Origin of the sequence: Streptomyces sp. NPDC050997 (assembly GCF_040660135.1) — a bacterium.
Taxonomy (GTDB): domain Bacteria; phylum Actinomycetota; class Actinomycetes; order Streptomycetales; family Streptomycetaceae; genus Streptomyces.
Map to the genome: position 1 here is coordinate 477,184 of NZ_JBFAGK010000005.1, position 57,671 is coordinate 534,854.

A 57,671-nucleotide genomic window follows, 5' to 3' on the forward strand; every position below is an offset into this window, starting at 1 on the left:
TAGTCCAGCTGATCCGTGCACTTCGTGTCGGACGGCGACTTCTGCACCGGCGGACACGTACCCGTGTCCTCACCGATGGAGTTGATCACGGCGTTGGAACGCGAGTCGCCCGCATAGTCGAGCTGGTCCGTGCACTTCGTGTCGGACTTGGCGGGCGTGCCCGACGACTTGCCCTCCGCGGTGTCGGACTGCGGGGTGCTCGCGGCCGCCGCCGATGAGCTGCTCGCGGAAGAGGACGCGTTGCCGGCGCCGTCGTTGTTGCATGCCGTCAGCGCCAGGCCGAGGGCCACTGCGGTCATGGTCAGTACCGAGATCTTCCGAGTGCGCATGCTGGTGTCTGTCCTCTGCGTGTGGGGCTGTCGCTCGTGGGGAGCGGGCGGGTGAGCTGGGCGACTGTGCGCCTGTGTGGCTTTCTGTCCTGTCAGAGTGTCGGTGTGGTTGCCCCAGTTGCCTCTTGATCTTGCTCAGGACACGTTCGTGACATGACAGTGGCCGCGTCGTGAAGTCCGCATCGGGCGCGCTGCCTGCTGGGAGGCCATCTCATTGGGTGAGTCCGCGGTAGCAGATGAGAGTGCGGGCGGTGCTGGTGAAGGCCGGGAAGTGGATCGCCTGCCGCTCGTAGCGACGGCGGGGACAGCGAGGCCGGCGAGCCAGGCCACGGTGGATTTTCGTTCCCGAGGGACCTGCGTTTGCGCAGGTGAGCACATCGCCAAGGCCCGGCCCTGGCACCTCCTGAGCGCTTCGCCGCAGGTACGAGTCCTGTCGGAGGCGCCGGCACGGTTCGGGCGGCTACGGCGGACCAACCGGCGCCCACAGCCCAGAAGCCCCCGGCGGTACACGACCGCCAGGGGCTTCACCTGTACACGTAACGCTCCAGGTACCGGCCCACCCGGTACCTGGTCTCAGGGCTAGGCGTACCGGTAGATGGAGCTGTGGTCCTCCAGCTCCGCCGGTGTCACGCCCCACGGCGGCATCTTCTCGTGCCGCGCGATGATCCGGCCGCGCTGGGGGTCTCCCTGGCCGGGAGGCTTCGCGGGGAGATAGCGGGCGTCTCGATGCCGCCGCTGCCAGCGGGACCACACGAGGTCGACGAAGGCATGGTGCATCCAGAAGACAGGGTCGTTGACGGAGGCGCCGCCCGCCATGTGGCCACCGACCCATCGGTGGACCCGGTTGTGGTTGCGCCACGACACGGCGCCGCGCCCGTGCCCCCACCCCTCCAGCTTGTTGCGGAACCCTTTGGTGGACACGGAGTTCCAGGGGGCCGTGTCGTAGACCGGCTCCGCGAGGGCTGTCTCCAGATCACCGGGCGTGGGCAGGACGATGGGGTCTCGGGAGCGGCCCAGGTCGCGCATGAGGTACTCAGCGTCGGTGAAGCTCTCTTTGATGGTCCACTGGCCGTGTTGGTAGGCGAAGGGGCCGGTCATGACCTGGCGGTCGGAACTCCGCCCGGTGCCGCCGAGCAGGTCATCGGTCCACGGTACGGCCGTCGAGGTGCGGTCGCGCGTCCAGTCCCAGTACGGCAGGGTCACCGACTCGTCCACGCGGCGCAGCGCCCGCTCCATGCCCAGCAGCAACCTGCGGTGCCAGGGCAGGAAAGAGGGTGTCATGTGGGCCGCGCGCACGCCGCCCTCACCGTCGGGCACGTAGTACTTGATGTGCATGCGCACGAACTCGTCGTACTCACCGCGTCGTTTGACCTCGATGAGCGCGGCGACGAACCGGCGCCGCTCGGAGGGGGTCAGCTTGCTGACGTCCTTACGTGTGTACACCATGGCGATGGCCCCCCTGTGCTCCCTGGCCGCCGCTCGGCGTACCGCCGTGGTCCATACGGCCGCCGCTTCCGTCCCACACGCCCAACCGTGCGGTGGGGCCGAGTTCGTCCACAGCCGCGCGCGCCGCGGCGAGCGGTGTCGGATATGACTCGTAGTGGTCGATCATGGTCATCCAACTGCCGTCCACACGACGCATCAGGTGCAGTGGCCGGTTGTCCACGGTGACGTGCCACACGCCTGAGACGTCGTCCCCAGGCCGCGGCGCTTCGTCTCTGACGCCGACGATGCGCCGTCCGCGATACGTCTCATCGAACCCCGCCTCTTCCTGCGAGCCCAGGGCGGCCAGGATCGGCGCGAGCGCCACACCGGCCGCCGACGCGAACAGCCCCCGCAGGAGCAGCCTCCGCCTCGGGGAGCCGGAGTCGGCCCTCATGGAGTCGGCCTTCGTTGAGTCGGCCCTTGTTGAGTCGGCCGGGGAACCCGCGGAGTGAGTCGCGGAACTCGCGGAGTCTGCCGCACTGTGCACCGGTCCGGTCACGGCTTCCCCGGGACCGGACCGACAAAGGCGTCACCGACCGTCAGGACGTTGTAGCTCAACAGCTTCTCGCCGAGAGCTTCGCCGCTCGATGCCGGGACGACGAGCGTGCCCGGGTCGTCGGCTCGCAAAGAGCACGTTTCGCTGGTGGTTGAGGTCACCGCGGCAACCTACAGACGTTCCGCTACACATTCGGAATTTCTCTCACCCGAACGGACCACTCGCGTCGAAATAACCACACGAACGAGGGGTTCCGGCGGCGGTGGAACAGCTGACCACCCGTGATCGTCCCGGCTCCCGGCGCCGGGTGGGACCGGTGCGGGCGAGCATGGGTAATCCGGGCGGAGATCTCCGACACCGCAGAGGGCCGACTCCGCACCGGGCGGGGTCGGCCCTCTGCCAAGTACCACCGGGAAATGCCAGAAGCGCCGGGAATCAGGAAGCCGCGGGCATCGCGTCCGGGGTAGTTGTCAGCTCTGCAGCGGCAGGCCACCCACCAGCGGGGTGCCGTTGCTCAGGGCGGTGGCCGAGCGATTGACCGCCTTCCGCAGCGACTCCTTCTTCTCCTTGACGTCGAGCACATCCGACGACTGGAGCGGCGTCACGTTGACAGGCCCGTTGTTCAGGGTGGTCACCGCGTCGTTGAGGCTCTCGTGCGCCACGTCGGTCGCACTGAGGGCGAACGCTGGCGCGGCACCGGCAAGAACCAGGGACCCGGTAAGGACAGCGGCAGCCTTCAGAGACTTCATGGTGTTCCTTTCTTCGGCAAGGTGAGTCACCGGAGAGAATTTCTGACGCTGTGCACAACGAGCGCCGACCGGTCCGGAAACCCTGCGTGCGGAAGATGCCGAGTCCTCATATGAGATCCCTGAAACCTCCCTGAAAGTCGCTGACGCGGGACGAGAAAGGACAGAAAGGGAACGGTCATTACGCCTGCACCGCAGGCCGGGACATCACCGGAAGTGACCTCTGCCTATAAAACGATTTCGGAAAAGTCCGACCTCACCAATCCGACACACTTGACAGGCTTAACATGATTGCCACCGGGTGTAGCTAGAGTGGCGCGCGCACCTCTCGACGCGCCCATTCCGCGCGTAACTCGCCTTCGTGCAGCCCCCTCAGACACCGCAACCTTTCCCGAAAGGGCAACGCCGTCATGCGTAATTCCCTGACCCTCCTGGTACGCCGTGCGACAGTGGGCGCCCTCGCCCTCGCCGGTATCTGGGCTCCCACCGGTGCCCTGGCGGCCGCGCCCGCCGCACCGCCGTCGCCAGAGGCGGGCCGTGTCCCATTCGCCCAGCGGTACCACGCGCTCCAGCACGGCGGCATCGTCCGCGCGGCCAACGTCTCCATCACCTGCCGTATGCCACAGGCGGTCCGCGGATCCTGGCCGTCGACGGCGCGCTCCTGCCCGGCCGCGCGCGAGGGCAAGGCCGGAGTGAATGGCGCCTTCGACATGACCTACGTCGATGTCGACAAGGACCCGAACACCTACAACTCTTCCCGCGCGGAGGTCCGTCTGCCCAAGGGCTCAACGGTCAGCTACGCACGGCTGTACTGGGGCGGCAACCTGCGGGTCGGCGAGCAGAAGCCGCCCAAGGACAACGGGCGGGTGCTGGTCGCCGAACCGGGCGGGGAGTACCGGGAGGTCCTCGCGGACACGGTCGTCGGCCACCGCGTGGCGCGTGGCGCGGACGCCTTCCAGGCCTCGGCGAACGTCACGAAGCTGGTTCGGGAGAGCGGACCGGGTCTGTACACCGTGGCGCAGGTCAACGTGGCCAAGGGCCAGTCGAGGGCCGGCGCGTGGGGTGGCTGGACGCTGGTGGTGGCGTACGAGAACTCTGCGCAGCGGCTGCGGCACCTCGCCGTCTGGGACGGTTTCGACGCGCTGAAGTCCGGCGCGGGGCAGGAGATCCGGCTGCGCGGGCTGCCTTTCCCGAAGGGTGCGGGCGGCCGTGCGGGCCTGGTGACGTACGACGGTGACCGCGGCGCGACGGGCGACAGCCTCACCCTCACCACCACCCGCGCACGCTCCGCCGCTCCGGCCCGCCGCACCACGGTCACCGCCCTCACCAACCCGGGCAATCCCCGCGACGACGTCCTGAACTCCACGATCAGCCAGCCCGGTGCGGTCCAGCCGCAGCGGGTGCCGGCGTACTCCGGCACCCTCGGCTACGACTCCGATGTCTTCGACCTCAAGCCGGGCTTGCGGCAGGGCGGTGACCATCTGGCCTTCAAGGTCGTTGCGCAGCGGGACGCGGCTTGGACCGGCGTGCTCTTCGTCGCCGTCGACGCCCAGCAGTGAGGCGTGTTCCCCCCGTTCCAAGTGCCAACGTGAGCCGAGGACATCGCACATGCATCCGTCACCGTCCGACTCTCGATCGCGCGTCCTGCACCTCACCCAGCCCGTGAACGGCGGGGTCGCCCGCGTCGTGACGGACCTGGTGCGGGTGCAACTCGCGGCCGGTCTGGCCGTCACGGTGGTCTGCCCCGACGGAGCGCTCACCACCAAACTCCGGCCGCTGGGCGCGGACGTACGGCACTGGCACGCGACGCGGTCACCGGGTCCTTCGCTCGTGCGGGAGGTACGACACCTCGTACGGGTGATCGATGACGTGCGCCCCCATCTGGTGCACGCGCACAGCGCGAAGGCCGGGCTCGCCGGGCGGCTCGCCGTGCGGGGGCGCATCCCCACCGTGTTCCAGCCTCACGCCTGGTCCTTCGAGGCCGTCGGCGGGGCCACCTCGGCGCTCGCGCTGGCGTGGGAGCGGTGGGGGGGACGTTGGGCCTCCCGCACGGTGTGCGTGAGCGAGGCGGAGCGCACGACCGGCGTACGCGCCGGGATCAGTGGACGGTGGAGTGTCATCCCCAACGGCGTCGACCTGCGGCGCTTTCACCCCGCCCCGGCCGGCACCGTACGGGCCGGACTGAGCCCGTTACGCGAGGTCGATCCCGGCGCGCCGCTCGTCGTCTGCGTGGGACGGCTGTGCCGGCAGAAGGGGCAGGACGTCCTGCTGACGGCGTGGAGTACGGTCGCCCGCCACGTGCCCGGCGCGCGTCTCGTCCTGGTCGGCGACGGGCCGGACCACGACCGGCTGCGGGCGCGCGCGCCGCGGTCCGTGCTGTTCGTCGGAGGCGTCGCCGACACCGTCCCCTGGTACCAGGCGGCCGATCTCGTCGTGCTGCCGTCCCGTTGGGAGGGCATGGCGCTGGCCCCGCTGGAAGCGATGGCCTGCGGGCAGCCCGTGGTGGTCACCGACGTCGACGGTGCCCGCGAGAGCCTGCCGCCCATGCTCGCCGCCCGCTGCCTGGTCCCGCCCGAGAACCCGGCGGCGCTGGCCAGGGCCGTCACCGAACTACTGCTCGACGCACGGCTGCGTGAGTCGCTCGGCCACCAGGGGCGCCGGTACGTCATGTCCTCGCACGACGTGCGGCACACCGCCGAGGCGGTCGCGGACGTCTACCGCGACCTGATCAGCCTGCGGCCCGCACCAGGTGTCGTGCCCCCAGATAGGGAGTCCATCCACTCGTGACCGCGGAAAGCGCCCTCTCCTCCCCCGGCACAGAGACCCGGCACGAGACCCGGGAGACCCGGCATGAGACCCGGCATCACGGATTCTCGCCCGTCGCGGTCATGCCGCCTCGCGGCGCCGCCCCGGGTTTACGGTGCAACGTCCGCAGGCCGCCCGCCCGGCCGGCCTCGCCGATGCCCTTGCTCGTCGCGGACGGCACGGCAGCCGTGCTCGGCGCCGTGACACTGACCGGGACTCAGTTCCTTCCGCTCCCGGCGGCCTTCCTGGTGGCCGCGTCGCTTTTGCTGCGTCCGCACCGCACGCGCCCGTCGCCGCCGGGGGTCCTGGACGAACTGCCCGCCGTCTGCGGCCGGACCGCGGTGGTCTGGCTGGCGCTCGCGACGCTCGTTGCGGCGTACCGGCCGGACCACGCGCTGTCCGTCCGTGCCCTGCTGGTGGGCTTCGCGGTGCAGGCGGCGGCGAGCTGCGTGCTGCGCGGCACCGTGCACGCGAGGTGGCACGCGGAGCTGCTGCGGCATCCGCACGCGGCGCTCGTCATCGGTCCCGCGGCGACCGCGCAACGCGTGGCCGCCGCCGTGCTGCGCCATCCGCGATGCGGAGTGCGGCCGGTGGGGATCGTGGCCGAACGGCAGGACGGCGCCGAGGGCCTGCCGGTGCTGACGACCGGTGCGGAGGTCCAGCGGGCGGTCGTGCAGAACGGGGTGCGGGCGGTGCTGGCCGTCCACCCCTCGGTGCGAACCCAACAGGGACCGTTGCTGCGCGCGCTGGCCGAGCGGGGCTGTGTGGTGTGGGAGCTCGACGCGGAATCTCCGTCGTACGCGACGCGGGAGCGGCTGGCCGGATTCCCCTGCCGACGCCTGGAGATGTCCCCGACGCGCCGCGGCGACGTGGGCAAGCGGACGCTCGATGTCCTTGTGTCGGGGACGCTGCTGCTGCTGGTCAGTCCCCTGTTGCTGGTCTGCGCGGTGGTGCTGCGGATCAGCGACGGGCCGGGGGTGGTGTTCCGGCAGGAGCGCATCGGCCAGGGCGGAAAACCCTTCACCCTGCTGAAGTTCCGCACGCACCGCCCGGTCGACGAGCACGAGGCGGCGACCCGGTGGAGCGTGGCGAACGAACACGAGATGCGCGGGTTCTGCCGCCTGCTGCGGCGCACGTCGCTCGACGAACTGCTCCAGCTGTGGAACGTGCTCCGGGGCGACATGAGCCTGGTCGGACCGCGGCCCGAACGCCCGTATTTTGTCGGGCAGTTCAGCCGGACCCACCCCGGCTACGCGGCCCGTCACCGCCTGCGGGCCGGCATCACCGGCCTGGCCCAGATCCATGGGCTGCGCGGCGACACGTCCATCGAGGATCGCTGCCGCTTCGACAACGCCTACATCGACAACTGGTCGTTGTGGCAGGACGTGTGCATCCTGTTGCGCACCGCGGCCACGTTCGTGCGCCCGACGGGGAGCTGAGAGCGGTGAGCCTCGCACTGACGTCGCTCGCGCGCCGGGGCGCCCTCCGGACGCCGGTCCTGCCCGTGGTGGCCGTGCTCACCCTGCTGGCGCTGCCGCTGTCCCCGAGCGGCGACGCCGGCCCGGGCCCCGCCGACGCGGCCTCCGGGCTCGTGGTGCTGTACTGCGCGATCCGCCTCGTACGGGACCGGCGGCGGGCCTTGTCGCGTACGGCCGCCGTGGTGCTGGGCCTGCCGGTCGTCGGGCTGGCCCTCGCCGCCACGGGGGCGTACTCGCCCGGAGCGGGGATCGCCGGAATGGGCCGGTATCTGCAGATCTTCGTGCTCGTCCCGGCGGCGGTCATGCTGCTGATCCGCGACCGGGGCGACTTCCGGCTGCTGACCTGGACGTTCGTGGGGATCGCGTTCTTGCAGGGGGCCGTCGGGGTGCACCAGTACGTCACCCGGACCGGCGCCTCCTATCAGGGCGAGCCGATCCGGGCGGTCGGCACGTTCGGGGCGCAGGACGTGATGGGCATGGCGACGGTGGTCGGCATCGGCCTGGTGTGCGCGCTGGGCCTCGCACTGGGGCGGACCTCCGTACGGCAGCGGGTTGTCGCCGCGGTGTGCGCGCTGGCGCTGCTGCTGCCGCTGGCGCTGTCCTTCAGCCGGGGCGCGTGGATCGCGACGGCCGTGACGTGCGCGGCGCAGCTGGTGCTGGCCGGGCTGCGACGCGCGCTCAAGGTGGCCGCGGTCGCGGTTGCCGCGGGCATGGTGCTGGTGGGCGGCCTCGGGGTCGGCACGGCAATGCTCCAGGAGCGGATCGGCAGCATCGGGCAGGTCGCCGACGCCCCCGACCAGTCCGTCGTCGACCGTTACACGATGTGGGCGGCCGCGACCGACATGTGGCGCGAACACCCGCTCACCGGCGTCGGGCTGAAGGGCTTCCCCGAATACCGGGACGGGTACGCCTCGCCGGCGCTGTCGTCGTTCAGCGACACGGAGGGCGCGGGGGCCGGGTACCGAAGGCAGCCCCTGCTGTCGCCGCACAACATGTACTTGCTGGTGCTGAGCGAGCAGGGCCTGATCGGGTCGCTGGCCCTCGTCGGGAGCTGGCTGGCCCTGCTGGTGTGCGGGCTGCGGGCGTTGGTGCGGGCACGCGGGCCGGGGGCGCGCGGCCTCGACTGCGCGCTCGTCGCCTGCGGGTTGCTGGTCTGGAAGCTCACCGACTTCGTGTACGCCGACATCGGCGGCCCCTCCACCGTGCTGACCGCCGTGTGCTTCGGGCTGGTGGCGTGGTGGGCGCTGGCCGGGAGCGGCGAGCCGGAGGCCGTGACGCCGGTTCCGGTGGGCGACAGCGCGGAGAAGGCCGTGGCGCGATGACCGTGACGCCGCGAGCTCCGGGGCGTGGGACCGACACGGCGGCCGTACCCCCGGCGCGGGCCGCAGCGCAGGCGTTGGACGGCACCGACCTCACCGCGCACACCCGGAAGTTCCTCGCCAAGGCCACCCTGATCACGGCGTCGCTGTCGGTCGCCGGGTCGCTGCTCGGGCTGGTGCGGGACCAGACGCTGGCCCAGCTCTTCGGGGCGGGCAGCGAGACGGACGCCTTTCTGGTGGCGTGGACCGTGCCGGAGTTCGCCGCCACGCTGCTCATCGAGGACGGGCTGGCCATCGCGCTGATCCCGGCGTTCAGCTTCGCCCTGGGCCGGCGCGCTCAGGGTGCCTCCGGCGACCCGGTGCGCTCGCTGGTCGCCGGCACCCTGCCCCGCCTGTCCCTCTGCTTCGTCGCCGTGTCCGCTCTCGTCGTCGGCGTGGCACCCTGGTTGGTCGAGGCGCTGGCACCCGGCCTGCCCGATCCCCGCCTCGCCGCCGACTGCACCCGGCTGACGGCGACCTGCGTCCTGAGTTTCGGGCTCGCCGGGTACTGCAGTGCGGCCCTGCGGGCACACCGCCGCTTCCTGCCGCCCGCCGCGATCTACGTGGCATACAACGCCGGCATCATCGCCACGATGTTCCTGCTCGGCGGGGACTGGGGCGTGCGATCGGCGGCGATCGGCGTAGCGGTGGGCGGCTGCCTGATGGTGGCGGTTCAACTACCGGCCCTGTGGCGGCAGTTGAGAAGTCACCCGTGCGCCTCCAGCGGGGTCGCGGTCGAGGCGCCCCCGAAGAACCTCGCCCTGATCAGTGCCGTTCTGCTCTTCGCCATGTGCCGCCAGTCCCAGGTCCTGATCGAACGCTTCCTCGCCTCCACGCTTCCCGCCGGGGCCATCTCGTACCTCAACTACGCGCAGAAGGTGGCCCAGATCCCGATGACGCTCTCGCTGATGCTGTGCACGGTCACCTTCCCGGTGGTGACGCGGGCGCTCGCCGACGGCGACACCGAACGGGCCCGCGCCCGCGTCGAGCGGGACCTGGCGTTGGCGTCCTGCATGGTGCTCGTCGGCGCGGCCATGGTGGTCGCCTGCGCCCCGCAGATCATCGCGATCCTCTTCCAACGGGGCGCGTTCACCGCACAGGACACGGCGGTGACCTCGGACGTCATGCGTGTGTACGCCCTCGGGCTGCTCGGCCAGACCCTGGTGGGGGTCCTGATCCGCTCGTACTTCTCGGCGGGGCGGCCTGCCTGGTATCCGACCGCCGCGATGGCCGCGGGCGTCGGCGCGACCTTCTGGATCGGGGCGGGGACGGTGAACTCCTGGGGCGTGTCGGGGATCGCCGCCGCCAATGCCGTCGGCATCACCGTCACCGCCGCACTGCTGCTCGTCGGCACTCCGGGCAAGCTGAAGGGGCAGGCCGGCGTCAGGAACGTCCACCGGGCGCGAAGGCCCGAAGGGCCGGGCACGGGCGCCTCTCCGAGACAGCCGAGGTGCCGCGGGCGCCGCCGCCGGGGCCGCCATCGAGCGGCTCACCGTCGGCCGAAGACGCGTGGCAGAGCCGCACTGTTCGGCAGCTCGCGCGGGGTCCCGATCCGTACCCGGCAGGCGCTGTCCGAACTGAGCAGGCTGGTGCTGACGGCGGGGATCGCGACGGCGGCGGGGACGTTCGCCGCGAGCGGACCCAATTCCCGGATGGTGGGCCTCGCGGCCGGCTGCGTGACCGTTGCCGCCGTCTTTCTCGTGCTCGGACGGGCCCTGGATGTCCAGGGCTGCACGTCCGCGCTTCATTCCGTACGCACCGTCACACGAAGGCTGAGGCATGGTCGCTCCAGTTGAATCCGTCGGTACCGACAGTCGCCCCGCGGTGCGGCCAGGACCGGTCCCATGGGTGGCGATGTACCACTCCGTGGGCGACTGCTCCGACGACCCGTACCGCATCACGGTCACACCCGAGCGGCTGGACCGGCAGCTGGCCTGGCTGCGCCGGCGCGGGCTGCGCGGCGTCTGTCTGCGCGAGCTGTTCGCCGCCCGCGCCCGGGGCGAGGGGCGGCACCTGGTCGGTCTCACCTTCGACGACGGATACGCCGACTTCCTCGAACACGCGCTTGTGGCGCTGCGGCGATGGAACTGCGGTGCCACCCTCTTCGTCCTGCCCGGACGGCTCGGCGGCGTCAACTCCTGGGACCCGCTCGGCCCGCGCAAGCCGCTGCTGACCGCGGACGGCATCCGCAGCGCGGCCTCCGAAGGCGTGGAGATCGGCTCGCACGGGCTGACTCACGTCGATCTCACCCGGGCCGACGACGTCACCCTGAAGGCCGAGGTCACCGACAGCAGGGCACAGCTGGCGGAGCTCATCGGCGCGCCCGTCGACGGCTTCTGCTACCCGTACGGCACGGTCGACGAGCGCACCGTCGCCGCCGTACGCGAAGCCGGATACACCTACGCCTGCGCCATCGACCCCGGCCCCCTGACCGGCCCGCACGCCCTCCCCCGACTGCACATCGGCCAGAACGACACAGCCTGGCGGCTGCACCTCAAGCACAAGCTGCACCGACTGCGCCGGCGCCCCGTAGAGGGCCTGTGACCATGAGGGTTCTGCACATCATCACCGGTCTCGGCGTCGGCGGCGCCGAACAGCAGCTCCGCCTGCTGCTGCGGCACCTCACCGTCGACAGCGAGGTGGTCACCCTCACCAACCCGGGCACCGTCGCCGACGGGCTGATCGCCGACGGCGTCCGCGTGTACGACCTGGGCATGGACGGCAACCGCGACCTGTCGGCGCTGCCCCGCCTGGTCCGCCTGATCCGCGCGGGCGGTTACGACCTGGTGCACACCCACCTCTATCGCGCCTGCGTCTACGGCCGGCTCGCCGCCCGCCTGGCCGGCGTCCGGACCGTGATCGCCACCGAACACTCCCTCGGCGACTCCCAGATGGAAGGCCGGAAGCTGACAGCGGGCGTCCGCGCGCTCTACCTCGCCAGCGAGCGACTCGGCTCCGCCACGGTCGCCGTCTCCCCCGCGGTCGCCGACCGCCTCCACCGCTGGGGCGTGCCCTCCCCGCGCATCGAGGTCGTCCCCAACGGCATCGACGTGACCCGTTTCCGCTTCGACCTGTCGCGGCGCCACCACACCCGCCGACGCCTCGGCCTGCCGGAGGACGCCTACGTCGTCGGCGGGATCGGTCGGCTCTGCGCGGGCAAGCGCTTCGACGTCCTCATCCAGGCGATGACCAAACTGCCCGACGACCACTGGCTGTTGCTGGTCGGTGGCGGCCCGGAGGAGAGCATCCTGCGCCGCACGGCTCACGAGGCCGGCGTCGCCGACCGCGTCCTGTTCACCGGCGAACGCCCCTACGTCCCCGACGGCTCCCCCGGCCCCGACCTGCCCTCCCTCACCTTCGCCATGGACCTGCTCGCCTCCCCGTCGAAGGACGAGTCCTTCGGGCTGGCGGTCGTGGAGGCCCTGGCGTCCGGGCTGCCCGTGCTCTACGCCTCCTGCCCGGCGATCGAGGAGCTTCCCCCGCGGGCCACCGCCGGTGCCCGGCGGGTGCGCGGCGGCCCGGAGGCGTACGCCCGTGCGGTGGCCGGGGTGCGCGCGGCCGGCCCGCGGCCGCGTACGGCCCCGGACGCCGCCCACCGCTACAACATCACCCGCAGCGCCGCCCGGCTCATGAACGTGTACGCGACGGCACTGTCCAGATCATTGCCCCCCTCACCCCAGGGAGCCAGTTCGTCATGACCGACAACCACGCCCGACACCACCGGCAGCCCGGCCGCCTGGCCCGCACCGGACTCCTGCGGCCCTGGTCGCTGCTCGCGGCCGGAGCGCTCGCCGGCGGCCTGGTCGGCGGCACCTACGGGACACTCAAGGCCCCGACGTACACGGCGACCAGCTATGTCGTCGCTGTACCGACCGCACAGTCCGACCCGGCCTCCGCACTCGGTTTCGCACAGGCGTACGGCCGTGCCGCCACGCAACTCGCGGTGCTCGGAGACGCGCAGACGTGGGCGAGAGTGCCGGTCCCGACGCTGCGGCGGAGCGTGCGGACGGTCACCTCGCCGGACGCGCCGATGGTCGCCGTCTCGGCCACCTCCCCGCGCCCCGGCCTCGCCGCCGACATGGCCAACGCGGTCACCCGCGCACTGACCCGGCACGCGAACAAGACCAAGAGCAGCACCCACGTCGAACTTGTGCTGTTCTCACGGGCGGTGCGGCCGACCGACCCGACGTCCGCGTCACCGGCGGTGACCGGTCTGGTCGGCACCAGCGCGGGCGGCCTGCTCGGCGGCCTGGCGCTGCTCGTACGGCCGAGGCAGACCGGAGACGACCGCTCCGTCCGCCCCGCCTCGGTGCCCGGCCCGGCCGCCGCCGCCGACGTGCACCCACAGCGGTGACGGTGACGTACACGACGGAAGTCGTCACCGACCCACGCGTCTTCGCCGAGGTCGCCCCGGACTGGGGGCGACTGTACGAGCGGTGCGGCGCGGCGACCCCGTTCCAGAACCACGCGTGGCTGCACTCGTGGTGGCTGTCGTACGGCAGGCCCGGCCGGCTGCGGCTGGTGCTCGTGCGCGAGGGCGCCGAACTCGTCGCCGCCGCGCCCCTGATGCTCCGGCGCACCCCGGTGCCCACACTCGTACCGCTCGGCGGGCCCATCACCGACTACGGGGACGTCCTCATCGACGACGACCGGGCGGAACGGGCGGCCGCCGCGCTCGCCGAGGCACTGTCAGCCGCGGCCCGCACCGCGCTGATCGACTTCCGCGAGGTGCGGCCGGGCAGCGCGGTCGAACACGTCTACGACCGCTGGAGCGGGCCGCGCCGCCGGATGCAGGACTCGCTGTGTCTGGAGCTGCCCGCCGTGCCCATGGACGAGTTGTTGTCGCGGCTGCCGTCCGGCAAGGCCCAGCGGGCCCGCGCCAAGCTGCGCAGGCTGAGGTCGCTCGGCGTGGAGCGGCACGTCGTGGCGCCGGACCAGGTGGGCGCGGCGCTGCAGCGGCTGCTCGAACTGCACCGGCTGCAGTGGCAGGGCCGGAGGGTGACGTCGGAGCACCTGCAGACACGCTTCTGCGAGCATTTGGTGCGCTCGGTGGGACCGATGGTGCGCTCCGGCGACGCGGTGGTCACCGAGTTCCGGCTCGACGACGACGTGGTGGCCGTGGACCTCACGCTGCTGTCGCCGCGGCTCACGGGCGGATACCTGTACGGCGCCCATCCGCGCCTGCGGGAACGCAAGGCGGACGTCGCGGTGATGCTCCTCGACGCGTGCACCCAGCACACGGGCGTCGGCGGACCGGGCACTCTCAGCCTGCTGCGCGGCAACGAGCCCTACAAGCACCACTGGCGCCCCGAACCCGTCGCCAACCAGCGGCTGCTGCTGGCCCGGCGACGCACGGCCCCGCTGATGTCTGCGGTGATCGGCGACGTGGCCGCGCGTCGGCGGGGCAAGGAGCTACTGAGTCGCTTGCGGGAGTGGTCCGGTGACGGCGGACCCGCCTCGGGACCCGCCGTCACCAGCGACCGCTATCGGGTCCGCGACCACTTGTGGAGAGGCAAGCAGGCCTTGCGGCGGAGCCAGAACTCGGCCCAGTCGCCCAGACGCAGCGGCGAACAGCCCAGCGGACGCAACGAGGTGGGGGGTGCGGTGGGCGCGGGCGGCGTCGACGGCTCGCCGGTTCGACCGAAGAGGACGGACTGGTAGACCCGGGACGAACCGGGGTTGGCCGGGCACTGCCAGACACCGTGCGGACAGTAGTCGGTCAGCGTGTTGTACAGCGGCTTGTGCTCATCGAACCAGGCGAGCATCCGCCGCATGTATTCGGTGTTGTCACCGTTGCGGAAGAGCCCCCATTCTGGATAGGAAATAGGCTTGTTGTGGGATTTCGCGAAGTCCACGTGCGCTTGAAGTCCGTAGGGCTCCGTCACCTGTTCGTCGAACGGAATTCCTCGCGGCTGGTCGTACGCGTCCATGCCGATGATGTCGACGGTGTCGTCCCCCGGATAGCACTCCGTCCAGGGAATGGCGTCCTGGCCGCGGCTCGGCGTGAAATCGAACCGGAATTCCTGGCCCGGCACCGAACGCATGGCGGTGACGATGTTGTTCCAGTACTTCTTCCAGGCCTCCGGGTCGGGCCCGCAGCGATGGGTGTATGTCGTGCCGTTCATCTCCCAGCCGAGCACCAGGACCGTGTCCGGCACGTCCAACGCCACCAGTCGCTCGGCGAGGGCGCGGAAGTGGTGATCGAAGTGTCCGGCGGCGCCCTCCCGCAGCAGCGATCCGACCTCGCCGTCGGAGACACCCTCCTCGTTGCGCTCGAGCATGGGCACGTTGAGGACGAACATCCGGTCGTCCTTCGCTGTGCGCCAGCGTGCCCACCCGTCGAGGAAGTCGGGAGCGCCCTCGATGTTGCTCCAGCGGTCGCCGGGCAGATAACTGTGGCCGACACGCAGGTCGGCGCCGCCCAGCCAGCGGCTGAGTCTCGTCATGCCCGCGACTCCCGGGGATCCGGAGTCGAGGAAGGCGCCGAACGCGGGCCTCTCTTCGTCGGGTGCCGGGTCCGTCGGCCCGGTGGCGGAAGAGGTCGGCGGGGCCGGCTGCGGCGGCTCGACGAGGGGCTGACTCGTGGGGGCCGGGGTCAGCGCGGGCTCCTGCGGCGCCGGTGGCGCGGCCGATTCGGTCACCGCGGGCGCCGTCTGCTCCGGGGAGGCCGGAGCCGGCGCGGGAGGATCGGCGAAGGGCAGCGTCTCCGCCGCGAAGCCGGCGCCGGACGCCAGTGTGGCCGAGAGCGCGACTGCTGCGGCGACGACCGTCAACCGCCTGGTCCGGGCCCGGCAATGCTGTGGAACCATGCCTGCTTCTCTCCCCGCTCTGTTGCTGTCCTCTGCTGTTGTTCCGCTTCCGCGCTGATTCTGCCGCTGATGCTCTTATGCCTTGCTCGTCGGGTTACTGACACCCAGTCACATGAAGCTAGTCACACAAAATGGAATACCGCCACCGGTCTTACGGCTTTCGAGTGCCTCGCTCCCCTGTAAGGGTGAGCCGATCCGAAGGAATGAAGCCTGTGCCACCGCTCGACACCCGCGTTCCCGCCGTTCTGCTGCGGATCGACCGGAATCCCTTTCACCACGGAACGCTCGGGGCCGTGCGCTCGCTCGGCAGGGCGGGGGTGGAGGTGCATGTGGTCGCCGATTCCACGGGAAGTCCCGTGACCAGATCGCGCTTCGTACGCGAAATGCATCCCCCGCCGCCGCCCGAGGCATCCCCCGGCGAGATCACCGACGTGCTGCGCCGGGTGGCCGAGCGGGTCGCGCGTCCCGCCGTCCTGGTCCCGATGGACGACGCGAGCGCGGTCGCCGTGTGCCGCATGCGCGAGCAACTGGCCCCCTCCTATCTGCTGCCCGCCACCCCCGGCGCACTGCCCGAACGGGTCGCCGACAAGGCCGAACTGGCGCTCGTGTGCGCGTCGGTGGGTATCCCGCATCCGGTGACGCTGGTCCCGGACAGCCCGGCGCAGGCCACCGACGCCGCCCGGCGGCTGGGGCTGCCGATGGTGGCGAAGTGGAGTCGGCCCTGGCGGCTGCCAGCGGGCAGCGGACTGCACAGCACGGTGCTGGTGAAATCCGCGCAGCAGGCGCGGGAGTTGTATCTGCGCACCAAGGAGGCCGGCAGCCTCCTGCTGCTGCAGGCATATCTGCCGCCGGGCCGGGACCGCGACTGGTTCTTCCACGGATACGCCGACCGCTCCTGCGCTGTGCGTGCGGGCGGGACGGGCCGCAAGCAGCGGGCGTGGCCGCGCGGGGCGGGCCTGACCGTGGTCGGCCGCTGGACGGACAACCCGCAGGTGCGGGCGCTCGCCGAGCGACTCACCGGCGAGCTGGGCTACCGCGGAATCTTCGACCTCGACTTCCGCCGCTGCGGCACGACGGGCAGCTACCACCTGCTCGACTTCAACCCCCGCCCCGGTGCCCAGTTCCGGCTCTTCTCCGACACCACCGGACTGGACGTCGTACGCGCCCTGCACCTCGACCTGACACACCGGCAACTCCCGAAGCCGGCGCCCATGGTGGGGCGGTCGTACGTGGTGGAGAACTACGCACCCCTCGCCGCGCTGCGGCCGGCGCCCCACGGACGCGAACTGGCCTGGCACGCCCCGGACGACCCGGCGCCCGGCCGTGCGATGTGGGCCCTGTGGGGCCGTCATGTGGCCCGTCGACTGCGAGAGCGGATGCGCAAGGTCCCGGCGGTACCCATGGCGACCCGCGTGGGCCGCCAGGCGTCCGCACCGTCCCTGTCCGACGAGAAGAAGGCGGGAAGTCACTGATGTACGACTTGCTGGTGGTGGGCGCCGGCCCGTACGGCCTGTCCATCGCCTCACACGCCGCGGCCGCCGGGCTGAACCTGCGCGTCCTCGGACGGCCCATGGCGTCCTGGCGGACCCACATGCCCCGCGGCATGTTCCTGAAGTCGGAGCCATGGGCCTCCAACCTCGCCGATCCGGACGGTCGTTGGCGCCTGGACGCGTACTGCGCCACCCGGAGGCTCACGGCGCGTCACGCGGAGCCGATCCCCGTGGAGACGTTCGCGGCGTACGGCTTGTGGTTCGCGCGCAACGCCGTACCGGAGGTGGACGAGCGCATGGTGAGCCGGGTGGCGGCCCGCCCGGTCGGCTTCGCGGCGTTCACCGAGGACGGGGAGGTGCTGCGTGCCCGGACGGTGGCGCTGGCGGTCGGCGTCATGCCCTTCGCGGAGGTGCCGTCGCCCCTGCGCGGCCTGCACCCCGCACTCGTCACGCACAGCAGTTCCCACAGTGACCTCGGACGCTTCCGCGGCAAGGACGTCACAGTGATCGGCGGCGGTCAGGCGGCGCTGGAGACGGCGGCGCTCCTCGCCGAACAAGGCACGCGGGTACGGGTGCTGGCGCGGGCGGAACAGCTGCGGTGGAACGACGTGCCACCGCCCGGGCAGCGTCCCTGGTGGCGGTCGGCCCGCACCCCGCACAGCGCCCTCGGCTGCGGCTGGCGCAACTGGTTCTACGCGGAGTGCCCAGACCTCTTCCGTCGCCTCCCCGAGTCGACCCGAGTCAGCATCGCGGCCACCGCCCTCGGGCCGGCGGGCGCCTGGTGGGTGCGGGGCCGGGTCGAGCCGGTGGTGGAGATGCTGCTCGGCCGCGAGGTCGCCGCGGCCCGTGCGGTGCCGGGCGGGGTACGGCTGGAGACGGTGAGCCGGACGGGAGGGCCACGCTCCCTGGAGACCGAGCACGTGGTCGCGGCCACGGGGTTCCGGGGAACCCTGGACCGGCTCGGCCTGCTCTCCGCCGAGCTGCGCGGGAGCCTGGCGACGACCGCCGACGGTTCCCCCGCGGTGGGCCGTGACTTCGAGTCCTCGCACCCCGGGCTGTTCCTGGCGGGTCTGCTGACCGCCGCCGCCTTCGGCCCGTCCATGCGGTTCGTCCACGGCGCGACCTTCACGGCGGCGACGCTCGTACGAGGGGTACGCCACCGACTGCACACCACCCCGCCCGCCGGGAAGATTCCAGTACCGGCGGGCCGGGGACGGGAAGCACCGTGGAAAACGCCCCTGTGACCAAGGGGGTGGTGCCGGGTGCCGGGCTCGCTTCGTCCGGCACCCGAGCGGAGCACTATCGAGGGGAGCCGGCTCGGCCTCGTCGATACAGGATGGTGCCGCTGGTCAGCAGCAGCGCGGCAAGCCCCGAGGCCACCAGCGCATTCTCCCTGGGGCCGGTCTCGGCGAGGGTGAGCGGCCGCATCACGGGTGAGGCAGGTGGCGTCGTCACCAGGATGGGGGGCGGGGTGGCCGGTGGCGGCGTTGTCACGGGTGGCGTGGTGGGGGGCGGTGACACCCGTGGCGTGGTGGGGGGTTGCTCGGGCGGTGGGTCGCCGTAGCCTCCTGGCTCGTCGTCCGCGCCGTAGCCTCCTGACTCGTCCGAGTCATGGCCATAGCCGCTGTCCTCTTCATATGCGGCGTCGTCCCCGGATCCGTCGTCATCGCCGTAGCCGCTGCCGCCGCTCTCGTCGTAGAAGGCAGCAGGCGTGCCCGACAGGGCGCCGAGTGATCCCCCTGGGGTCCCCTCGGAGGGCGAGTCCGCGAACACCGGGGTGACGTACAGGGACAGGATGCTCGTCGCGGCGGCGGTCACGACCATTCCCCTACTCAGGTTCTGTCGCAATCTCGTCGTCTTTCTCATCAAAGAAGTGGGAAAAGTCGGCCCGGAACATTGAGGAACAGGTCGTAGAGCATCGTGGCCAGGCATGACGTGCCGAGGCGGCAGTCAGTGCCTGTTCCGCCTCCCGTTGCGCCGGGAAGCTGCTTCACGCCTGCCGTAGTTTCGCTGCGACTTAATCTTCTGACTGGTCAGGTGATGGGAGCCGGTGAAGTGCCAGTACCGACAGTCCGAGCATCGGTAGATGCGGTCCGGAATCCTGGCCAGCAGCGGCTGCTTGATCAGCCAGGTCCTCGCCTCGGATTCAGTGCGAAACGATGCTTTCCCTGTCTCCGGGCAACGCGGAAAAATGATCACACCACTCACATTCCCTCCGAGGCACGATTTCGGCTCACATTCCTCTCCAACAGAAGGGATGGAACCGATGCTGCATCAGCAGTAACCCGTCCGATCGAGCGGATGACACTCCTACGGGCGAGTAGCCATGGAAATTAAGCCGAATGGTCCTGTATGGCGGCTGATACGAATGGAGTTGATCGGATCATATCGAGGCGATACATTTCCGGCCCCAGGAAAAGAATCAGCGGCCATCCAGAGGATGGCCGCTGGCTGTATTCAGGGGCCCAAGCCCGCGTCGCAGCGCAGGATTCGCCCCTGAATCAACGGTCTGGCAATCAGCCGATCACTGGCTTGGACCGACCTGCGTGCAGAAGTTTCCGATGTTCGTGACACTGTCACCCAGGACGGTGACCGGAATGTTGACCGTGACCACGGAGTTGGTGAACTCCTGTTCGCACTTCAGCAACTGCGCGTTGTCGACAGTGGGATCAGGCGAGTCACCGCCGGCGTCGTGAGCCTGGGCGGCCCCGGCACCCGTCAGACCGATGCTGCCGATGGCGGCGGTCACCAGCATGACCTTCTTGAACCTGCGCACGCGTATCTCCATAGATTGACTCGCGGCCACCACAAAACGTCGTGGCCTCGATCAGGCACAGCAAAAGGGGACGCCTAGATCCTGTTCCTCGACATCCCCTGCTCCGCGAATTACTGGCCCTCTCCCCTGCGGCCCCGAGCCGACAGACGATCAGGGAGTCAGACGCGGCAAGGACTAAGGAGCGGGGTCTCACACTGGAGATGCGAGACCCAACTGCCTATGGCGTCCCAGAATCAGCCGATCGACCCGATCACCGTGCAGAAGTTGCCGATGTTCTGGTCCGTGTCACCGGTGACCGAACCAAGGGGGGCGAATGCACCCGGGGTGTCGAACTCCTGCTGGCAGTCGACAACCTGCAGGTTGTTGACCCCGCCGTCGAACGGGTCGTCGTAGTCGTGTCCACCGTTGGCGCTGGCAACCCCGCCGCCAACAAGGCCGAGGCCGCCGACCATGACCGCCACGGCCGCAGCCTTCTTGAACTTGTGCATCAACGTCTCCGATTCCTTCACGTACACGACCCCCTTTACGGACCGTGTCCGACTCGTCACAGAGACTAACATGCGCCTCTCTTATTCCACCATTCCCGACACGCCCGTTTGAGTACTACTAGTTAATCTATGTACCTTTTCAGGAAAGCTTCAAAGTTCGGCTGAGCATCGTTTGGAAGTGCATGCCGGGGCGTCGTGCGGGCCGATTCAGCGGACTGCTGCCAGGAACGCGGTCGCCCTTTAAGCCAACTTGCCTCTCATGAAGGGCAGTTGACTCGTAGAAGGCGCGGCACAGCGGGCGAGCACGCACCCCTCGGCACGCCTCTGCGGTCACCGCATCGGATCACCCGGACGGACGGCCGCCTCCAGGGCGACGAGAAGGTCTGCGCTGGGGGGGTGGGCCGGAGGCTTGGCCCAATGCCTCGTCGCCAATGGGTGCTGGGTGGTGTCAGGGGGCGGCGTGCAGGAGGCCGTGACGGGGCAGGAGGAGGTGGGCGATGACGGCCCGGCCGATCGTGCCGCGCACCCGTTCAGGAGGGTGTACCGCAGGGCGAGGAAGGCGCTCTCGACTTCCCAGCGTTCGTGACAGAGCCGGACGAGGTCTTCGTGGGGTACTGGTGGGGGCCGGCGAGTTAACCCAAAACAAAATGCCTCCGACAGGCACTGGAACAAGGATCTCAGATGTCCTCGTCCGCGCTGATCGGAGGCACTTCCTGTTCGCGCCCTGGACACTCAACCCTCCCAGGACACAGTCACTCAGCTTGCGATAGAGCCCGCCGGCGGCCTGTCGGCTCCCCATGACGGAGCGTCCGACACCGCAAGGACCGAAGTCCAGGCCTCGCACTGGAAGTGTGAGACCTGGACTTCGCGGGTCCTGAAATCAGTCGATCGACCCGATCACCGTGCAGAAGTTGCCGAAGTTCTGGTTCACGTCACCAGTGATCGCAGGGGGCACGACTTCGGCGAGGCCGCCGTAGTAGTCCTGCGTGCAGTTCACGGCCTGCGCGTTGCCGCCGACGTCGGCCAGGTCGTCGTAGTCGTGCCCGACGTTGGCGCTGGCAACCCCGCCGCCGACGAGGCCGAGGCCGCCGGCCATGGCCGCTACGGCCGCAGCCTTCTTGAACTTGTGCATCACGTCTCCGAATCCTTCACACACACGACCCTCCTCACGGGCCGTGTCCAACTCGCCGCAGACGCTAACACATACCCCTCCTTAACCCGCTATTTCTGATACACCCGATTGAGTGCCACCCATTGAGTTATGTCCCTTTTGTATTCTTGGCACGCAGACGGGCGTCGCGGCCGGAAAGCTCCAGCACGATTGCCCCTTGGCCAGAAGCCCGTGCGGCACCGTCAGTTGGTAGCGGGTCTGCGGTTCCGCCCCACCGGGCGTGCGGCGATGTATCGCCGGACCGAGGGGCGAGGGGCGCTGTTCTCGACCGCCATCCGTGGACACGCAGAACGCACCGTTTCGCGCTGCCGCATCAGGACAGAGTCGGTGGCGGACATGTGCGATGAGGACCAACGCCCCTTGGTGAGGCCGGGCTTGGCCGCCGACTCTTCAGACAAGCCTCGTCACGGCGGACGCCGGGGTGGCCGGATGAGTGGTCGCGATCGTCACCAGCCCCATGCGGCCGAGCGACCCAAAACAAAATGCCTCCGACAGACACTGGAACAAGGATCTCAGATGTCCTCGTCCGCGCTGATCGGAGGCACTTCCTGTTCGCGCCCTGGACGCTCAACCCTCCCAGGACACGGTCACTCAGGCTGCGGTAAAGCCCGCGGGCCTCGACTCCCCGTGACGGGGCGTCCGACACCGCAAGGACCGAAGTCCAGGCCTCGCACTGGAAGTGTGAGACCCGGTCTTCGCGGGTCCTGAAATCAGTCGATCGACCCGATCACCGTGCAGAAGTTGCCGATGTTCTGGCTCGTGTCACCGGTGCCCGAGCCGACGGGGGTGAAGGCGAGGCCGCCGTCGAAGTCCTGGTCGCAGTTCACGACCTGCAGGTTGTTGACGGCGAAGTCGAACGGGTCGTCGTAGTCGTTGCCGCCGTTGGCGCTGGCGACCCCGCTGCCGACGAGGCCGAGGCCGCCGACCATGGCCGCTACGGCCGCAGCCTTCTTGAACTTGTGCATCACGTCTCCGATCCCTTCACACACACGACCCTCCTTACGGACCGTGTCCAACTCGTCACAGACGCTAACATAGGCCTCTCTTAACCCGCTATTTCCGACACACCCGATTGAGTGTCACCCGTTGACTTATGTACCTTTTCTTACAACCGGAGTGACCGCCCGTACTCCAGCAGTCAGCGGCTGCTCGAGGCAGAGAAGCGCCGGTCTCCGTGACCGGGACGCGTCCCTCCTTCTGCCGTAGCAGCCGTCGTAGCCCGCCTGTGAGCTGGACGAACGACCTCTGCGCGGATCGGCTGCTCCGGTTGGGCGAAGGGGGCTCCGGTGAGCGGCGCTGCCGTCGGCACCCAAATGAGTTCGCCGGTGGTCGGGATGGTCGCGGTCACCGTCCGGTGCCGAGCTCCTGACGCAGGTCCAGATAGAAGCGCAGCCATACGCCGGGCTGGCTCGGCACCCGGACCGCCTGGTCGCCGGCCGTGGTCGTCCACGGGTCGGCGACCGCCCGCTCAAAGGCAATCGCGGTCTTCTCATCGGTGGCCGCGGTCACCCACCGGTGGGCGACCGCCCGGTGGAAGGCGAGCGCTGTCTCCTCATCGGCGGCCGCGGCATCCACGACCAGCAGACCCGGCTCCGCCATGTGCACGTCCTGAATCGGTTTCATATCGGCCATGACGTCTTCGCCAACGTGATCGCTTCTCCCCGCCCGGCACCTTCACCCGATCGAGATCATCAACGGCCTTGGAACCGCCCGCTGTGGCCGCCCGCTCAAGTCGGCCTTGACGCCGTGGCCGGACTGCCACCCGCCCGCCCGCACCTACCAAGTACAGGCGGGTGCGGTTTCGCGACGCAGGTCGATGGTGCTGGGTCAGCCCACTGCCACCATCGTCAGCGCGGCCAATACGGTGATCACTGCCATGGGAACCATGACAATCCGGGCCCGCTCCATCCTCTCCCGCACGCTCTCGCACCTGGCTGCTGAGCGCTCGCGGCGGCTCTCGGGTTGTTTCCGAGCGGAAAGCATTTCGCCGGTGGAGACGGGAGTGAGGAGGATGCGGCGACAACCGCAATCACACTCGCCGCTGTCCAGCCTGTCCTCGTCCCACATCGTCATGACGAGTTCAACGACTCGCCCAACGGTCGGCTACGAGAAGGATGGGGTTACACAAGCTGGTTCAGGACCTGGCAGGCATGCCCGACCCCGTCCTCAGCCGTCAGCGCACGGCCCAGTCGACGGGCCGCCTCAGCATGACCGCTGTCCTCGGTGACGGCTCGCAGGCGGCCGGCGAGAGCGGAGGCGGTGAGCTGCCGGGACGGCAAGGGCTTCGGCCCCACTCCGAGGCTGTGGACCCGGTCGGCCCAGTAGGGCTGGTCGCCGAAGAACGGGCAGACCAGGGAGGGCACTCCGGAACGCAGTGCCGAGGCGGTGGTGCCCGCACCACCGTGGTGGACCACCGCAGCCATACGGGGGAACAGCCAACTGTGGGGCGTCTCCTCGACCACGAGCATGTCGTCGTCACTCGTGCGAGGGTCTCCGGCGAGAACACCGCGCAGTCCCGCGCGCCGCAGCGCGGTGCGTACGACGCGGTCGGTGGCCTCGGGGTCGCTGGTTTTCATGCTGCCGAAGCCCACGTACACGGGCGGCGGTCCGTCGTCCAGGAAGCCGAGCAGGCGTTGTGGCGGTTTCCACGAGGGTTGTTCGTGGTGCCAGAAGCCGGTCATGTGGACGTTGGGTCCCCAGTCGGGCGGCCGGGGTACGAGGGTGGGGCTGAACGCACACAGCACGGGGGCCTGGCTGACTCGGCGGCGTGGGCCGAGCGGGGAGAGAGCGGGAAGGCCGAGGCCCTCCCTGCGCCAGGTGTTGATGAACTGACGGCACACCAGCCACGATCCCAGGTTGACCGCCTCAAAACTGAGGCGGTTTCCGAAGGGGCCGAGGAACCGTGCGGCCGGTGTGAACGGGTGGGGGAACACTCCCGTGGGCTGGCTGGGCTGGAAGTGGATGATCGCGTGCGGGATGCGCAGGTACTGGCTCAGGTGGACGCCGAGCAGACCGAAGGTGGGCGCCAGGACGAGATCTGCTCCCTCGGCACCCGCCTGGGTCTCAGCGAGCAGGCGGGAGAACAGTGGACGCATGATCCGGTCGAGGCCGCGGATGAAGGCCACCGGGTTGCGTCGGCCGGCCAGCAGTTCCTGTCCTTCGGGCGATTCGATGATCTCGCTCGGGTCCGCCGGGAGAGGGTGGAACCGCAGTCCCGTCTCGGTGATCAGCTGCTGATAGCGGGTGCTGGCGAGCAGGCGGACGGAATCGCCCTCGCAGGTCAGCGCCCTGCCCAGCGCCAGACACGGCTGGACGTCCCCGCGCGACCCCGCGGCAAAGATCACTACAGTTCGGCCCATACCTCCCTCGATCCTGGTCGTACGCGTAGCCGTCGCCGACGCCGGGTTCGCTAGGAGAGTTCCTCCGTCACCGCGGGCCAGATGCTGTGCAGTTCGCGCTGCCAGTAGGGCCAGGAATGTGTCCCGGGTTCGTAGAGGTTCGTCGAGACATCGACGCCCGCCGAGCGGAGCGATTCAGCGAATTTCGTCAACGGCGCCGGAAGTGCTGCTTCGGCGTACGAGCCCACCAGGAGCGCGGAGGGCGGATAGCCCTCGTCCAGTGGTCCGGGCGTTCCGTCTCCCGCGGACAGATGGACCTTCGTTCCGAGGAAGGCGTCCGGCCTGGCGGCCGGGTTGTGAGCCTGCCAGATGTCGTCGTGACTCTTCGGGTCTCCCCAGACGCGCTTGATGTCGGTGCCGTCCATGGCGGAGCCAAGAAGCAGAAGGAAACGCACCGTGGGGTCGTTGAGGTCGACGTACGAGCTCATGGAGGCCACGTACCGGAACATTCCCGGGTGACGCGCCGCGTAGTTGAGCGCGCCGAAGCCTCCCATGGACAGGCCGATGGCGGCGCGGGAGGAGTTCGCGCGGAATCTCTCCTCCATGAGCCGGACGAGTTCGACGGTGTGGAAGGTCTCCCAGCGGGGCCTGCCGGCGTACCAGTCGGAGTAGTAGCCGTTTCCGCCGTCGGGCATCACGACAAGTACTTCCGAGTTCTCCGCCAGCGCCTCGACGTCCGTCTCGCGCGTCCAGGAGGTGTAGTCGTCCTCCCCTCCGTGCAGCATGTAGAGCGTGGGGAACGTGCGTTCCCTGTCGCTCTTCCAGCTTTTGGGGAGGATGACGCGGACCGGCACTGAGGCTCTCATGGCCCGTGACCGGACGGTCATGTCCAGCGTGCGGGCGTCGAGTTCCTTGACGGCTGTGATCCGGGCGCCGGTGTCGGCCGACCGGGACGTCTGCTGCGTGCCGCTGTACGGCACCGCGGCTGCCGCGGTGCCGTACAGCGGTGTGAGGAGCAGGAGACAGGCCAGGAGTGAGCGGCCGGTGAGGCGTGCCCGGCCGGTGAACACTGTGCGGTCAGATGGCATGGGCTGTGGGACTCCTCGGGGCGGGTAGAGCCCGGTACGACGCGACACGGCGAAGCGAGTGGCTGGGCGGGTGCCGGAGAGGAAGGCCCCGGGGCCGGCCGCCGACACGCTCCACGGACCGGCCCGTGCGCGATGAGGGGCAATATCGACATATACGTGCAGACCATGCCGACATCGGCGGTCTCACGCCCAGCCGACACGCCGTTTTTGTGTAGATATGATCAATTGATTCCACTTGGCGCGGTTCATGGCCTGTCGTCGGTCCGCCCGTCGTGCGGCCAGACGGAGGACGGTGCGGTTGCGCCGCGAGGAGGCAGGCAGCTTGCTTTGTAGAGGTGGCGGGGAAGACCGGCCAGTGAACTGAGGGGCAGCTGCGCGCGGCCCAGGATCGTTGGGAGACTCGATGAGCACGAGCATGTCCGAAGCCGTCATCGCGGGTGCCGACCGGGCCACGCTTGAGAAGCTGCCCCTGCCCGAACAGTTCGCCGCGGCGACGGTCCGCCTGGCCGACATCAAGATGTTCCAGGACACCGACGACAAGGACGTACAGAAGTCCCTCTCCGTGGACCAGGTCCCGATGCCCGACCTGGCTCCTGATGAAGCGCTGATCGCTGTGATGGCCAGCTCCATCAACTACAACACCGTGTGGACCGCGATGTTCGAGCCGCTGCCGACGTTCCAGTTCCTGAAACAGATGGGGAAGGCCGGGGGATGGGAGCGGCGGCATGACCTTCCCTACCACGTGGTCGGGTCGGACGCCTCAGGTGTCATCGTGCGAACGGGGTCGTCCGTGCGCAAGTGGAAGGTCGGAGACCACGTGGTGGTGGCGACGGCGTACGTCGACGACCAGGACCATGAGACACACCGGGACGGCATGCTCGGCCAGGGACAGAAGGCGTGGGGCTTCGAAACGAACTTCGGCGGGCTGGCGCACTACGCGATCGCGCGGGCCAGCCAGCTGATGCCCAAGCCGGCACTGCTCACCTGGGAAGAGGCGGCCGTGAATCCCCTGTGCGCGGGCACGGCGTATCGCATGCTGGTCAGCGATCGCGGGGCCCAGATGAAGCAGGGGGATGTGGTGCTGATCTGGGGTGCGACCGGCGGGCTCGGATCCTACGCGGTTCAGCTCGTCCGCAACGGTGGCGGTATTCCGGTGGGAGTCGTGAACTCCCGTGAGAAGGCTGATCTGTTGCGGTCCCTCGGATGCGAGGCCGTCATCAACCGCTCGGAGATCGACGAGGGGGACACCACCGCGCTGCAGCGGCCGGAGGGTTGGAAGAAGCTCGGCGCCGCCGTGCGTGACGCGGTGGGTGAGGACCCGCACATTGTCTTCGAGCACGTCGGCGCGAAGACATTCGGAGCCTCGGTCTTCCTCGCCAGACGCGGAGGGACGGTGGTCACCTGCGGTTCCAGTACCGGGTACCAGCACACCTACGACAACCGCTACTTGTGGATGCGGCTCAAGAGGATCATCGGAAGCCACGGGGCCAACCTGCATGAGCAGTGGGAGGTCAACCGGTTGTTCAGCATGGGCCGTTTGCTGCCGGCCCTGTCGAAGACGTACACGCTGGACGAGGTCGCCACGGCTACCAGGAGTGTTCAGACCAACGAGCACATCGGCAAGGTGGGTGTTCTGTGTCTTGCTCCGCGCTCGGGGCTGGGGGTGACGGACCCGCAGGCCAGGGCGCGCGTGGGCGAGGACCGTCTGCGCGCCTTCCGGAGTGGGCTGCCCCGGGTTTCGTAGCGGAGACCGGCCTCGGGCGGGTCCGGCGGCCTGCCCGGCACCGGTCGCCGCCGCGTGTCAGTCGCCGTTGCTTTCAAGGGCTTGGGTGAGGTGCCGCGCGATGACCTCGACATGAGGCGGGTCGATGAGTGACAGGTGATCGCCCGGGACGGGTACGACCTCCAGCGACGCGCACAGTGGCGCCCATCCGAGGTCTGCCTCGCTGCGCACATAGCGGGGGTCGAGAGCCGTGGTCAGCGGCTGTGCCTCCTGGGCGCGATAGAGCACGACATGGCCCGGATACGGCTGCGGCTGGTACCGCTCCCCTACGCGCGCGTCGACGTAGGACGTTCGCTGGTGCTCCATGATTCCGGGGCTCATGTCGAGGCCGGCTTCGGCGACGAGCCGCATGACCACGTCGATCTGCTGCTCGTCGGGCGTGGCAGCCAGTTCCTCGTAGGGCAGGTCGAGTCGGCGGCCGTACGTCTTCTCGACGTATTCGGCGAAGCGGCCGAACCGTGCGATGAGCATCTCCTTGGATTCCAGCCCCGGGAGAGCCGCCGGCAGGATGGTGTCGATGAGTCCGAGGAAGCCCACGGCGTTGTCCGTCTCGCGGAGCCGGCGGGCGACCTCGTAGGCGAGACAGCCGCCGAAGGACCAGCCCAGCAGGTGGTACGGCCCCTGTGGCTGGAGCTTTTGGATGAGACCGATGTAGTGGGCGGCTTTCTCCTCCATCGTCCGGAGGGAGTCCGCGCGGTCGAATCCGTACACGTTGTGTGTGGTGGGGAGCAGTTGGACGAGTGGCCGGTAGACCGACGTCGGGCCGCCGGCGGGGTGAAACGTGAACAGGGCGGGGCGGTGGGCGCCGGGCTGGACGTCGCGGAGGACACGGAGGACGGACTCCCCTGTTCCGTTGACCACGGGCCGGATCAGCTCCGCGAGGGTGGCGACGGTGGAGTGGGCGGAAACATGCTCCGCGGTAAGGCCCGGGGTCGTCGTGTCCAGGCGTCGACCGATGCCCTCCACCAGGTCGTGGGCGGTGCGCTGGTCACCACCCGCGGCGACGAAGTCCTCGTGGACGTCCTCCGGCGGCCGTCCGAGGACCTCGTTCCAGACGCCGGCCACCAGGCGTTCCGCGGCATCGCGAGGGCCCAGCCTGGTCGGCAGCGTCGGGATCGCCCCGGCGCTGACGCCGTCCTGACCGGTGTCCTGCGGTTCGTTGTCCGCCGCCACATCGCTCGGGTCGGCCCGCACCAGCCCCAGTTCCCGGAGTACCGCGTCACCGAGGGCACGAAGAGTGGCGCCCCGCAGAAGGAGAGGAGCGGGCAACACCACGGCGAAGTCCTGCTTGGTGGCGTTCTGGATCCGCACCGTCATGAGGGAGTCGAGGCCGAGGTCGGTCAGAGGGGCGTTCTCGTCCAGCTCCTGGACAGCACATCCCATGACAGCGGCCGTACGCTTGACGAGACGTTCGTAGACCTTGGCGGCGGCTGCTTCGCCGAGCGTCTCGATGCCTGACGGGCCGTCCCATTCGTCCTCGGGGAGATGACCGCCACGCAGAACCCCCACGAAGAACGGGACCGCGTCCAGTCCGGGGAAGGCTTCCAGTGCCCGACGGGCGTCCAGATGCACCACGCCGGTGTGCGCCCTGCCCCGGGTGACGAGCGCCTGGAGGGCGTCCAGTCCTTCGGCCGAGGTGATGGGTGCGAGAGCCAGCGCGGAGTTCGCGGCGGGGTCGCGGGGTGCCGCTCCCACCTCGGCCCAGGGGCCCCACGCGATGGCGGTCGCCGGCAGGCCGACGGCCCGGCGGCGGTGGGCATGCGCGTCCAACCAGGCGTTGGCGGCGGCGTAGGCCGCCTGCCCGGGGGAGCCGAAGAGCGCGGCGGCGGAGCTGTACACCAGCCACCAGTCGAGATCGTGCCCCTCGGTGGCCGCCTCCAGTTGGAGGGCGCCGGTGACCTTCGGCCGGAGGACAGCGTGGATGTCGGACGCCTGCAGGTCGGTGAGGAGGTGGTCGCGGAGCAACGCCGCGGCGTGCGCGACCCCGCACAGCAAATGTCCTTCGGACAGGGCCGCTTCGACCAGACGCGCAGCCACGCCGGGCTGAGCGATGTCTCCTCGCACCACGGCGACGGAGGTGCCGAACTCGCCGAGTTCGGTGAGGGCGGCCCGCGTCTCGGGGTCCGGGGCGCGGCGGCCGTTCAGGACGATGCGGCCCGCGCCCTGCTCGGCCAGCCGTCGCGCCGTCGCCAGGCCCAGGCCGGACAGTCCGCCCGTCACGATGTAGGCGCCGTCGGGACGCGCGAAGGGCACTCTGACGGACGCGTCATCCGAGTCCGCGGCAGCGAGTCGGGCGACGAAGCGGGTGCCTCCGCGCCAGGCGACCTCGTCGGCCTCGCCGTCGCAGAGCAGTTCCTGGACCAGATCGTCGACGAGACCGGGTTGCGGGTCGATGTCCACCACCGTGGTGCGCAGCGCGGGATGCTCCATGGCCAGTACGCGCACGAGACCGCGAAGAGAGGCCAGATCGGGGTTCCCGGTCTCCCCGGGTACGACTGACTGGGCTCGCTCGGTCACGAACCACAGCCGGGGAACCGACAGTTGCCGCGGGTCCGCGGCCAGACGACGGGCGACGTCCGCGGCGGCGTGCAGCCCCAGACACGTTCCGGGCGGTTCAGGGCCGTCCGTCAGCAGCATGACCAGGGCAGCCCGCCCGTCGTGTGTCTCTTCGCGCCAGGTGTCCAGCAGGCTGCCGAAGGAACCGTCCCGGCTGTGCGCGACCGCTACCTCGACTCCTTGTTCCTGGAGTGCCGACTGGAGGGAAGCGGCACAGGGGTTCCTGCTGCCGTCGGCCCGGTCCGTCAGCAGGAGGACGTGGGTCGGAGGGTCGGGGATGGAGACAGGGGCCTTCTCCCACTCGATCTCGTAGGTGGTTTCATCGAGCGGCCGCGGGACTTCCCTCGGTGCGACGGCCCGGAGCCGCGTCTCGTGAGCCACGATCAGCTCTCGCCCTCCGGCGTCCTCCGCGTGGATGTCCCACATGCCGGTACGGGGCAGGCACTGGACCCGGCATCCAGCATGGGCGGGAACCTGGAGCCGTACCTGCAGAGACCGTACGGCGACCGGAACGTCCTCCGTGGCGGGCGGTACGGGGTCTGATCCGGGTGGCGCGCCGCTCGCCGGTGCGTGCAGTACGGCGTGCAGGAGCTTTCCGAGTCGTTGCTCCGGGGCGTGGTCCTCGGCAGCGGGGGCGGGGAAGTCGACCTCGAAGGGAGCGGCCCCTTCCGGTTCACGACGCGTCAGGGCGTCGGATCGGGTGAGTACGCGGGCCGAGGCATGGCACAGCCAGGCGCCGGAGGCGGATCGTGAGTGGATGCCGACGGTTGCCTGATCGCGTCCCTGCGGCTCCCAGACGAGTGTGACCGGCGTCCTGGCCGAGATCGGCAGCCACTGATGGACCGCCAGGTCCTCGATGCGTACCGCCTCGCTGGCCTTGGCGCTCGTGGCGGTCGCCGCGGCGATCACGAGTTCCGCGCAGGCGGCGAGCGACAGAACGGGTCTGCCGTGCAGCGTGGCCGGCTGCTGGTTCCAGCCGTCGGTGCCGATGTCCCCGTGCCACAGGACACGGTCCGTGCCGGGATCCTCGACCCGCGCTCCCAGCAGGGAGTGGCCGCCCGCGGAGGACGGCCGCCTCGACGGGCTCCGGCGACGGAACCAGTGCGGGACATGACGCCAGGGAGGGCTCGGTACGGTCAACCGCTCGCCGTCCGGCCACAGTTGTCGGGCCAGGCCTTCCACTCCGGCCAGGTGGAGCTCCACGAGCGCGGTGCGCAGGTGCACGCTCTCATCACTGTCGCGGCGACCCGTGGGCAGGACACGGCCGTACCCCGGGGCCACCGCGTCGAGCGTCTCGGTGATCGGGACGACGGCGATGGGGTGCGGTGAGATCTCCAGGAAGAGATCGTGGCCGTCGGCCGCCGCGGCGGCCACCGCCTGTTGGAAGCGAACGGGGCGGCGGGCGTTGGCGGCCCAGTAGTCCGCGTCCGCGTGGACATCGGCGCGTGGGTCGTCGAGGACCGTCCCGTACCAGGGGATGGTCGCGGCGCGTGGGCTGATGCCGTCGAGGGCTTCGCGCAGCGCCGGAAGGACGGGATCGACCGCCGGTGAATGTCCGGCGCCGCTGACAGGGAGGAGGCGGGCGAGTCGCCCCTGTGCCTCGACTTCCTCGACGATGCGGGCAATCGGTTCGCCGGGCCCCGTGAGGGTGCACCGCCGCGGCGAGGCGTACACCGCGATGCTGACCTCCGGACAGCGTCCGAGGATGTTCGCGCGGGCTTCCTCCGGCAGCTCCACGGCAGCCATGGCGCCGGCCTGCTCCTGGTCGATGGCCGCGAGCCGGGTGGAACGGGCGAGGATCACTCTCAGGCCGTCGCGGGTGTCAAGAGCGCCGGTGACCACGGCCGCGCTCACCTCTCCCATCGAGTGTCCGATGACAGCGGCGGGTTCGACTCCGTAGGCGCGCAACGTGTTGGCCAGAGCGAGTTGCAGACCGAAGAGCAGCGGCTGGGTACGGTCGACGCTCGCGCCCTGGTCCGTGCGGGAGAGCAGGTCGGTCAGGGAGACGCCCGTCTCCGCCTCGAAGACGGGGTCCAGTTCGCCCGCGGAAGCGGCGAAGACGGGATCGTCGCGCAGCAGCCGGCGGCCCATCCCGTCCCACTGGGAGCCATAGCCGGAGAACACGAGAACTGGTCGACGTGGGGTCTTCTGGTCCGGTTCGGAAGGCTGTTCCGGTTCGGAAGGCTGTTCCGTCCGTGGCGGCACGACGCACGTCGGGGATTCGCCCTTGGCGAGCGCTGCGAGTGCCGCGGTGAGGTCGTGCAGCCCCCGGCCGACGACGGCGGCGCTTGCCGGGCCCCGGCGTCGGTGTGCCAGCGTGTGGCAGACGTCGGCGAGCGACAGGGCACCGCCCTGCGCGTGCAGCCAATGGGCGAGACCGGTGGCGGCGTCGCCGAGCCGGTCCTGTGAACGCGCCGTGACGACCAGGATGTGCGGGACACCCTCGGCGATTCGCTCCTGCGTGTCCATGGTGCCCCGGTGACCGTGCCGGGGTGCGTCGGCGGGCTGCGGAGCCGGCTCGGGTGCCTGCTCCAGGATGGCGTGGGCGTTGGTGCCTCCGAAGCCGAAGGCCGATACACCCGCCAGGGCGGGGCGCCCGCGTTCGGTCGGCCAGGGAGTCGGCTCGGCGACGACGCGCAGGCCCAGCTCCGTGAAGTCGATGTGTGGGTTGGGGCTGTGGAAGTGGAGGCTGGCGGGCAGCTGTGCGTGGTGGAGCGAGATCACCGTCTTGATCAGGCCGACGATTCCCGCCGCGCCCTCGAGGTGCCCCAGATTGCTTTTGACCGAGCCGATCAGCAGCGGTCGGCCGGCCGGACGGTCACGGCCCAGGACGGCGCCCAGGGCTCCCGCCTCGATGGGGTCACCCAGCAGCGTTCCGGTGCCGTGGGCTTCGACGTAGCCGATGTCCGCCGCATCCGTGCCGGCGTCACGCAGAGCGCTGCGCAGCAGTGCCTCCTGGGCGACCGGGTTGGGTGCCGTGAGCCCGGCCGAGCGGCCGTCCGAGTTGACCGCCGTGCCGCGGATGACGGCCAGAATCCTGTCGCCGTCGCGCTGGGCGTCCCTGAGCCGTTTGAGGACGACGACGCCGCATCCCTCGCCGCGCACGATGCCGTCGGCCCGCGCGTCGAACGGCTTGCATCTGCCGTCCGGTGCCAACGCTCCGACCTGGTCGAAGTTGGCGGTGATGGCCGGCGAGAGCAGCACGTTGACCCCGGCGGCCAGAGCGGTGTCGCAGTCACCGTCGCGCAGACTGCGGCATGCCTGGTGCACGGCGACCAGGGACGAGGAACAGGCGGTGTCGATCGTCATGCTGGGGCCGCGGAGGTCGAGCAGGTAGGACATGCGGTTCGCGGCGATGCTGCCCGCCGCCCCGCTGCTCGTCCACGGTGTGACCCCTGACAGGTCCGCTGTGGTCAGATGTCCGTACTCGAGCGCGCTGAGACCTACGAACACGCCGGTCGCGCTGCCTTGGAGGGCCACGAGCGGAATTCCCGCGTGGTCGAGGGCCTCGCATCCCACTTCGAGAAGGAGTCTTTGCTGAGGGTCCATGACGTCGGCTTCGCCGGGCGTGATCCCGAAGAAGTCCGCGTCGAAGCCCTCGATGTCGTCCAGGAAAGCGCCCCAGCGAGTGGTGCGTGCCAGCACTGCCGCGGTGTCCGGGGCCTCGTCGTCGAAGAGCTGCCAGCGTTCGTCCGGGACCTGACCCACCGCGTCCGTACCTGCGAGCAGTGCCTCCCAGAAGGCGTCGGGCCCGTTGATGGCGCCGGGGAGACGGCATCCGACGCCGAGCACCGCGATCGCGTCGGCGCCGGTGTGGTCCGTGCCGTCGGCCGCGGTCGGGGTGCGGGGGCTCTGTTCGCGCGGGTTTCCAGGCGCCAGGCTGCGGACCAGTTGCTCGATGCTCGGGTTCTCCCACACCAAGGTGGTGGGGAGTGTCCTGTCGAGCAGCTGTTCCAGCCGTCCGCTGAGATCGACCGCGTCACGCGAGGTCAGCCCGTACTCGGGCAGGGGACGTTCGCCGTCGAGCTCGTCGCCGGGTACGCCGCACAGGTCAGCGACCAGATGGCGCAGCATGGAGCGAATCTCGGCGGCCGTCGGCGCCTCGGTACCCTGAGCCCCTGGTGGAGGTGCGTGCTCCGTACTCGTCGGCCGGGACCCCGCGTCCCCTCCGTGTGCGGTGGTCATACCGCGCCGGATCCCTTGAGTGCCGCGTGCTTCGTAGAGGCCTCGACGGCCGTCCAGGTGCCGTCGAGGTATCGCGCACGGCAGGCGCTGCGGGCCACTTTGCCGCTGGTCGTGCGGGGTACGGCGCCGGGCGGGGCGTAGACGAAGTCGTGGACGGCGAGACCGTGAGTGACGGAGACAGCCCGGCGCACAGCTCGGGTCACCTCGTCGAGACGCGTGTGCGGGTCGGTGACGGCGGTGGGGTGCTCGGCGACGACGACAAGTCTTTCGCCCTCGTCTGCGGGCACGGCGAACGCGGCGGTGTGGTGGCGCCTGATGGCGGGGTGTGCGTTTTCCACGGTGAGTTCGATGTCGTGCGGATAGTGGTTGGTGCCGTCGACGATCACCATGTCCTTGATTCGGCCGGTGACGTAGAGCTGCTTGTCGTGCCACATCCCCAGGTCGCCCGTGCGCAGCCAACGCGGTGCCGGATCGGCCGGGTCTCCGCTCTCCAGGACGGCGCCGAAGGGCTCCCCGTCCGGCGGGCGGCCCCAGTACCCGCGTCCGATGTTCGGACCCCGTAGCCAGATCTCCCCGACCGTCCCGTCCTCCTGTCGGCGGCCGGTGTCCGGATCGACGACGGCCGCCTCCTGATCGGTCGGCCGGCCGCAGGCGACCAGTTCGGTGAGGGGTCCGCCTTCGGCCGGTTCAGCGACACGCGCGATCCCCCGCGCCAGCAGGTCCCGGTCGAAGGGGGTGACGGTCGGTTCCTCCCCGGCGGGCGATGCCGTGACGAACACGGTGGCTTCCGCGAGGCCGTAGGAGGGGCGCATGGCTGTGCGGCGGATGCCGGACGGCGCGAAGGCCTCGTGGAAACGATCAAGTGTCCGCGGACTGATGGGCTCGCTGCCGTTGATCATCACGGCGACCGATCCGAGGGACAGACCGGTCCGTTGCTCGGGTGGTACCCGCCGAACGCAGTAGTCGTAGGCGAAGTTCGGTGCGGCCGTGAGGGTCCCGCCGTGGTGCGTGAGCAAGCGGAGCCATCGGACCGGTTGCTGGACGAAATCCAGCGGATCCATGAGGACGGACCGCATGCGGTGCACGAGAGGCATGACGATCCCCGTCATCAAGCCCATGTCGTGATACAGCGGAAGCCAGCTCACGACGCAGTTGCGCCCGCTGCCCAGGTCATACGCGTCCAGCGCCTGCCGTGCGTTGACGCAGACGTTGGCATGGGTGATCTCCACCCCGGACGGCATTCTCGTCGATCCGGAGGTGTACTGCAGGTAGGCGCAGTCCTCGGGCCGCGGCTCGCGGGCCGTCCGAGCCTCCGTGTCCGCCGTGTCCGCCGTGTCCGCCGTTCCGGCAGTCTGCTCGAGGCACTCGACGCTCACGACGCGCACGGGGGAGGTGATCCCGTGGCCGGTGCAGAATTCAGCCACCGCTTCCCGTCGCTCGGGGGCGGAAACAACAAGGGAGGGTGCCGCATCGGCCAGCACCGCCGCCAGTTTCTCGCCGTGGCCGGGCAGGTCGGGCGGGAAGAGCGGCACGGCGACGGCGCCCGCGCACAGGGAACCCAGGAACGCGACCACGTAGTCGAGGCCCTGCGGTGCGACGATGGCTACTCGCTCGCCCACCGCACCCGCCCGGCGCAGCCCTGCCGCCACCGCCCGGACCCGCGTGTCCAGCTCTTTCCACGTCAGCTCGACGGACGTCCCGTCCCCGTCGGTGTCGAAGTCCACAAAGGCGAACGCCGCTTCATCGGGTGCTTGCCGGGCGGACAGGGCCAAATGGCGGCTGAGCGTATCGCCCATGGCTGACGACATTTGATCACCATGCCTTCACTGGGGTGCTTCCGTCCGTGCCGGAAATGCCGGAGAGGCCCATATTCGGAGTCAGAGAAACATGAACACATAATGTTGATAGGTCGACACGCCGGGTCCGTTGGCCGGATACCGTCGTTCGCATCCGTGCTGTCAAGGCCGGGTTGAGCCGGGCCGATGAATCGATCATGACGTCGACGCACTCGCCAGCGCACCCGAAGGCCTCCCCTCCCCCCGCCCGCGCTCCCGGTGGTCGCGCCGGACGCCGCGCCCGTGGCGGGCCGGGTGCCGCGGGCCGCGGTGTGGCTGCTGCCCGCGGTCCTCGTGGCGTTCGCCGGGTTCCGGCGGCGGTGGATGTCCGACGACGCCTTCATCTACGTACGGACCGTGCGGCAGGTACTGGCGGGCAACGGGCCGGTGTTCAACCCGGGTGAGCGGGTGGAGTCGTCCACCGGGACGCTGTGGCAGTGGCTGCTGGTGGCGGCCGGGGCGGTGGGTGCCGATCCGGCGACGGCCGCGGTGTATACGGGGCTGGTGCTGACCGGCGCCGGGTTCGCGCTCGCGGGGCTCGGGGCGCTGCGGCTGTACGGCGGGCGGGCGGCCGTCCCCCTTGGCTCGCTCGTGCTGCTGGGGTTGCCGCCCGTGTGGGACTTCGCCACCTCAGGGCTGGAGACGGGACTTGCCACCTGCTGGATCGCGGGGGCGTGGCTGGCCTTGGTCGCCCGGCCCGGGTCTGTCGCGACCTCGGCGCTCCTCGGTCTCGGTCCGCAGCGCCGCCCCGGCCGCCGCCGCGCCCGCCCCGGCTCCCGTACGGGCGGCGGTCGGTGCCCCCGGGCTCGCGCCGCTGACCGAGTTGTTCGCCGAGCGGCTGCTGCTGGCCGACAAGGTGGCCGCCGCCAAGTACGGCACCGACAAGCCGATCGACGATCCGGTGCGCGAGAAGCAGATCCTGGACGACGTGGCCGCCCGGGCGATCGGGCTCGGGCTGGACCCGGACTCGGTGAGCGCGGTCTTCCGGGACCAGATCGAGGCCAACAAGCTGGTGCAGCGCGGGCTGTACGCGCGCTGGGACGCGCATCCCGAGGAGCGGCCCACCGAGCGGCCGGACCTGACCACCGAGGTCCGGCCCGCGTTGGACCGCATCACCACGCACCTGCTGACCGCTCTGAAGGACACGGAGGCGCTGCGGGCCGGGCGGTCGTGCGCGCCGCGACTGTCCGTAGCCGCCGTACGCTCCGCCCACGGCCATGAGCTGGACCTTCTGCATCTGGAGGGGCTCGGGCGGGCGTTGCCGTCGGTGTGTGCTCAGTCCTGAGGGTCGAGGTGCCTGGCTCGGCGGATGGTGTCGGCGAGCCCGCGTACCGCCGGGTCCTCGGTGGTGGCCGCCAAGTCGTCGGCGCGGTCGGCCAGTTCGCCGAGCGTCGGGGCGCCCGGCAGTGCGGTCCGGCTGTGGTCGCGCCCGCGCAGGGCGTCGGCGAAGTACGCGGCGGTCGCCGTGACCTGGAAGCGGGGGCTCGCGCCGCGCGGGGAGTCGGCGAGCGAACCGGACTCCAGTTGGCCGCTCTCCTCGTGCGGGGTGCGGGTCTCGGGGTCCTGCCAGCGGACCGTGGCGGTGGCGAGGTGGCCGTCGGTGCCGGGCCTGGTGCGGACGGCGTAGAGGGCGGTCACGGTGTGGCCGGGGCCCACCTCGCCGCCGTCGACACGGTCGTCGCGGAAGTCCTCGTCGGCGACGCGGCGGTTGTCGTAGCCGACGAGCCGGAACTCGGCGACCGTCTCCGGGTCGAAGTCGACCTGGGCCTTGGCGTCGCGGGCGGTGAGGTCGATGTGTGTCGGGAGCTGCTCGCAGAAGACCTGCTCGGCGTCGTCCGCGCCGGACACGTACACCGTGTGGCCGTCGCCCTTGTCGGCGAGGCGTTCCATCAGGGCGTCGCCGTAGTCGCTGCCGACACCGACGCCGAAGAGGGTGATGCCGTGTTCGCGGCGGGCGCCGTCGATGCGGTCCAGGATGGCGTCGGGGTCGGTGTCCCCGTCGTTGGCGAGCGCGTCGGAGACCAGCACGACCCGGTTGGTGGCGCCCTCGCGCAGACCGTCGACGGCGGTGGCGTAGCCGGTGTCCACACCCGCGCCGAGGTTGGTGGAGTACGTCGGTTCCAGGCCGTTGATCGCGTCGTGGATCTCGCCCCGGTTGCCGCCGAGCCGGGTCATCGGCAGCACGGTCTCGGCCGTGTCGCTGAAGGTGACCAGGGCGACCGAGTCGTCGTCGCGCAGTCGGTCCGTCATCACCCCGAGGGACTCCTGGGCGAGGTCGAGGCGGCCCGGTTCGGCCATGGAGCCGGAGATGTCGATGACGAAGGTTAGGGCGGCGGGCGGGCGTTCGCCGGTCCGCTCGGCGGCACGGGTGGCGAGGCCGACGCGGACCAGGGACCAGTCCTCCTCGTCGGTGCGGGCGCCGTCGACGGTCACCGTGAAGCCGTTGCCGTCGGGGCGTTCGTAGTCCTGGCGGAAGCTGTTGACGAATTCCTCGGGGCGGACCGTCGAGGGGTCGGGCCGCCGTCCGTCGGCGAGGGTGCGGCGGGCGTAGCCGTAGGAGGCGGTGTCGACGTCGAGGGCGAAGGTGGAGACGTGGTCGGGGGACGGGGCGGCCTCGCGGGACCCCTCGTCCGGGCGGTCCTGCTCACCGGTGCCGCGGCTGGGGGCCGGGGCCGGGAAGCCGGTCGCCCCGTTCGCGCGGTCCGTGCCGCTGTCATCCGCGGTGTCGTTCGCACCGCATCCCGTGAGCAGCAGGCCGCCCGTCGCGGTGAACGCGAGCAGGGCGGCGCGCAGCCGTCGTATTCGGAACCGCTCCATGGTCCGTGCCCCCTTGGCCTGTTGACGCCGTGACTGTGACTGTGACGGGCCGGGGGACCGGAACGTGCGCTACGGGGTGTTGCGGATGGATCTCGAAGAGGGCACGGAGCGGGGCGGTCGAGACCGGTGGGTGACCCTCCGTTGACCTACGACACCACGTCCTTACGCGCGAAACCCCTGAAGGCCAGCGCGAACAGCACGAGGGCGTACGTTACGGAGACGGCGGTGCCCTGGATCATGCCGGACCACTCGGGGGTGGCCTGCACGGCGTCGGCCCACGCGAACTGCCAGTGCGCGGGAAGGAAGTCACGCCAGTCGCCGAGGGCCGTGACGGCGTCCAGGACGTTGCCGACGATGGTCAGGCCGACCGCGCCGCCGACCGCGCCGAGCGGCGCGTCGGTCTTCGTCGACAGCCAGAACGCCAGCCCGGCGGTGACCAGTTGGGACACGAAGATGTACGCCACGACGACCACGAGTCGCTGCGCCGCGGTGCCCGACGCGAGCGAGCCGCCGGTGGGGATCACCAGGGGGCCCCAGCCGTAGGCGGCCGAGCCGACGGCCAGGGCCATCACCGGCAGCAGGATCATCGCGGCCAGGCTGAGGCCGAGCCCGACCACGAGCTTCGACCACAGCAGCCGGGCACGCGGCACCGGAGCGGCGAGGAGATAGCGCAGGGAGGACCAACTGGCCTCCGAGGCAACCGTGTCCCCGCAGAACAGGGCGACCGGGACGACCAGCAGGAAGCCGGCGGACACGAACAGGTTCACGGCGGCGAAGTTGGCGCCCGACGCCGTCGCCGAGTCCATCAGCGTGATCCGGTTGCCACCCCCGTCCGGCTCGCCACCGATGGCGAACGCGATGAGCAGGACGAACGGCAGGGCCGCGAGGATCCCGCCCATGACCAGGGTGCGGCGCCGCTTCAGCTGGCGGACCAGCTCCACCCGGAGGGGAAGGGTGCGGCCCGCCTTGTAGCCGGAGGCGACCTCGGTGCGCTCGACGAGCGTGCTCATGCGGAGCCTCCGATCAGGGTGAGGAAGGCGTCTTCCAGGCGGCGGTGCGGACCCACCGCCTGCACGGGCACTTCGAGCCGGACGAGCTCGACGACCAGGCGCTGCGCGCTGCCGTCGGCATCGAGGCGGACCAGGAGTCCGTCGTCGGTCGGCACCGCCGAGACCACGCCCGGCAGCGCGGCGATCTTCTCGACGACCGGCTCGTCCAAGGGAGTTCCGGTGCCGACGAGCAGGGTGTCTCCGGAGCCGATGATCTCCGCGACCGGACCGGCCTGCACGAGCCTGCCCCGGTCCATGACCACGAGGTGGGTGCAGGACTGCTCGACCTCCGCCAGCAGGTGACTGGAGACGATCACCGTGCGGCCGGCCGCCGCGTAGCGGATCATCACCTCGCGCATCTCGCGGATCTGCGGCGGGTCCAGGCCGTTGGTGGGTTCGTCGAGGATGAGCAGGTCCGGCATGCCGAGCATGGCCTGGGCGATGGCGAGGCGCTGGCGCATGCCCTGCGAGTACGTGCGGACCGCGCGGGCCAGCGCGTCGCCGAGGCCCGCGATCTCCAGGGCCTCGTCCAGGTGGGCGTCCTCGGCGGGGCGGCCGGTCGCCTGCCAGTACAGCTCCAGGTTCTCCCGGCCGGAGAGGTGCGGGAGGAAGCCGGCGCCCTCGACGAAGGCACCGACCCTCGACAGCACGGGAGCGCCGGGCCGGATCGCGTGGCCGAAGACACGGATCTCGCCGCCGTCGGGCTTGATCAGGCCCATGAGCATGCGCAGGGTGGTCGTCTTGCCGGCGCCGTTGGGGCCCAGGAGACCGAGGACCTGGCCCTTCTCCACGCGGAAGGACAGCTCCTTGACCGCGTACCGGTCGGCCGACCTGGCGTACCGCTTGCTCAAGTCGGTGATCACAAGGGGGACTTCGGCCAGCTCCGGGTCCGGGGCGGGGGTGGCCGTGCGGCGGCGGCCGGTGAGCAGCAGGGCCAGGGCGGTCAGCGCGCCCGCGAGCGGCAGCCACCACACCCACGCGGGCAGCGAGGTGTCCGCAGTCGCCACACCGGGGGCCGTGGGCACCTTCAGGTCTCCCTTCAGGGAGACGGTGTACGTCGCCGGGGCGGCCGGGGAGGCGTACCCCAGGTCGGTGGAGGCGAGGACCAGGCGCAGCCGGTGGCCCTTCTCGATGTCGTGGTCGATGGCGGGCAGGGTGATCGTCACGTCCTTGCCGGCCTTGGCGCCCTCGACCCTGAGGGGCGTGACGAGCTGGGAGGGCAGTACCTGCCGGGCGCCGCCCGGGCCGACGTCGTACACCTTCCCGAAGAGGACGGCGTCGTCGCTGGTCGACTTGACGTGGACGGTGGCCGTCGGCGATCCGGTGATGCGCAGGTCGTCGGTGACCGGCGCCGACTCGAAGCCGGCGAACTGGCCGGGGAAGTCCAGCGAGACGCCGACGCCCAGCGAGGAGAGCTGGGAGAGTCCGCCGCCGCCGAGGCCGGGCAACGCCGAGACGGCGGGCGGGTTGGAGCCCGCGGGGTTGTCGAAGCTCTGCTCGCGGCCGGTCAGGGCGATGGACCGCTGTCCGCTCTCCAGACCGGGGTAGGTCTCGCCGCTCGCGCCCCGCAGCATGGCCTGTCCGTCGGTGGAGTCGACGCCTCCGGTGCGGGTGACGCGGAAGACGGGGCCGGTGTCGGCGCTCTTGTCGTCCTTGAGGTAGCGGTCGAACCAGGAGGCGACCCGGGCCTGGACGCGGCCGTTCTCCCTGTCGCCGCCGTCGTGCCCGCCCGCGATCCAGTCGACGTCCACGGGGGCGCCGTTGGCCCGGATGGCCTTCGCCGCCGCGTCGGCCTGCCCGAGCGGGAAGAGGGAGTCGGTCTGGCCCTGCATGAGGAGCGTGGGGACCTTGATGCGGTCGGCGACGGCGGACGGCGAGCGCTCCTGAAGAAGCTTCACGGCCTGCGCGTCGGGGGTGCCGGACTCGGCGACCCGCTGGTACATCCGGCACAGCCGCGTCTCGAACTTGTCGCAGCCGCCGCCGGAGTTGACGAAGATGCCCGCCCAGAGCTTCTTGAAGACGCCGTTCGGGAAGAGGGCGTCGGCGAGGTTCCAGTAGGTGATCGCCGGGGCGATGGCGTCCACCCGGTGATCGAGTCCGGCGGTCTCCAGCGCGATCGCGCCGCCGTACGACGCGCCCGCCATGCCCACCCGCGGGTCACCGGACTTGTCGAGCTGGACCTGCGGCTGCTTCGCCAGCCAGTCGATGAGCTTTCGGACGTCGGCGACCTCGCCCTTCGGGTCGTTCAGCCCGATCTTGCCGGTCGACTTGCCGAAGCTGCGGGCCGACCAGGTCAGCACCGCGTATCCGTCCCGGGCCAGGTCCTCGGCCTGCTGCCGTACATCGTCCTTGCTGCCGCCGAAGCCGTGCGCGAGGAGGACGGCGGGGCGACGGCCGGTTCCTTGGGAGGTGAAGTACGAGGTGTCGATGCGGACGCCGTCGAGTGGCATCACCTGGTCGGTGCGGTTCACCGGAGGCGCGTCGTCGTCGGCGACGGCCGTCCATGTCCCGGCGCCGGCGAGCACCACGACGGCGGCCGCGGCGGCGCCCAGTCGTCGCGGCCCCCGAAGCATGCCTCGTAGCCGGGGCAGTCGAAGATCCATGCGTCAACGGTACGGGGTGAAGCTGTCGGGGAGTTATCTACCGTGGGCTGAAGTGGGCGCCATCCCCTGGGGGTACGGGGGCGCTTTCATGTACCGCGTCCGTGGTAGGACGGCCAGGAACTCGATCGCTTCTGTTGTCAGCCGACTGCGGGAGCGTCGTGGCTGGTCGCGCCCCTGCGGCGGAGCCGCATATCGGACACCGCCCCGCGCCCCTTGAGGTCCGCTGGTCTTGCCGCGATAGAGACGAGCCACCGTGTCTCCCTGCGGCACGGGGCCGTCCGCGTCGCGGACGGCCCCGGCCAGCGTGCTCAGTGGTTGCGCGGGAAGCCCAGGTCCACGCCCGACGGGGCGTCGGCCGGGTCGGGCCAGCGGGTGGTGACGACCTTGCCTCGGGTGTAGAAGTGCGTGCCGTCGTTGCCGTAGATGTGGTGGTCGCCGAAGAGGGAGTCCTTCCAGCCGCCGAAGGAGTGGTAGCCGACGGGGACCGGGATCGGGACGTTCACGCCGACCATGCCGGCCTCGATCTCCAGCTGGAAGCGGCGGGCCGCGCCGCCGTCCCGGGTGAAGATCGCGGTGCCGTTGCCGAACGGGGAGCTGTTGATGAGGGCGACGCCCTCGTCGTAGGTGTCGACGCGCAGGACACACAGCACCGGGCCGAAGATCTCGTCCTGGTAGGCCTTCGCCGACGTGGGCACCTTGTCGAGGAGCGAGATGCCGATCCAGTGGCCGTCCTCGAAGCCGTCGACCGTGTGGCCGGTGCCGTCCAGGACGACCTCCGAGCCCTCGGCCGCCGCGCCCGCCACGTACGAGGCCACCTTGTCGCGGTGGACCTTCGTGATCAGCGGGCCCATCTCGGAGGCCGGGTCATTGCCGGGGCCGATCTTGATCTTCTCGGCGCGCTCGCGGATCTTCTCCACCAGTTCGTCGCCGATCGCGCCGACCGCGACCACGGCCGAGATCGCCATGCAGCGCTCGCCCGCGGAGCCGTAGGCCGCGCTCACCGCGGCGTCCGCGGCCGCGTCCAGGTCGGCGTCCGGCAGCACCAGCATGTGGTTCTTGGCGCCGCCCAGGGCCTGGACCCGCTTGTGGTTCGCGGAGGCGGTGGTGTGGATGTAGCGGGCGATCGGGGTCGAGCCGACGAAGGAGATCGCCTTGACGTCCGGGTGCTCCAGCAGCCGGTCGACGGCCACCTTGTCACCGTTGACGACGTTGAAGACGCCGTCGGGCAGGCCCGCCTCCGACAGCAGCTCGGCGATCTTCAGGCTCGCCGACGGGTCCTTCTCGGACGGCTTCAGCACGAAGGTGTTGCCGGTCGCGATGGCCATGGGGAACATCCACATCGGGACCATCGCCGGGAAGTTGAACGGCGTGATGCCGGCGACGACACCGAGCGGCTGGCGGATCGAGGACACGTCCACCCGGCTGGCCACCTCGGTGGACAGCTCACCCTTCAGCTGCACGGTGATCCCGCACGCCAGGTCCACGATCTCCAGACCGCGCGCGACCTCGCCCAGCGCGTCGCTGTGCACCTTGCCGTGCTCGGCGGTGATCAGCTCGGCGATGGCGTCCCGGTTCGCGTCCAGCAGCGCGCGGAACTTGAACAGGATCGTGGTCCGCTTGGCCAGCGAGGACAGGCCCCAGGTGGCGTAGGCGTCCTTGGCCGCGGCCACGGCCGCGTCCACCTCGTCGACGTTCGCGAACGCGACCTTGGTGGTGACGGCGCCGGTCGCGGGGTCGGTGACCGGCCCGTACGTACCCGACGCGCCTTCGACGGTCTTGCCGCCGATCCAGTGGTTGACGATCTTCGTCATGACCGAGCACTCCTTCACAGATGACGGCGTCGGGTAGAGACGTGCCGTTCGTACAGCTCACGGGCCTTCACCGCGGACGGTCGTGTCGCGGTTTCGGCCACAGGTACATCCCACCAGGCCTGCGCCGGGGGCGGGCCCGACACTGTGTCTGCGGTTTCGGTCTCCACGTAGACACATGTGGGAATGTCAGCGGACCGCGCCTCGGCGAGGGCGGTGCGGAGGCTTCGTACGGTCTTCGCGCGCAGCACGCGCATACCGAGGCTCGCCACGTTGGCGGCGAGGTCCACGGGGAGCGGCGCCCCCGTGTACGTACCGTCGTCGGACTGGTAGCGGTAGGCGGTGGCGAACCGCTCACCGCCGACCGACTCGGACAGGCCGCCGATGGAGGCGTAGCCGTGGTTCTGCACCAGGAGGATCTTGATCGCGATTCCCTCCTGCACGGCCGTCACGATCTCCGTCGGCATCATCAGGTACGTGCCGTCGCCGACCAGTGCCCAGACGTTGCGCTCGGGGGCGGCCATCTTCACACCGATCGCGGCCGGGATCTCGTAGCCCATGCAGGAGTAGCCGTACTCCAGGTGGTACTGGTCCCGTGAGCGCGCCCGCCACATCTTGTGCAGGTCGCCGGGGAGCGAACCGGCCGCGTTGATGATCACGTCCGACTCGTCGACGAGGGCGTCCAGGGCGCCGAGGACCTGCGCCTGCGTCGGCCGTATGTCGGGCTCCTCGGCCTCGTAGCAGGCGTCGACGCGCTGCTCCCAGCGCTCCTTGTCGAGGGCGTACTCGCCGGCGTACGTCTCCGTGACCCGGTGGCCGTGCAGCTGGAGGGCGCCGGTCAGCTCCTGGAGGCCGCTGCGGGCGTCCGTGACGAGGGGCCGGCCGGCCAGCTTGTGGCCGTCGAACGGGGCGATGTTGAGGTTGAGGAAACGGACCTCGTCGCCGGCGAACAGGGTGTTCGACGCGGTGGTGAAGTCGGTGTAGCGGGTGCCGACACCGATCACCAGGTCGGCCTGGCGGGCGAGTTCGTTGGCGGTGGCCGTGCCGGTGTGGCCGACTCCGCCGACGTCCTGGGGGTGGTCGTGGCGCAGGGAGCCCTTGCCTGCCTGGGTGGAGGCGACCGGGATGCCGGTGGCCGAGGCGAACTCGGCGAGGGCCTCCTCGGCGCGGCTGTGGTGGACCCCGCCGCCCGCGATGACCAGCGGCCTCTCCGAAGCCCGGATCGCCCTTACGGCTTCGGCGAGTTCGGTCGGGTCGGCGCCCGGCCGTCGTACCGTCCAGGTGCGCTCCGCGAAGAACTCGTCGGGCCAGTCGTACGCCTCGGCCTGCACGTCCTGCGGCAGGGCGAGGGTCACCGCGCCGGTCTCCACCGGGTCCGTGAGCACCCGCATGGCCTGGAGCGCCGCCGGGATCAGGGCCTCCGGCCGGGTGACGCGGTCGAAGTACCTCGACACCGGGCGCAGACAGTCGTTGACCGACACATCGCCCGCGTACGGGACTTCGAGCTGCTGGAGGACCGGGTCGGCGACCCGGGTGGCGAAGGTGTCGCCGGGCAGCAGCAGGACCGGGAGGTGGTTGACGGTCGCGAGGGCGGCGCCGGTGACCAGGTTGGTGGCGCCCGGGCCGATGGAGGTCGTCACGGCGTGCGTGGACAGGCGGTTCGACTGGCGGGCGTAGCCGACGGCCGCGTGCACCATCGACTGCTCGTTGCGTCCTTGGTGGTACGGCATCTCGGCGGCGTACTCCACGAGTGCCTGGCCGAGCCCGGCGACGTTCCCGTGCCCGAAGATGCCCCAGGTCGCGCCGATCAGCCGCTGCCGTACGCCGTCCCGCTCCGTGTACTGGACGGACAGGAAGCGGACGAGCGCCTGCGCGACCGTGAGCCTCGTCGTCGGGGTCTGCACCGTCATCGGTAACCCTCCGTTTGATCCGGGTGGAAGCAGATCCGCCACTCCCGTGTCTCACCCGGACCGGCCATGACGTTCAGGTAGTACATGTCGTGGCCGGGCTGCGCGATCGACGGGCCGTGCCATCCGTCGGGAACGAGGACGACGTCGCCGGAGCGGACCTCCGCGAGGACGTCCGAACCGCCCACGCGTGAAGGGGATACGCGCTGATAGCCGAAACCGTTCGCGCCGTCGATCTCGAAGTAGTAGACCTCCTCCAGCTCCACCTCCTCGCCCGGCCGGTGCTCGTCGTGCTTGTGCTGCGGGTACGAGGACCAGTTGCCGCCGGGCGTGATGACCTCGACGGCGATCAGCTTGTCGCAGTCGAAGGCGTCGGCGGAGGCGAAGTTGCGGACGTGGCGCGTGCAGGTGCCGCTGCCACGCCGTTCTTCCGGGACCTCCGGCGCGGGGCCGTAGCGGGCGGGGAGTTGTCGCTCGCACTTCGCTCCTGCCAAAGCAAAGCGGCCGCCCGCGCCGGAGGCGATCAGTGCCCGGGCGTCACGGGGCACGTACGCGAAGTCGGAGACTCCGGCGAACACGCTTTCCCGGCCCAGGAGTTGGAACTCTTCACCTTCTGTTTGCACGGTACATCCGCCTTGCAGCGGCAGGACGATCCATTCGCTGTCCCCGGCGGTGAAGGTGTGGGTGCCGCCCGGTTCCAGCTCGACGATCCGCAGACTGCTGTGGGTCCAGCCGGCCCGCTTGGGGTCGATGTCGACCACGTACTGGGCGTTCGCGGCGGCGCCCTTGGCGATGTACAGCTCGTTGCTGGTCATACGGCCCTCACAGCAGTCCTACGGCGGTGTCCACGGCGGCGGCCACATCGCCGTCCGGCGGGTACAGCAGCGAACGGCCGACCACCAGGCCGCGCACGGTGGGCAGTTGCAGGGCGCCGCGCCATTTCTCGTACGCCCCGTCCTGGTCGTCGCCGACCTCGCCGCCCAGCAGGACCGCGGGCAGCGTGGAGGCCGCCATGACCTCGGCCATGTCGTCGGGGTTCTGGGTGACGGGGACCTTCAGCCAGGTGTAGGCGGAGGTACCGCCCAGGCCCGAGGCGATCGCGATCGACTTGGTGACGGCCTCGGCGGACAGGTCGTTGCTCAGCCTGCCCTCCGGGGAGCGGCGGCTGATGAACGGCTCGACGAAGACGGGGAGCCGGCGTGCGGCCATGTCGTCGATGGCGCGGGCCGTGGACTCCAGGGTGGTGAGGGAGCCCGGGTCGTCGTAGTCGATCCGCAGGAGCAGCTTGCCGGCGTCGAAGCCGAGGCGCTCGATGTCCTCGGGGCGGTGGCCGGTGAAGCGGTCGTCGAGTTCGAAGCTGGCGCCCTGGAGGCCGCCGCGGTTCATCGAGCCCATGACGACCTTGCCGTCGAGGGCGCCGAGCAGCAGCAGGTCGTCCAGGATGTCGGCGGTGGCGAGGACGCCGTCCACGCCGGGGCGGGACAGTGCCAGGCAGAGGCGTTCGAGCAGGTCGGCACGGTTGGCCATGGCGTTCTTGCGGTCACCGACGCCGAGGGCGCCGCGGGCCGGGTGGTCGGCGGCGACGATCATCAGCCGGCCGCTCGCGTTGAGCAGCGAGCGGCGGGTGCGGCGGGCGGCGGCCTCTGCTATGGCCTCGGGCCGCAGAGAGCGGGTGCGGACCAGGTCCGCGATGTCGACGGTCACTTGACGGCTCCCGCCGCGAGCGCCGCTGCCACTTCGTCCGGGGTGGGCATCGCCGAGGAGCACTCCAGGCGGGAGGCGACGATGGCACCGGCCGCGTTGGCGTGCCGCATGATCTTCTCCAGGTCCCAGCCTTCGAGCAGGCCGTGGCAGAGGGAGCCGCCGAAGGCGTCACCGGCCCCGAGTCCGTTGAGGACGGTCACCGGGAGCGGGGGCACCTCGGCCGACTCTCCCTTGCTGTTGACGGCGAGGACGCCCTTGGGGCCCTGCTTCACCACGGCGAGTTCCACACCGGCGTCCAGCAGCGCGCGGGCGGCGGCGTGCGGCTCGCGCACTCCGGTGGCCACCTCCACCTCGTCGAGGTTTCCGACGGCGACGGTGGTGTGCTTCAGGGCCTCGGCGTAGAAGGGGCGGGCCGCGTCCGGGTCGGACCAGAACATGGGGCGCCAGTCGAGGTCGAACACCGTGGCGCCGGCCTTGGCGCGGTGGGCGAGGGCGGCGAGCGTCGCCGTACGGCTGGGCTCCTCGCTCAGGCCGGTGCCGGTGACCCAGAAGATGCGGGTCTCGCGGATGGCGTCCAGGTCGAGCTCGTGGGCGTCGATCTCCAGGTCGGGCGCCTTGGGGCGGCGGTAGAAGTACAGCGGGAAGTCGTCCGGCGGGAAGACCTCGCAGAAGGTGACCGGGGTGGGCAGGCCCGGGACCGGGGTGACCCAGCGGTCGTCGACGCCGAAGCCCCGCAGCTCCTCGTGCAGGTACGTCCCGAACGGGTCGTCGCCGGTCCGGGTGATCACCGCGGTCTGCCGTCCCAGGCGGGCCGCGGCGACGGCGACGTTGGTGGCCGAGCCGCCGAGGAACTTGCCGAAGGACTCCACCTGCGGCAATGGAACGCCCGTCTGCAGCGGATAGAGGTCCACTCCGATCCGCCCCATGGTGATCAGGTCGTACGCCATCGAGTTCCCTTCGTGCGCCGTGACGGCTGGTAGCCGCGTCGGCTCCTGGCCGCGTGGTCTTTGCCGCGTGGTCTGTGCCTCGTGGTCCTTGCCGCGTGGGCCTTGCCTAGTGGGCTTTGGCCGCGTCGGCTCGTATCGGCTCACCCCGGTTTCTAGCCCGTGCACGTGGCCCTGTCAATGTTTTGTCCAGACATTCGGACCAGGTCTTGACACCCCCGCTCGCGAACAGCACGCTGGCGGCCATGACGTCGTTGTCACCTCAGCCCTCACTCTCCCGCATCCGGATCGGATCGGCGCCCGACTCCTGGGGCGTCTGGTTCCCGGACGACCCGCAACAGGTCCCCTGGAAGCGCTTCCTCGACGAGGTCGCCGCCTCCGGCTACGAGTGGATCGAGCTGGGCCCCTACGGGTACCTGCCGACCGATCCCGCAGTCCTCGTCGAGGAGACCGCACAGCGTGGCCTGAAAGTCTCCGCCGGCACGGTCTTCACCGGCCTGCACCACGGCGAGGCGGTCTGGGAGAAGACCTGGGCGCATGTCGCGGACAACGCGGTGCTGGCGCAGGCGATGGGCGCCCGGCATCTGGTCGTCATCCCGTCCTTCTGGCGGGACGACAAGACCGGCGAGGTACTGGAGTCCGACACCCTCACGCCCGAGCAGTGGCGCAATCTCACCTCCCTGACCGAGCGCCTCGGCAAGGAGGTGCGGGAGCGGTACGGCCTGCAGATCGTCGTCCACCCGCACGCCGACACCCACATCGACAGCGAGGAGAACGTCGTCCGCTTCCTGGACGGCACGGACTCCGGCCTGGTGTCGCTGTGCCTGGACACCGGGCACTACGCGTACTGCGGCGGAGACAGCGTCAAGCTGATCGAGACCTACGGCGAGCGCATCGGGTACCTGCACCTGAAGCAGGTGGACCCGGAGATCCTGGCGGACGTGCGGGCGAACGAGGTGCCGTTCGGGCCGGCTGTCGCGCGCGGTGTGATGTGCGAGCCGCCCGCCGGGGTGCCCGCGCTGGGGCCCGTGCTGGAGGCCGCGCAGAAGCTGGACGTCGATCTGTTCGCGATCGTCGAGCAGGACATGTACCCGTGCGAGCCGGACACCCCGTTGCCGATCGCGCAGCGGACGCGGGCGTTCCTGAGGTCGTGCGGGGCGTAGCCCTCCGGGAGTTGGGCCGGGGCGCCTACTGGGGTGCCAGTCCCTGACCCTTGCCCTTCCGTCCTCTCCCCTGCCGTAGCACCATGGGTGCCCTCTCTGGAGGAGCGCGGATGGCTGCGGGTGCGGTGCTGGTCCGGTCCGGGCAGGGGCCCGTCGGCTCCTGGGAACATGCCCTCGCGTCGCCGCACCCACGGCTGCGGCCGGGCGTGATGAGCTACCGCGGGGTCAGGCTCTCGATGGACCGGCCGCGGCGCCGGCTGGAGACGCCGATCGGTGCGGCGACCCTGCTGCTGGGCTTCGACCAGCCCGTACGCATCTCGCGTGCGGGCCGTCCCACGTCCACCCTCGTGTCGGTCTACTGCGGCCCTACGACCACCCCCGCCGTCGGTGAGCACGGCGGGCGGATGTCGGGCGTCGAGGTGCTGCTCACGCCCTGGGCCGGGTTCACCCTCTTCGGCACGCCCCAGTACGAGCTCGCCGACCGCACCGTCGACCCTGACGAGCTGCCGCACGCCCTCGCCTCCCGCCGGGCCGGGGGCCGTCGGAACAGCGTCGGCGAACTCTCCGCCGCGCTGGCCGCGTTACCGACCTGGGAGGACCGGTTCGGACTCCTCGACGATGTGTTCGCCCGCTGGTGGGCGGCCGGGACCCCGAGTTCGGCACGGGTGGTGCGGGCCTGGTCGGAGCTGGTGCGCACGGGCGGCTCGATGCCGGTACGACAGCTCGCCGAGGAGGTCGGCTGGAGCGTGCGGCACCTGGAGAACCGTTTCCGGGAGCAGATCGGTCTCGGCCCCAAGGCGGCGGCCCGGGTGCTGCGCTTGCAGCGGGCTCGGCGGCTGCTGGCGGCGGGACGGGGGGCGGCGGAGACGGCGGCGGTCTGCGGGTTCTACGACCAGGCGCATCTGAGCGGTGAGTTCAAGGCGATGACGGGGTGCACACCACGGGAGTTCACTGCGGCACGGGGGGTGCCGACCGGGGTCGGGGGGCCGGTGAGCGACCGGATGACGGGCGAGGCGACGAGTCTCGTCCTCGCGTCCGGGCGACAGTAGTGCGATTTTCTCCAAGACCGACCGTGCCCGCCGCGTGCACGCTGTGCGTCCGGCCGGTTGATCGGGGGGACGCACCCGGGGGGATGCGGGGACCGGGGGGATGCGGGGAGCCGACGGGCCGGGCCCGGCGCAGCGGGTCCGGTCCGTCTTGCGCGCCCCAGGCCGCGATGTGCGAGCCGCGATGTCCGGGGAGCGATGTCCGGGCAACGGGCTGCCGTGGTGGGAGAGATGGCCGTCGGAGTCAACGCGCCACGCCCTTGAACCGGAGTGCGCCTTTGTGGCACTCGTGTCACAAACGCCCCCTTCTTGTCACACATGTCACGTGTACGCGGCACTTGCGTCACACCCCGTGCACAGGCCCTACCCTGATCAACTCTCCCTCGTTCAACGGGCGCAGGCTTTGTGATCGCCAGCGCAGTGCCCGGGTACCTCCGACGGCCGCCCCCGGCCGGCACCGCGGCACGCGCGGGGAGGTGCACCTCATGACCGACCGAAGGCTTTGGTCCTACAAGGAGATCGCGGCACACATCCGGGTGCAGCCGGACACCGTACGGTCCTACCGCAAGCACGGACTGCTGCCCTCGCCCGACCATGTCGAGGGCGGCAAGCCCTACTGGTACGCGGACACCGTCCGCGCCTGGGTGGCCTCCCGTCCGGGCAACCGCGGCCGAAGAGAGGTCTGACCCGAGGAACGGAACCCTGCCCCACCTCCGTGTGGGGCAGCGTCAACCCCATGGCTCGATGACCGTCACACCCGCCCCGGGCGCCGTGCCCATCGCCGCCAGCGCGGTCGGCGTCGCGTCCAGGGCGATCGTGGACGTGACCAGCAGGTCGGGCCGCAGGACTCCGGCCCGCACCAGTTCCAGCATCGGCGGGTAGGCGTGGGCGGCCATGCCGTGGCTGCCGAGGAGTTCGAGTTCGAGGGCGACCACGCGGGCCATCGGGACCGGTGTCGTGCCGCTCGGGGAGGGCAGCAGACCGACCTGGACATGACGGCCCCGGCGACGCAGGCCGTCGACGGAGGCGGCGCAGGTGGTGGGCGAGCCCAGGGCGTCGAGGGAGAGGTGGGCGCCGCCGTCGGTCAGGGCGCGGATCGCCTCCGCCGTGTTCTCCGTGCGGGACGCGTCCACGCACTGTGCCGCGCCGAACTTCCGTGCCAGGTCCAGGGCGTGCGGCGACACGTCCACCGCCACCACCCGCGCCCCCGACGCCGCCGCGATCATCACGGCGGACAGACCGACGCCTCCGCAGCCGTGCACCGCGACCCACTCGCCCGCCGCCACCCGGCCCTGCCGCACCACCGCGCGGAACGCCGTGGCGAACCGGCAGCCGAGGGAGGCGGCGGTGGCGAAGGACAGGTCCTCGGGGACGGCGATCAGGTTCACGTCGGCGTGATCCAGCGCCACGTACTGGGCGAAGGAGCCCCAGTGGGTGAAGCCGGGCTGGGTCTGCCGCTCGCAGACCTGCTGATCGCCCGCCACGCAGGACGGACAGGTGCCGCAGGCGCAGACGAACGGGACGGTGACCCGGTCCCCCGGTCGCCATCCGGTCACCCGGGCGCCCACCGCCTCGACGACGCCGGCGAGTTCATGCCCCGGCACATGCGGCAGCATGATGTCCGGGTCGTGGCCCTGCCAGCCGTGCCAGTCGCTGCGACACAGTCCCGTGGCCTCGACCCGCACCACCACCCCGTGCTCAGCGGGCTCCGGGTCCGCCACCTCACGCACCTCGGCCGGCTCCCCGTACCGCTCGAACACCACAGCCCGCATGCGCGCCCCTCGCCTACCGCTCCTGCGCCGATCACCTCTGACGGCGGCACGCTATCTGTGCGACTCCGCCTTGTCCCGTTCGCGGTTGTCCCGTTCGCGGTTGTCCGGTGTCGGCTCGTCCCCTTCACGCTCGGCGGCTGCCGCGGGCCGCTCGCCCTCGCTCAGTGAAGAACGCCCTGACCCGTTACCTCGCCCCACTGGTCGGCGACAGGCTGGGCAAACTCGGGACCACCGCGACTCCGGCACACTGACCGGCTCCCGGCAACACCGATCCGGCCGCGGTTCCGGGCACACCTTCCACCCGACGGGGTACCCGCCGCACACGCCATCCCGAACTCCGGCCGCGCACCATGCACCCCTCCCCCCCTCCCCCGTCGGCCGCTCGTGACCCGCAACGCACCGCGACTCTCTTGGAGAAGTACCCCCTAGGGGTATAGCGTGGGATGCGTGCGGGCCCCACCGTGGGTCACGACCGCCCCACCTGCCTCTACGAGGAGATCGACATGACCGCTCAGACCGACACCCCGGGCTCCGTCACCGCCGTCTACAAGGTGAGCGGAATGACCTGCGGACACTGCGAGGGGGCCGTCTCCGGCGAGCTCTCCGAGGTCGCCGGTGTCAGCTCGGTGAAGGCCGTCGCGGCGGCCGGCGAGGTGACCGTCGTGTCCGCGGCCCCGCTCGACGAGGAAGCGGTGCGCGCCGCCGTCGACGAGGCGGGCTTCGAACTCGTCGGCAAGGCCTGAGGCAGACTGGGCCACGCACCTCCCACCCGTGCCGGGCCGGCCGACACCGGTCGCCGCCCGGCCCGGTCCGCTCTCTGGAGTACGGACATGTCCACCATCACCGACCACGCCCCGGCAACCGGGACGTCGGAAGTCGATCTGCTCATCGGCGGAATGACCTGCGCCTCCTGTGCGGCCCGCGTCGAGAAGAAGCTCAACCGCATGGACGGCGTGACCGCCACGGTGAACTACGCGACGGAGAAGGCGAAGGTCAGCTACCCGGCGGGCGTCGAGGTCGCCGACCTGATCGCGACAGTGGTGCGGACCGGATACACGGCCGAGGAGCCGACGCCGCCCCCGGACGAGACCGTCGCCGCGGAAGACGCCGTAGCCGTCGCCGAGGAGGACCCGGAGTCGGCCTCCCTCCGACAGCGGCTGACCGTCTCCGCCGTGCTGGCCGTCCCGGTCGTCCTGCTCTCCATGATCCCTGCGCTCCAGTTCGACAACTGGCAGTGGCTGGCGCTCACCCTCGCCTCACCGGTCGTGGTCTGGGGCGGCCTGCCCTTCCACCGGGCCGCCTGGACGAACGTCCGGCACGGCGCGGCCACCATGGACACCCTGGTCTCGCTCGGCACGCTGGCCGCGTTCGGCTGGTCGCTGTGGGCGCTGTTCCTCGGCGACGCGGGCATGCCCGGTATGCGGGACCACTTCGACCCCACCGTTTCGCGGATGGACGGCACCTCCACGATCTACCTCGAAGTCGCCGCCGGGGTCACCGTGTTCATCCTGCTGGGCCGCTACCTGGAGGCTCGCGCGAAGCGGCGCGCCGGGGCCGCCCTGCGGTCCCTGATGGAGCTCGGAGTGAAGGACGTGGCCGTCCTGCGGGACGGGAGTGAGACACGGATCCCGGTGGCCCGGCTGGCCGTCGGTGACCGGTTCGTCGTACGGCCCGGGGAGAAGGTCGCCACCGACGGCACGGTGGTCGAGGGCGCCTCCGCGGTGGACGCGTCCATGCTGACCGGCGAGTCCGTCCCGGTGGACGTCACCGTGGGCGACACCGTCACCGGTGCCACCGTCAACGCCGGCGGGCGGCTGGTCGTCGAGGCCACCCGGGTCGGCGCCGACACCCAGCTCGCGCGGATGGCGAAGCTGGTGGAGGACGCGCAGAACGGCAAGGCCGAGGTGCAGCGGCTGGCCGACCGGGTCTCGGGGATCTTCGTGCCGGTGGTGATCGCGATCGCGGGCGGCACCTTCGGGGTGTGGCTCGGCACGACCGGCGACACGGTCGCCGCGTTCACCGCGGCCGTCGCGGTCCTGATCATCGCCTGCCCGTGCGCGCTGGGCCTGGCCACCCCGACCGCCCTGATGGTCGGCACCGGGCGCGGTGCCCAGCTCGGCATCCTCATCAAGGGCCCCGAGGTGCTGGAGTCCACGCGCCGCGTCGACACGGTCGTCCTGGACAAGACCGGCACGGTCACCACCGGCCGGATGACCCTCCAAAAGGTCCACGTCACCGAAGGTGCCGAGGTGAAGCAGGTGCTGCGGCTCGCGGGCGCCCTGGAGCACGCCTCCGAGCACCCCGTGGCCCGGGCGATCGCCGCGGGCGCGGAGGAACGCGTGGGGCCACTGCCCGAGGCCGAGCACTTCGAGAACGTGCCCGGGCGGGGCGTACGCGGGCGGGTGGAGGGCCGCGAGGTGGCCGTGGGGCGCCTTTTCGACGCGCTCCCACCGGACCTGGCCCGCGCGAAGGAACAGGCCGAGAGGGACGGGCGTACGGCCGTCGTGGTCGGCTGGGACGGAGAGGCGCGCGGGGTCCTGGCCGTCGCGGACGCGGTGAAGGAGACCAGCGCGGAGGCGGTGCGGGAGTTGCGGGCCCTCGGCCTCACGCCGGTGCTGCTGACCGGGGACAACCGGACGGTCGCCATGGCGGTCGCCCAAGCCGTCGGGATCGACGCCGAGCACGTGGTCGCCGAGGTACTGCCCGAGGACAAGGTCGACGTCGTACGGCGGCTGCGGGGCGAGGGCCGGGTCGTCGCCATGGTCGGCGACGGGGTCAACGACGCGGCCGCGCTCGCCACCGCCGATCTGGGCCTGGCGATGGGAACCGGGACCGACGCGGCGATCGAGGCGGGCGACCTGACCCTGGTGCGCGGGGATCTACGGGTGGCCGCGGACGCGATCCGGCTGTCCCGGCGGACACTGTCCACGATCAAGGGCAACCTCGTGTGGGCCTTCGGGTACAACGTGGCCGCGCTGCCACTGGCCGCGGCCGGGTTGCTGGACCCGATGATCGCGGGCGCGGCGATGGCGTTCTCGTCCGTGTTCGTGGTGACCAACAGCCTGCGTTTGCGCGCGTTCCGATGACGTTTGCGCACATTCCGATGCCGGACCCCCCTGGAGTCCGGCGCCGCGACCACATAAGCTCTTCACAAGGCTCGCGCATCATCCTTACGCTTGAGTCCCGCTCGCCGTATCCGGTCTCTTGCGCATCTAACGGACATATGCAAGAGACGCAGATCACAGTGATGCGAACGTAACCATCGAAGGGGTTCGAAGGTCTAAGTTGACGATGTCAGGCAGCGTCTTGGGGGGCGCTTACTGGCATCTGGGGATGTCTTGGGGGACTTCCCCAGAGGTGCGTTGCCGGGGCACGTACACCGGGGAGCTTTGAGCGGCCCTCCCAGCGTGCGCTGTCCCGGCAGACCGCACACATGAGTAGTACGAGGAATTTTGCTCGTTCTGCTCAACGCAGCAGCAGGCAGTACCGCAAGACAGCGATTCAGGCGCTGATTCTCACAGACGCCCGGCCGGATCCCGTGGGGGGAATCCGCACCGGGACATGGGAAGGCGCCCTGGACGTCGGCCCGTGGGGGGACCGGCGCTGGGGCGCCTTCCGCATATTCAGCGGCACACCGGTATCCAGCGGTACGCCTACATCCAGCGGTACGCCGGGTCCACCGGCGCTCGTGCCTCGTCACCCCTGCGTGCACCGGCTTCACTCCATGAGTGCACCGGTTTCAGCCCACGAGTGCACCGGATTCATCGCCCCATGAGCTCACCCGCACCAACACGAAGGCCCCGCACCCGGCCGAAGCCGTGTACGGGGCCCTGGTGGACGGCTCAGCGCCCTTCGACGGGAATGAAGTCGCGCTCGACCACGCCCGTGTAGATCTGGCGCGGGCGGCCGATGCGGGAGCCGGGCTCCTTGATCATCTCGTGCCACTGGGCGATCCAGCCCGGGAGGCGGCCCAGGGCGAACAGGACCGTGAACATCTCGGTCGGGAAGCCCATGGCCCGGTAGATCAGACCGGTGTAGAAGTCGACGTTCGGGTAGAGGTTGCGCGAGACGAAGTAGTCGTCGGAGAGCGCGTGCTCCTCCAGCTTCAGCGCGATGTCCAGCAGCTCGTCGGACTTACCGAGGGCGGACAGCACATCGTGCGCGGCAGCCTTGATGATCTTCGCGCGCGGGTCGAAGGACTTGTACACCCGGTGGCCGAAGCCCATCAGGCGGACGCCCTCTTCCTTGTTCTTCACCTTGCGGATGAAGGAGTCGACGTCGCCGCCGTTGGCCTGGATGCCCTCCAGCATCTCCAGCACGGACTGGTTGGCGCCGCCGTGCAGCGGGCCCCACAGGGCGTTGATGCCGGCCGAGATCGACGCGAACATGTTGGCCTGCGAGGAGCCGACCAGGCGGACCGTGGACGTCGAACAGTTCTGCTCGTGGTCCGCGTGCAGGATCAGCAGCTTGTCGAGCGCGGAGACGACGACCGGGTCGAGGTCGTACTCCTGCGCCGGGACCGAGAAGGTCATACGCAGGAAGTTCTCGACGTAGCCGAGGTCGTTGCGCGGGTAGACGAACGGGTGACCGATCGACTTCTTGTACGCGTACGCGGCGATCGTCGGAAGCTTGGCGAGCAGAC

Annotated in this window: 44 protein-coding genes and 1 pseudogene (1 of these 45 running past the window's edge); 18 read left to right on the forward strand and 27 right to left on the reverse strand. The window is 70.5% G+C overall.

The window, feature by feature from the left end; translation table 11 throughout:
- The 5 genes from AB0H86_RS14815 to AB0H86_RS14835 all read right to left on the reverse strand — a co-directional run.
- On the reverse strand, positions 1 to 329 hold a 329-nt coding region (locus AB0H86_RS14815), incomplete at its 3' end, for a hypothetical protein (RefSeq protein WP_362437209.1).
- Between the two features lie 579 nt (positions 330 to 908).
- Positions 909 to 1,775, reverse strand: coding sequence for a tyrosinase family protein (locus AB0H86_RS14820; RefSeq protein ID WP_362437211.1), 867 nt, complete (start codon positions 1,773 to 1,775; stop codon positions 909 to 911).
- Positions 1,759 to 2,208: a tyrosinase family oxidase copper chaperone gene (locus tag AB0H86_RS14825; protein ID WP_362437213.1), complete on the reverse strand. Its 450-nt coding sequence runs from the start codon at positions 2,206 to 2,208 to the stop codon at positions 1,759 to 1,761. Before AB0H86_RS14825 ends, AB0H86_RS14820 begins: the two co-directional genes overlap by 17 nt.
- 101 nt (positions 2,209 to 2,309) lie before the next feature.
- The gene (locus tag AB0H86_RS14830; RefSeq protein WP_362437215.1) at positions 2,310 to 2,471 is read right to left on the reverse strand and encodes a hypothetical protein; all 162 of its coding nucleotides are present in this window, start codon (positions 2,469 to 2,471) and stop codon (positions 2,310 to 2,312) included.
- Between the two features lie 309 nt (positions 2,472 to 2,780).
- Positions 2,781 to 3,059: a hypothetical protein gene (locus tag AB0H86_RS14835; RefSeq protein ID WP_362437365.1), complete on the reverse strand. Its 279-nt coding sequence runs from the start codon at positions 3,057 to 3,059 to the stop codon at positions 2,781 to 2,783.
- Positions 3,060 to 3,466: 407 nt separating this feature from the next.
- Here AB0H86_RS14835 and AB0H86_RS14840 point away from each other — a divergent pair, with 407 nt between their 5' ends.
- The 9 genes and pseudogenes from AB0H86_RS14840 to AB0H86_RS14880 all read left to right on the forward strand — a co-directional run.
- The gene (locus AB0H86_RS14840) at positions 3,467 to 4,615 is read left to right on the forward strand and encodes a DUF3344 domain-containing protein (protein WP_362437217.1); all 1,149 of its coding nucleotides are present in this window, start codon (positions 3,467 to 3,469) and stop codon (positions 4,613 to 4,615) included.
- Between the two features lie 49 nt (positions 4,616 to 4,664).
- Positions 4,665 to 5,843: a glycosyltransferase gene (locus tag AB0H86_RS14845; RefSeq protein ID WP_362437219.1), complete on the forward strand. Its 1,179-nt coding sequence runs from the start codon at positions 4,665 to 4,667 to the stop codon at positions 5,841 to 5,843.
- A 101-nt stretch (positions 5,844 to 5,944) separates the two neighbouring features.
- Positions 5,945 to 7,300: an exopolysaccharide biosynthesis polyprenyl glycosylphosphotransferase gene (locus tag AB0H86_RS14850; RefSeq protein ID WP_362437367.1), complete on the forward strand. Its 1,356-nt coding sequence runs from the start codon at positions 5,945 to 5,947 to the stop codon at positions 7,298 to 7,300.
- Positions 7,301 to 7,305: 5 nt separating this feature from the next.
- A complete protein-coding gene (locus tag AB0H86_RS14855) occupies positions 7,306 to 8,661 on the forward strand; it encodes an O-antigen ligase family protein (protein ID WP_362437221.1) in 1,356 nt (451 codons plus the stop codon).
- Positions 8,658 to 10,493 carry a lipid II flippase MurJ gene (locus AB0H86_RS14860; protein ID WP_362437223.1) on the forward strand — a complete coding sequence of 612 codons (1,836 nt, stop codon included), beginning with the start codon at positions 8,658 to 8,660 and terminating at the stop codon, positions 10,491 to 10,493. The genes AB0H86_RS14855 and AB0H86_RS14860 overlap by 4 nt, the downstream gene beginning before the upstream one ends.
- Positions 10,477 to 11,241 (forward strand): polysaccharide deacetylase family protein, encoded by a 765-nt coding sequence (locus AB0H86_RS14865; RefSeq protein WP_362437225.1) that lies wholly within the window; start codon positions 10,477 to 10,479, stop codon positions 11,239 to 11,241. The genes AB0H86_RS14860 and AB0H86_RS14865 overlap by 17 nt, the downstream gene beginning before the upstream one ends.
- Positions 11,242 to 11,243: 2 nt before the next feature.
- Positions 11,244 to 12,395 (forward strand): glycosyltransferase, encoded by a 1,152-nt coding sequence (locus AB0H86_RS14870; RefSeq protein ID WP_362437227.1) that lies wholly within the window; start codon positions 11,244 to 11,246, stop codon positions 12,393 to 12,395.
- Positions 12,392 to 13,051, forward strand: a complete 660-nt coding sequence (locus AB0H86_RS14875; RefSeq protein WP_362437229.1) for a lipopolysaccharide biosynthesis protein — start codon at positions 12,392 to 12,394, stop codon at positions 13,049 to 13,051. Before AB0H86_RS14870 ends, AB0H86_RS14875 begins: the two co-directional genes overlap by 4 nt.
- 2 nt (positions 13,052 to 13,053) lie before the next feature.
- Positions 13,054 to 14,145: pseudogene (locus tag AB0H86_RS14880) on the forward strand (GNAT family N-acetyltransferase); the annotation flags it as partial.
- Positions 14,146 to 14,180: 35 nt separating this feature from the next.
- On the opposite strand, the gene AB0H86_RS14885 reads toward AB0H86_RS14880, so the two are convergent.
- Positions 14,181 to 15,506, reverse strand: a complete 1,326-nt coding sequence (locus AB0H86_RS14885; protein ID WP_362437231.1) for a glycosyl hydrolase — start codon at positions 15,504 to 15,506, stop codon at positions 14,181 to 14,183.
- Positions 15,507 to 15,718: 212 nt separating this feature from the next.
- Here AB0H86_RS14885 and AB0H86_RS14890 point away from each other — a divergent pair, with 212 nt between their 5' ends.
- Both AB0H86_RS14890 and AB0H86_RS14895 read left to right on the forward strand, forming a co-directional pair.
- A complete protein-coding gene (locus AB0H86_RS14890) occupies positions 15,719 to 16,978 on the forward strand; it encodes an ATP-grasp domain-containing protein (protein WP_362437233.1) in 1,260 nt (419 codons plus the stop codon).
- Positions 16,978 to 18,240: an NAD(P)-binding domain-containing protein gene (locus AB0H86_RS14895; protein WP_362437236.1), complete on the forward strand. Its 1,263-nt coding sequence runs from the start codon at positions 16,978 to 16,980 to the stop codon at positions 18,238 to 18,240. Before AB0H86_RS14890 ends, AB0H86_RS14895 begins: the two co-directional genes overlap by 1 nt.
- A 55-nt stretch (positions 18,241 to 18,295) precedes the next feature.
- Here AB0H86_RS14895 and AB0H86_RS14900 read toward each other — a convergent pair whose 3' ends face one another.
- The 8 genes from AB0H86_RS14900 to AB0H86_RS14935 form a co-directional block, all read right to left on the reverse strand.
- Complete coding sequence (locus AB0H86_RS14900) at positions 18,296 to 18,820, reverse strand: hypothetical protein (RefSeq protein WP_362437238.1); 525 nt, start codon at positions 18,818 to 18,820, stop codon at positions 18,296 to 18,298.
- Positions 18,821 to 19,520: 700 nt separating this feature from the next.
- Positions 19,521 to 19,772, reverse strand: coding sequence for a hypothetical protein (locus AB0H86_RS14905; protein ID WP_362437240.1), 252 nt, complete (start codon positions 19,770 to 19,772; stop codon positions 19,521 to 19,523).
- Between the two features lie 233 nt (positions 19,773 to 20,005).
- Positions 20,006 to 20,281, reverse strand: coding sequence for a hypothetical protein (locus AB0H86_RS14910; RefSeq protein ID WP_362437242.1), 276 nt, complete (start codon positions 20,279 to 20,281; stop codon positions 20,006 to 20,008).
- An 859-nt stretch (positions 20,282 to 21,140) separates the two neighbouring features.
- Positions 21,141 to 21,392, reverse strand: a complete 252-nt coding sequence (locus tag AB0H86_RS14915; RefSeq protein WP_362437369.1) for a hypothetical protein — start codon at positions 21,390 to 21,392, stop codon at positions 21,141 to 21,143.
- A gap of 749 nt (positions 21,393 to 22,141) precedes the next feature.
- Positions 22,142 to 22,420 (reverse strand): hypothetical protein, encoded by a 279-nt coding sequence (locus tag AB0H86_RS14920; RefSeq protein ID WP_362437244.1) that lies wholly within the window; start codon positions 22,418 to 22,420, stop codon positions 22,142 to 22,144.
- A gap of 355 nt (positions 22,421 to 22,775) precedes the next feature.
- A complete protein-coding gene (locus AB0H86_RS14925; RefSeq protein WP_362437246.1) occupies positions 22,776 to 23,054 on the reverse strand; it encodes a DUF6207 family protein in 279 nt (92 codons plus the stop codon).
- A gap of 497 nt (positions 23,055 to 23,551) precedes the next feature.
- Complete coding sequence (locus AB0H86_RS14930) at positions 23,552 to 24,790, reverse strand: glycosyltransferase (RefSeq protein WP_362437248.1); 1,239 nt, start codon at positions 24,788 to 24,790, stop codon at positions 23,552 to 23,554.
- Positions 24,791 to 24,840: 50 nt separating this feature from the next.
- Positions 24,841 to 25,857 (reverse strand): alpha/beta hydrolase family protein, encoded by a 1,017-nt coding sequence (locus tag AB0H86_RS14935; protein WP_362437250.1) that lies wholly within the window; start codon positions 25,855 to 25,857, stop codon positions 24,841 to 24,843.
- A 403-nt stretch (positions 25,858 to 26,260) separates the two neighbouring features.
- Here AB0H86_RS14935 and ccrA point away from each other — a divergent pair, with 403 nt between their 5' ends.
- A complete protein-coding gene (ccrA, locus tag AB0H86_RS14940) occupies positions 26,261 to 27,601 on the forward strand; it encodes a crotonyl-CoA carboxylase/reductase (protein ID WP_362437252.1) in 1,341 nt (446 codons plus the stop codon).
- Between the two features lie 57 nt (positions 27,602 to 27,658).
- On the opposite strand, the gene AB0H86_RS14945 is transcribed toward ccrA, so the two are convergent.
- The 3 genes from AB0H86_RS14945 to AB0H86_RS14955 form a co-directional block, all read right to left on the reverse strand.
- The gene (locus AB0H86_RS14945; RefSeq protein ID WP_362437254.1) at positions 27,659 to 34,270 is read right to left on the reverse strand and encodes an SDR family NAD(P)-dependent oxidoreductase; all 6,612 of its coding nucleotides are present in this window, start codon (positions 34,268 to 34,270) and stop codon (positions 27,659 to 27,661) included.
- 107 nt (positions 34,271 to 34,377) lie between these two features.
- Positions 34,378 to 36,189: a fatty acyl-AMP ligase gene (locus tag AB0H86_RS14950; protein WP_362437256.1), complete on the reverse strand. Its 1,812-nt coding sequence runs from the start codon at positions 36,187 to 36,189 to the stop codon at positions 34,378 to 34,380.
- A 371-nt stretch (positions 36,190 to 36,560) separates the two neighbouring features.
- Positions 36,561 to 36,872 carry a hypothetical protein gene (locus AB0H86_RS14955; RefSeq protein WP_362437258.1) on the reverse strand — a complete coding sequence of 104 codons (312 nt, stop codon included), beginning with the start codon at positions 36,870 to 36,872 and terminating at the stop codon, positions 36,561 to 36,563.
- Between AB0H86_RS14955 and AB0H86_RS14960 the strand changes: the two genes are divergently transcribed.
- Entirely contained in the window at positions 36,866 to 37,501 is a 636-nt protein-coding gene (locus AB0H86_RS14960) for a chorismate mutase (RefSeq protein WP_362437260.1), read from the forward strand. The two genes, AB0H86_RS14955 and AB0H86_RS14960, sit on opposite strands and share 7 nt — an antisense overlap.
- Here the strand turns inward: AB0H86_RS14960 and AB0H86_RS14965 are convergent.
- From AB0H86_RS14965 to iolC, 8 genes are all read right to left on the reverse strand, one after another.
- Entirely contained in the window at positions 37,492 to 39,033 is a 1,542-nt protein-coding gene (locus AB0H86_RS14965) for a von Willebrand factor type A domain-containing protein (RefSeq protein WP_362437262.1), read from the reverse strand. The genes AB0H86_RS14960 and AB0H86_RS14965 overlap by 10 nt on opposite strands.
- A 146-nt stretch (positions 39,034 to 39,179) precedes the next feature.
- Positions 39,180 to 40,043, reverse strand: coding sequence for an ABC transporter permease (locus AB0H86_RS14970; RefSeq protein ID WP_362437264.1), 864 nt, complete (start codon positions 40,041 to 40,043; stop codon positions 39,180 to 39,182).
- Complete coding sequence (locus AB0H86_RS14975) at positions 40,040 to 42,685, reverse strand: CocE/NonD family hydrolase (RefSeq protein WP_362437266.1); 2,646 nt, start codon at positions 42,683 to 42,685, stop codon at positions 40,040 to 40,042. The genes AB0H86_RS14970 and AB0H86_RS14975 overlap by 4 nt, the downstream gene beginning before the upstream one ends.
- 308 nt (positions 42,686 to 42,993) lie before the next feature.
- Positions 42,994 to 44,496: a CoA-acylating methylmalonate-semialdehyde dehydrogenase gene (mmsA, locus tag AB0H86_RS14980; RefSeq protein WP_362437268.1), complete on the reverse strand. Its 1,503-nt coding sequence runs from the start codon at positions 44,494 to 44,496 to the stop codon at positions 42,994 to 42,996.
- Between the two features lie 14 nt (positions 44,497 to 44,510).
- On the reverse strand, positions 44,511 to 46,403 hold the full coding sequence (gene iolD, locus AB0H86_RS14985; RefSeq protein WP_362437270.1) for a 3D-(3,5/4)-trihydroxycyclohexane-1,2-dione acylhydrolase (decyclizing): 1,893 nt from the start codon (positions 46,401 to 46,403) through the stop codon (positions 44,511 to 44,513).
- A complete protein-coding gene (gene iolB / locus AB0H86_RS14990) occupies positions 46,400 to 47,215 on the reverse strand; it encodes a 5-deoxy-glucuronate isomerase (protein WP_362437272.1) in 816 nt (271 codons plus the stop codon). Before iolB ends, iolD begins: the two co-directional genes overlap by 4 nt.
- Before the next feature lie 7 nt (positions 47,216 to 47,222).
- Positions 47,223 to 48,104 (reverse strand): deoxyribose-phosphate aldolase, encoded by an 882-nt coding sequence (locus tag AB0H86_RS14995; protein ID WP_362437274.1) that lies wholly within the window; start codon positions 48,102 to 48,104, stop codon positions 47,223 to 47,225.
- Positions 48,101 to 49,051, reverse strand: coding sequence for a 5-dehydro-2-deoxygluconokinase (gene iolC / locus AB0H86_RS15000; RefSeq protein ID WP_362437276.1), 951 nt, complete (start codon positions 49,049 to 49,051; stop codon positions 48,101 to 48,103). The genes AB0H86_RS14995 and iolC overlap by 4 nt, the downstream gene beginning before the upstream one ends.
- 242 nt (positions 49,052 to 49,293) lie before the next feature.
- Between iolC and AB0H86_RS15005 the strand changes: the two genes are divergently transcribed.
- The 3 genes from AB0H86_RS15005 (at position 49,294) to AB0H86_RS15015 (ending at position 51,943) form a co-directional block, all read left to right on the forward strand.
- Positions 49,294 to 50,211 carry a sugar phosphate isomerase/epimerase gene (locus tag AB0H86_RS15005; RefSeq protein WP_362437278.1) on the forward strand — a complete coding sequence of 306 codons (918 nt, stop codon included), beginning with the start codon at positions 49,294 to 49,296 and terminating at the stop codon, positions 50,209 to 50,211.
- 110 nt (positions 50,212 to 50,321) lie between these two features.
- Positions 50,322 to 51,260: a helix-turn-helix domain-containing protein gene (locus AB0H86_RS15010; RefSeq protein ID WP_362437280.1), complete on the forward strand. Its 939-nt coding sequence runs from the start codon at positions 50,322 to 50,324 to the stop codon at positions 51,258 to 51,260.
- Between the two features lie 482 nt (positions 51,261 to 51,742).
- Positions 51,743 to 51,943 carry a MerR family transcriptional regulator gene (locus AB0H86_RS15015; RefSeq protein ID WP_362437282.1) on the forward strand — a complete coding sequence of 67 codons (201 nt, stop codon included), beginning with the start codon at positions 51,743 to 51,745 and terminating at the stop codon, positions 51,941 to 51,943.
- Positions 51,944 to 51,985: 42 nt separating this feature from the next.
- Here the strand turns inward: AB0H86_RS15015 and AB0H86_RS15020 are convergent, their stop codons facing one another.
- Positions 51,986 to 53,029 carry a zinc-dependent alcohol dehydrogenase family protein gene (locus tag AB0H86_RS15020; protein ID WP_362437284.1) on the reverse strand — a complete coding sequence of 348 codons (1,044 nt, stop codon included), beginning with the start codon at positions 53,027 to 53,029 and terminating at the stop codon, positions 51,986 to 51,988.
- Between the two features lie 503 nt (positions 53,030 to 53,532).
- Between AB0H86_RS15020 and AB0H86_RS15025 the strand changes: the two genes are divergently transcribed.
- A complete protein-coding gene (locus AB0H86_RS15025) occupies positions 53,533 to 53,772 on the forward strand; it encodes a heavy-metal-associated domain-containing protein (RefSeq protein ID WP_362437286.1) in 240 nt (79 codons plus the stop codon).
- Positions 53,773 to 53,859: 87 nt separating this feature from the next.
- The gene (locus tag AB0H86_RS15030; protein ID WP_362437288.1) at positions 53,860 to 56,115 is read left to right on the forward strand and encodes a heavy metal translocating P-type ATPase; all 2,256 of its coding nucleotides are present in this window, start codon (positions 53,860 to 53,862) and stop codon (positions 56,113 to 56,115) included.
- A 756-nt stretch (positions 56,116 to 56,871) separates the two neighbouring features.
- On the opposite strand, the gene AB0H86_RS15035 is transcribed toward AB0H86_RS15030, so the two are convergent.
- A protein-coding gene (locus tag AB0H86_RS15035) for a citrate synthase (RefSeq protein ID WP_362437290.1) crosses the window boundary here: on the reverse strand, positions 56,872 to 57,671 show its 3' portion. Its footprint extends 499 nt past the window's final position; only the last 800 of its 1,299 coding nucleotides appear in the window; its start codon lies beyond the right edge, outside the window; its stop codon occupies positions 56,872 to 56,874.

Bases quoted from the DNA above. Each gene is read 5' to 3' on its own strand.
- AB0H86_RS14865 (WP_362437225.1), top strand. From the start codon at position 10,477: ATGGTCGCTCCAGTTGAATCCGTCGGTACCGACAGTCGCCCCGCGGTG.
- iolB (WP_362437272.1), bottom strand. From the start codon at position 47,215: ATGACCAGCAACGAGCTGTACATCGCCAAGGGCGCCGCCGCGAACGCC.
- AB0H86_RS14885 (WP_362437231.1), bottom strand. From the start codon at position 15,506: ATGGTTCCACAGCATTGCCGGGCCCGGACCAGGCGGTTGACGGTCGTC.
- ccrA (WP_362437252.1), top strand. From the start codon at position 26,261: ATGAGCACGAGCATGTCCGAAGCCGTCATCGCGGGTGCCGACCGGGCC.
- AB0H86_RS15010 (WP_362437280.1), top strand. From the start codon at position 50,322: ATGGCTGCGGGTGCGGTGCTGGTCCGGTCCGGGCAGGGGCCCGTCGGC.
- AB0H86_RS14930 (WP_362437248.1), bottom strand. From the start codon at position 24,790: ATGGGCCGAACTGTAGTGATCTTTGCCGCGGGGTCGCGCGGGGACGTC.
- AB0H86_RS14935 (WP_362437250.1), bottom strand. From the start codon at position 25,857: ATGCCATCTGACCGCACAGTGTTCACCGGCCGGGCACGCCTCACCGGC.
- AB0H86_RS14900 (WP_362437238.1), bottom strand. From the start codon at position 18,820: ATGGTCGTGACCGCCGCCGCGACGAGCATCCTGTCCCTGTACGTCACC.
- AB0H86_RS14860 (WP_362437223.1), top strand. From the start codon at position 8,658: ATGACCGTGACGCCGCGAGCTCCGGGGCGTGGGACCGACACGGCGGCC.
- AB0H86_RS15030 (WP_362437288.1), top strand. From the start codon at position 53,860: ATGTCCACCATCACCGACCACGCCCCGGCAACCGGGACGTCGGAAGTC.
- mmsA (WP_362437268.1), bottom strand. From the start codon at position 44,496: ATGACGAAGATCGTCAACCACTGGATCGGCGGCAAGACCGTCGAAGGC.
- AB0H86_RS15025 (WP_362437286.1), top strand. From the start codon at position 53,533: ATGACCGCTCAGACCGACACCCCGGGCTCCGTCACCGCCGTCTACAAG.
- AB0H86_RS14870 (WP_362437227.1), top strand. From the start codon at position 11,244: ATGAGGGTTCTGCACATCATCACCGGTCTCGGCGTCGGCGGCGCCGAA.
- iolD (WP_362437270.1), bottom strand. From the start codon at position 46,403: ATGACGGTGCAGACCCCGACGACGAGGCTCACGGTCGCGCAGGCGCTC.
- AB0H86_RS14835 (WP_362437365.1), bottom strand. From the start codon at position 3,059: ATGAAGTCTCTGAAGGCTGCCGCTGTCCTTACCGGGTCCCTGGTTCTT.
- AB0H86_RS14840 (WP_362437217.1), top strand. From the start codon at position 3,467: ATGCGTAATTCCCTGACCCTCCTGGTACGCCGTGCGACAGTGGGCGCC.
- AB0H86_RS14950 (WP_362437256.1), bottom strand. From the start codon at position 36,189: ATGTCGTCAGCCATGGGCGATACGCTCAGCCGCCATTTGGCCCTGTCC.
- AB0H86_RS15020 (WP_362437284.1), bottom strand. From the start codon at position 53,029: ATGCGGGCTGTGGTGTTCGAGCGGTACGGGGAGCCGGCCGAGGTGCGT.
- AB0H86_RS14925 (WP_362437246.1), bottom strand. From the start codon at position 23,054: ATGAAACCGATTCAGGACGTGCACATGGCGGAGCCGGGTCTGCTGGTC.
- AB0H86_RS14965 (WP_362437262.1), bottom strand. From the start codon at position 39,033: ATGGAGCGGTTCCGAATACGACGGCTGCGCGCCGCCCTGCTCGCGTTC.
- AB0H86_RS14970 (WP_362437264.1), bottom strand. From the start codon at position 40,043: ATGAGCACGCTCGTCGAGCGCACCGAGGTCGCCTCCGGCTACAAGGCG.
- AB0H86_RS14945 (WP_362437254.1), bottom strand. From the start codon at position 34,270: ATGCTGCGCCATCTGGTCGCTGACCTGTGCGGCGTACCCGGCGACGAG.
- AB0H86_RS14845 (WP_362437219.1), top strand. From the start codon at position 4,665: ATGCATCCGTCACCGTCCGACTCTCGATCGCGCGTCCTGCACCTCACC.
- AB0H86_RS14825 (WP_362437213.1), bottom strand. From the start codon at position 2,208: ATGAGGGCCGACTCCGGCTCCCCGAGGCGGAGGCTGCTCCTGCGGGGG.
- AB0H86_RS14895 (WP_362437236.1), top strand. From the start codon at position 16,978: ATGTACGACTTGCTGGTGGTGGGCGCCGGCCCGTACGGCCTGTCCATC.
- iolC (WP_362437276.1), bottom strand. From the start codon at position 49,051: ATGGCGTACGACCTGATCACCATGGGGCGGATCGGAGTGGACCTCTAT.
- AB0H86_RS14850 (WP_362437367.1), top strand. From the start codon at position 5,945: ATGCCGCCTCGCGGCGCCGCCCCGGGTTTACGGTGCAACGTCCGCAGG.
- AB0H86_RS14875 (WP_362437229.1), top strand. From the start codon at position 12,392: ATGACCGACAACCACGCCCGACACCACCGGCAGCCCGGCCGCCTGGCC.
- AB0H86_RS15005 (WP_362437278.1), top strand. From the start codon at position 49,294: ATGACGTCGTTGTCACCTCAGCCCTCACTCTCCCGCATCCGGATCGGA.
- AB0H86_RS14975 (WP_362437266.1), bottom strand. From the start codon at position 42,685: ATGGATCTTCGACTGCCCCGGCTACGAGGCATGCTTCGGGGGCCGCGA.
- AB0H86_RS15015 (WP_362437282.1), top strand. From the start codon at position 51,743: ATGACCGACCGAAGGCTTTGGTCCTACAAGGAGATCGCGGCACACATC.
- AB0H86_RS14820 (WP_362437211.1), bottom strand. From the start codon at position 1,775: ATGGTGTACACACGTAAGGACGTCAGCAAGCTGACCCCCTCCGAGCGG.
- AB0H86_RS14915 (WP_362437369.1), bottom strand. From the start codon at position 21,392: ATGCACAAGTTCAAGAAGGCTGCGGCCGTAGCGGCCATGGCCGGCGGC.